The sequence below is a fragment of the Brachybacterium sp. FME24 genome, from assembly GCF_014897705.1.
Taxonomy (GTDB): domain Bacteria; phylum Actinomycetota; class Actinomycetes; order Actinomycetales; family Dermabacteraceae; genus Brachybacterium.
The window spans coordinates 1-57,671 of sequence record NZ_JABUXV010000015.1 but is presented as its reverse complement, the minus strand read 5'-3'; the positions used below and the strand labels follow the sequence as shown (position 1 = coordinate 57,671).

The following is a 57,671-nucleotide window of genomic DNA, read 5'->3' as shown; positions in this document are numbered from 1 at the left end:
GATCTTGCCGCGGATGGGCAGCAGCGCCTGGAACTCCGAGGAGCGCGCGTTCTTCGCGGTGCCCAGTGCGCTGTCGCCCTCGACGATGAACAGCTCGGAGCGATCGACGTCATGGGTGCGGCAATCGGCGAGCTTGGTGGGCATGGTGGAGGATTCCAAGGCGTTCTTGCGACGTGAGACCTCCTTGTGCATGCGCGCGGCGATGCGGGCGCGCATCTCGGAGACCACCTTGTCGACGACCAGTGCTGCCTGCTCCTTCTCCCCCTTCTTGGGGGAGGTGAGGAAGTCGGTCAGTCGCTGCTCGACGACCTTGCCGACGATCGCCCTGATCGCGGGGGTGCCGAGCACCTCTTTGGTCTGGCCCTCGAACTGCGGCTCTTCGATGCGCACGCTCACGACCGCGGTGAGACCGGCAAGCGTGTCGTCCTTCTCGATCTTCTCGTTCTTGGTGTTGAACTTCAGCCGTCGGGCCTGATTCTCGACCTGCTTGCGCATGGTCTTGACCAGCGCCTGCTCGAAGCCGGTGACGTGGGTTCCACCCTTGGGCGTGGCCACGATGTTCACGAAGGAACGCAGGGTCGAGTCGTAGTCCGCGCCCCATCGCAGAGCGATGTCGACCTCACAGGAACGGGCCACGTCGGTGGAGACCATGTGGCCGTTCTTGTCGAGCACCGGGATCGTCTCGGTGTAGTCGCCCGAGCCCTGGAGGCGGATCACGTCGGTGATCCTCTCGTCCTGTGCGAGGTACTCGACGAATTCGCTGATGCCGCCGTCGTACTTGTACGCGCGGGTGGCGGGCTGGTCGGGCGACGCCTCCGGCCGGTGGTCGGTGACCGAGATCTGCAGGCCGGGGACCAGGAAGGCCGTCTGACGGGCACGGCGACTGAGATCGTCGAGGGAGAAGTGGGAGCCCTTGATGAAGATCTGCGGGTCTGCCCAGTACCGCACCCGAGTGCCGGAGACCCCGCGCTTCACCTTCCCGATGACGCGCAGCTCGCCGGGTCCCGCTGCGGGGACGAAGTGGGACTCGGGATCAGGGTGGTCGCCGTCCTCGAAGATTCCCGGATGGCCGCGCTTGAAGCTCATCGCGTACGTCTTGCCGGCGCGGTCGACCTCGACGTCGAGACGCCCGGAGAGGGCGTTGACGACGCTCGCGCCGACGCCATGGAGGCCGCCGGAGGCCGCATAGGAGCCACCGCCGAACTTGCCGCCGGCATGGAGCTTGGTGAACACCACCTCGACACCGGTCAGTCCGGTGCGCGGCTCGGTGTCGACGGGGATGCCGCGGCCGGTGTCGCGCACCTCGACGGAGGCATCGGGGTGCAGGATCACCGCGATCGCGTCACCGTCGCCGCCGAGCGCTTCGTCGACCGCATTGTCGAGGATCTCCCAGAGGCAATGCATGAGACCGCGGGAATCCGTGGAACCGACATACATGCCCGGACGCTTGCGAACCGCCTCGAGCCCCTCGAGGACCTGGAGGTTGTGTGCGCCGTACGCGGACTTCTTCGACGTGGTGGAGGTAGACACCCTTCGGATCCTACGGGTCCGAGGCGTCATATCAGCGCATTGCGGCTCCGCTCACACGTCCGTTGCGCCGCCAGCGAACCAGGGCACGTAGATCTCCCCCCATGGCGCGTCTGATGCTAGAAAAGACCTATGAACCTGACTCTTGAAGCCCCCCGGCTGACCGCGCACGACCGCTGCGACCGCTGCGGTGCCCAGGCGTACGTCAAGGTGCTCCTGGAAGCCGGCGGCGAACTGATGTTCTGCGCCCATCACGCCCGCGCCCACCAGGATGCCCTCCACGACGTCGCGTCCGAGGTCATCGACGAGACCGATCGACTCCACGCGAAGCCCGAGCTGGTCGAGGACTGAGTCCTCGGCCACCAGGCCTCCCGATGCATCCGAGGGTGCCCACCAGCTGGTGGGCACCCTCGTCTGTGTCTACATCCGTGTCTGCGCCTGTCCCTGAGTCCTCTCGCGGATCACAGGCCCGAAGGCCCGGTGCACCGGCCGCGCGGACCACGCAGACGGCGCCGGAACCCCTCACAGGGTGTCCGGCGCCGTCGGGGAGCACCTACCAGGTCATCCTCAGTCGAGGTAGTCCCGGAGTACCTGCGAACGCGAGGGGTGACGCAGCTTCGACATCGTCTTGGACTCGATCTGGCGGATCCGCTCGCGCGTCACGCCGTAGACCTTGCCGATCTCGTCGAGGGTCTTGGGCTGACCGTCCTCGAGGCCGAAGCGCATGGAGACCACTCCGGCCTCCCGCTCGGAGAGGGTGTCCAGCACCGAGTGGAGCTGCTCCTGCAGGAGCGTGAAGCTCACGGCGTCGGCGGGGACGACGGCCTCGGAGTCCTCGATGAGGTCGCCGAACTCGCTGTCTCCGTCCTCGCCCAGCGGAGTGTGCAGGGAGATCGGCTCGCGACCGTACTTCTGGACCTCGACGACCTTCTCGGGCGTCATGTCCAGCTCCTTGGCGAGCTCCTCTGGGGTGGGCTCACGCCCGAGGTCCTGCAGCATCTGTCGCTGGACCCGGGCGAGCTTGTTGATGACCTCGACCATGTGCACCGGGATACGGATGGTGCGGGCCTGGTCGGCCATGGCGCGGGTGATGGCCTGGCGGATCCACCACGTGGCGTAGGTCGAGAACTTGTAGCCCTTGGAGTAGTCGAACTTCTCCACGGCGCGGATCAGACCGAGGTTGCCTTCCTGGATGAGGTCCAGGAAGAGCATGCCGCGCCCGGTGTAGCGCTTGGCGAGGGAGACCACCAGGCGCAGGTTGGCCTCGAGCAGGTGATCCTTGGCAGCGCGGCCGTCCTCGGTGATCATCGCAAGTTCGCGACCGGGCTTGGTCTTGACCATGGACTCGTCGGCCTTGATCTTCTGCTCGGCGTACAGGCCGGCCTCGATGCGCTCGGCGAGCTCGACCTCCTGGGCCGCATTGAGCAGTGCGACCTTGCCGATCTGCTTGAGGTAGTCCTTGACGGGATCCGCGGTCGCACCTGCGGTGACGACCTGCTGGGCCGGGGCGTCATCCTCTGCGGCGTTGAACACGAAACCGCCGGAGGCCTCGACCTTGGCGTCGGTCTCCGAGGTCTCCTTCTTCTTCTCGGTCTCGTCGGTCTCTTCCTCGACCTCTTCTTCCGCGTCCTTCGACGCGGCGGCGGCCTTGGCAGCAGCCGACTTCGTGGCCGCGGTCTTCTTGGCCGGGGCCTTCTTCGCCGCCGTCTTCTTGGCGGCAGGGGCCGCGGTCGTCGCGGCGTCTTCCTCGCTCGCGGCCGACGTCTCCGCGGGCTTGCGGGTAGTGGTGCGCTTGGCGGTTCCGGTCTTCGCGGTCGTGCTCGTCGCGGTCGACGCGGAACGCTTCGAGGGCGCGTCCGCCTCGGACGCGGCCGTCTCGGCGGTCGTGTCGGTGGCGGTCTCAGCGGTCTTGGAGGAGGTCACAGAGTTCCTTCTTCCGGCGGTGCTCCCCTGGGGTACACCGCCACACTCGGGCGATCAGTCATCTCGGCGCGGCTCACGGACTCCGCGCGGCAACCGTTGTCCCGGTCCAAACCGGTATCACGGCGCACGAAGGCACGGTGCCGTCAAGCCTGTTCAGTATAACGTCCACAGCGCACGCTTATTCCCACCGCGCAGAAGCCGAGCCGCCACAGGGTCGAGACAGCGTGCGTCGACCGGCTCAGGCCCGCCTGGGGAGCTGTGCGCCAGCAGCGGTCAGGTGCCGACGGCCCTACTGGCCTCGATGCCACGGGGGTCGTCCTTCACCGCGAGCACCGGGCAGGGCGCGCCGAGCACGACACGGCGAGCGGCAGCGCCGAGGTTGAGCTTGCCGATGGGGGATTTCCGACGCAGCCCGATCACCAGCAGGGTGGCAGAGACCTCGTCCACCACCGTCAGGAGGAACTCCCCGATGTCCTGCAGGGACCTGCTGCGCAGGGTGACATCGACTCCTTCGGCGTCGGCGGCGGCGAGCGCGGTGCGGACGTCGTCCTCGGATGGTGCCGCGAGGCCGTCTCCCGAGTCGTTGAACTGGTAGAAGGCGACGACCAAGCTCTCCTTGGTGCGGCGCGCGGATCGGACTGCTGCCTTCAGGGCTGCCATGCCCTGTCCTGACGGTGAGTACCCCACGACGATGGTCATGCGCCTGCTCCCCCCTCTGGACGGTTCCCGCGACCCCACTCCAGGTGGCGGTCGACTGATCGGTACAGCTTAGCCATCCAGCAGGGCGCCGATCCACTCGTCGAGATCAGGGTGTGCGAGCAGGAAAGCATCGTGGCCGATCGAGGAGGCGGCCACGTGCCATTGCGCCTGCGGGATATGCCGGACCATCTCTGCCACCAGATCGGGCGGGAACAGCCGATCGGAGTCGATGGCGACCACGAGTGTGCGGGCGCGCACCCGTGACAGAGCGGCGGCGGTGCCCCCGCGGCCGCGGCCCACGTCATGAGTGTTCATCGACTGCGCGAGCACCAGGTACGAGTTGGCGTCGAAGCGGCGCGAGAGCTTGCCGGCATGGTGATCGAGGTAGCTCGTCACCTGATGACGGCCGTGGCCGTCGAAAGGGTCCTCGTCCGGTTGCGCCTGGTTCCCGAATCGGGTCTCGAGCTCGGCCGCCGTGCGGTAGGTCGTGTGCGCGATGCGTCGCGCGATGCCCAGACCCTGGTGGGGGCCCTGACTGCCGGGCTGGTCGTAGTAGTCCCCGCCCTGGAAACCGGGATCGACCCGGATGGCAGCGATCTGAGCACTGTTCCAGGCGATCTGGTCGGCCGTGGCACGAGCCGACGCGGCGATGACCGCGAGTCTGCGGACCTCCTCCGGGTGCGAGACCGCCCATTCGATGGCCCGCATCCCTCCCATCGAACCGCCGATCACGAGGGACCACCGGCGGATCCCGAGCTGATCGCCCAGGCGGCGCTCCGCCTCGACCTGGTCACGCACGGTCACCAGCGGAAAACGCGAGCCCCAGGGACGACCGTCCGGTGCAGCAGAGCTGGGACCGGTGGTGCCCTGACAGCCGCCCAGGATGTTCGGGGCGATGACGAAGTACCGATCGGTGTCGATCGGGCAACCCGGCCCGACCATCTCGTCCCACCAGCCAGGACTCGCATGGGCCGTACTGGCAGCTCCGCGCACGTGGGAATCTCCGGTCAGCGCGTGCAGGACGAGTACCGCGTTGCTGCGCTCGGCATCGAGAACTCCCCAGGTCTCGTAGGCCATCGTGACGTCCTCGAGGACGGCCCCGCTCTCGAGCGGCACCGCACCCAGAGCGGCGAAACGGCGATCTCCGTTCCCGTGCTCGGGTCGCCAGGCCCCGGTGTCCGTCGCCGGAGCGGCCGGGGGCCGCACTGACTGTGCGGGCCCAGGCGGATCGCAGTCGACCCCAGGAGTCGACGGGACGTCCGCGGTGCCCCCGCGCAGAGCTCCGAGAACAGTCATCGGCAACTCCTCCTCCCTGCTTCCCCACGCGGCATCCGCCAGCGAGCCTGGGTCAGGAGCTGGGCCACCAGGCCGGGAAGATCGGCGTGTCGGTCATTCGTGCCAGCAAGGGTGCCAGAGTCGACTCCGGTTCGCGGTCCCGGAGCTCGTCGACGAGACCGCCCGCCGTGGCGAAGCGGTGATTCCACCAGCTCAGCAGGACGAGCATCGCTGTCAGTCCGCGCCAGGCCTCCCGCGCGATGCCGCGCTGCTGCGGCGGCAGCTCCGGGACGGCGACCGCCGCGACGATGCGCAATCTTCCGATCGCTTCATACCAGCTCCCACCTGCACAGACATCGGGATCTGGGGTCCATTTCCCATCGCGCGCGAGCACCTGCAGCAGCTCGTCACGATCGATGCGTCCGGAGTTGCCACGGTCGACGCATTGAGCCAGGAGCTCCCAGTGGAGCCTGTCGACGGCGACGGCGGAGAGGAGAGCGGCAACGTGTTCACAGTCCGTCACGAAGCCCGGGTCGGCGGGATCCCGAGGCGGGGTGCGAAGCCTCCGGAGGGCGGTCCGGGCGTCCGCGAACAGCTCCCCCGGATCGAGGGGGTCGCTGAGCTCGGTGCGCGACAGGGCGAGGGAGCGACCGATCTGCGACAGCTCGGGCTCCTCCTTCGGGGCCTGTGGGATCGGCCGCCCGGTGAGCACTTCACTGGCGGCGGCGGTGGTCTCGGCGAACGGCTGCAGCGGATGGGGCGGCGAGATCAGGATCCGCTCCTCCTCGCGTTCACGATCCCGCTCGCCGAGGATCACCTGCCGGCAGCTCCCGTTGCCCGCCACCCAGAGGGCGTCGAGAGGGAACGGCTCGGGCAGGAGCTGGGAGGTGGTCAGGAGGAGCCGCCCCGCGGTGATGACCGTCATGTCCTCCACGAGCTGCTCGGGGATCTCCTCGTAACCGTCACCAAGGACGATCAGCGCGTAGGCGCGGGTGCTGCCGCGCCGGAGCATCAGGCCCAGGTGGTGCTCGAGGTGATCCCGTCCGTCGTGTGCGAGCAGGTCGGCGAGGTGGGAGATCGTGACCATCGGGGGCGATCCGTGGCCGCAGTGCCCCATCATGATCACGCAGTCCGAGGGGATCTGTCGCAGGCAGATCCTGGTCTCGGCGAGGAGCTCGGAGGGATTGTCGGCATGCAGGAGTCGGCGGTCGGGGCCGGCAGGAAATGTGTTCGTCGTCATAGATCGACCCTCCAGCACCGCCCGACTTCGCGGGTGCCGGGTGGCGCAGTTGGGGACGAAGGCGCCCTGGGGAGGAACGATGCCCGTGACCCCAAGGCTCGATCAGGTGGACATGCGAGGATCAACGGGACCGTGGGAAAGGGAGTACCGATGTCCTCAGCTCAAGCGCCGACCACCGGCGATCGCGTGCGTGAGCTCGACGAGCTCCTGGTCGAGCGGATGGAGGCGATCACTCAGGAGGAGCTCGAGAGTCGGCGTCGGCAGCTCGCGGAGATCTCCCCCGAGACGGCGACCCTGGTGGACTCCCTGGGCCACTATCTCGACGGCGGCAAGCTGCTGCGCCCCCGCTTCTGCTTCTGGGGCGGGGTGGCCGCGCTCGATCGTGAACCGACGGCGCAGGAACTGGATGCTCTCGCGCGCTGCGGTGTGGCGATCGAGCTGGTCCAGGCCGCGGCTCTCATGCACGACGATGTCATCGACCACTCCCCTATGCGCCGCGGCCGACCTGCCCTCCACATCTCCGCAGCCGCCCGACACGAACGGGACCACCTCGTCGGGTCGTCCGAGGACTACGGTGTCGCGGTCGCGATCGTGCTCGGCGATCTGGCTCTCAGCTGGGCCGAGCAGATTGCCGGTGGCGTCGACGGGGATCCGGGGTGCACGATCCGGGCCCGCCGGGAGTTCGACGACCTCCGCACCGAGGTCATGTCCGGCCAGTTCCTGGACATCCTGCACCAGGCCGGCGGATTCACGTCCTCGGTCGATGCGGAGCAGGCGGCTCTGTCCGTGATCCGGTGGAAGACCGTGCCCTACACGGTCCTGCGCCCGGTCCGCCTCGGGGCGGCGCTGATGGGCGCGGACGACTCCGCGCTCGATCTGCTCTCTGCGTGGGCGATCGAGGTGGGGACTGCCTTCCAGCTGCGTGACGACCTGCTCAGCGTCGTCGGCGATCAGGACGAGACCGGTAAACCGATCGGCGGTGACATCGTCGAGGGGAAGCGCACCGTGCTGCTCGCGCGGACGGAGTCCGCCACGGACGACGCCGGTCGTGGAGTGCTCGCTCGCGCGATCGGACGAGCCGACGCCGCACCGGAACAGATCGCCACCGTCCACGACCTCATGGTCTCCACCGGCGCGGTCCGCTCCGTCGCGGACGAGGTGCGCGAGCGCGCCGGGGTCGGACGCGAACTCCTGGAGCACGCCACGGAGATCGGAGATCTGGGCCGTGCGGGCCTGGCAACGCTTGCCGAGCTGGCCACCGACGTCGAGTCGCTGCCCGCCTGACGACGATCGCCAGCGATCGGTGACTCAGCAGCCTGAGCGCGCCGTCATGCCGCGGGAATGGCACCAGCGGGCGTGAGATCAGCGGGCGCGGACCTGGTCAGAGGGCGAGGGCTTGTGCGCGACGGCGCACCTCGCCGCGCTGACCGGCGCGCAGCTGATCGATCGGACGCCCCGGAAGAGTCTCGTCCTCGGTGAACAGCCACGTCAGCAGTTCGATGTCGTCGAAGCCGCCGTCCCGCAGGAGCGTGACGGTGCCCTGCAGATGAGGAGCGATGCCGTCGTCGGTGATCATCGCAGCGGGAACCATGCGCACGACGGGATCGCCGCGGCGCACCGAGACCAGCTCCCCCTCGTCGATGAGGCGTCGCACGCGCGAGACCTCCACGTCCAGTCGCTCGGCGACGTCGGGGAGGTTCAGCCAGTCGGTGATGAGGTCTTCGAGAGCGTTCACAGAGCAAGCGTGCCATGCCGGGACGCGACGCGCACCCGCCCGACCGCCCCGGACCCGTCGAACCTCACAGTCCGGACTGCGCCGTCAGTGTGTCGCTCCGGTGCCCGCACGATCCAGCGGCCTAGATTGGCTACGTGAGCGCGGCTACGTCGACTTCCCCCGGCATCAGCCTGCTCCTCGACGACCGGTATCGGGTCGAGGAGCCCATCGCGCGCGGCGGAATGGCGACCGTGCACCGTGGACACGATGAGCGCCTGGACCGGGTCGTCGCGCTGAAGATCATGCATCCCCATCTCGCGATGGACGAGGACTTCCGTCGTCGCTTCGGCCGGGAAGCCCGTGCCGCAGCCCGGCTCGCGCACCGCAACGTGGTCGGGGTCTTCGATCAGGGCGCTGACGAGGACCGCATCTATCTCGCCATGGAGCTCATCGACGGCGAGACGCTGCGTGCCCGGATCGCCGAACAGGGTCGTCTCACAGTCCGCGACACGCTCGATGTGACGGCGCAGGTTCTCGAAGCCCTGGTAGCCGCGCACGCCGCCGGGATCGTCCACCGCGACATCAAGCCGGAGAACATCCTTCGGGATGTGAGCGGCGTCGTGAAGGTCGCCGACTTCGGCCTCGCCCGTGCCATCGGCTCCAGCAACTCCTCGGCCAGCGCGACCCTTCTGGGCACCGTTGCGTACATCAGCCCCGAAGTGGTCACCCGGGGACACAGCGACGAGCGCAGCGATCTGTACTCACTGGGCGTCGTGCTGTTCGAGATGCTCACCGGACGCCAGCCCTTCCTCGGCGAGCAGCCGGTCCATATCGCGTTCCAGCACGTCCACGAGGACATCCCCGCGCCCTCCACCCTGGTCACCGGCATCCCCCGCGAGCTCGACTCGGTGGTCACCTGGGCCGCCGCCCGCCCGGTCGAGCAGCGCCCGGCGACCGCGGACGACCTGCTGCGCGCGGTGCGCGATCTCGCCGAGACCTTGCCCGACACCGCTCTGGATGCCCGCCCCGAGCTGCGTGAGGGCAGCAGTACCTCCGACGTCCCGCGCCTGACCTCCCCCCTCGAGGACGTCGTGGCCGAACTGGGTCACGGCCCCCGCGCGTTCCCCATCGACCTCTTCACCACGACCAAGGGCGAGGCGACTGCCCACGACCGCCTCTCCGGCGACGGCTCGAGGGACGGCGACCCCGACCACCGAGACCAGGGCCCGGTCGTCGTCGACGGGAGCGGTGACGTCGCGCCAGATCCGGCGGACCCCGCCGCGGACGACTCGAGCACGCAGGACGATCCCGGACCGCAGACCGTCGTGCTGCGCGCGCCGAAGGCACGCCGGGGCCGTCACCTGCCTCTGGGTACCCGACGTCGCTCACGGCCGATCGCGATGCTCGCCACGCTCAGTCTGATCGCCGCGCTCCTCGCCGGCGCCTGGGCCGGAGGCGACTGGTACCTCAACACGGGCCCCGGCGCAGACCGCACCATCCCTGTGCTGACCGGGACCCAGCTGACCGACGCCGAGGCGGTGCTGGCCTCCTCCGGTCTCACCATTCGCACCGAGGAGCGGTTCGACGAGACCGTCCCGGACGGACACATCATCGCCGCGAGCCCCGGCACAGGGACGACTGTGAAGAAGGGGACCAGCGTCCAGCTCGTGGTCTCCAAGGGGGTCCAGACCTTCCCCGTCCCCGATCTCGTCGGCCTGGATCTCGACGCGGCCACGGCGGCTGTCGAGGACCAGGGCCTGCAGCTCGTGGAGGACGACGCCGAATACTCGGAGTCGATCCCCGCCGGCGAGATCATCGATCAGTCCCAGGAGGCCGAGGCACTGCCGGCGGGCGGGGAGGTGCACGTCGTCGTCTCCCAGGGCCGCCAGCCGATCACGATCCCTGATCAGACCGGGAAGAGCGGTGACTCCGCCCGCAGTGCCCTGGAGGCCGCCGGCTTCACGGTGACCGACTCCTCGGCCCACTCGGGCAGCGTGCCTGCGGGAGCGGTCATCTCCCAGTCGCCCGCCTCCGGCACCGGTCACCGTGGGGACTCCGTCGCCCTGGTGACGTCCCTGGGGCCGGAGATGGTGAAGGTCCCCGACGTCTTCCAGACGCCGGAGGCCGAGGCGAAGGCGACGCTCGAAGCCGCCGGATTCGCCGTCACCGTGCAGCACGATCGCGGTGAACCCGTCTTCGGTCTCGTCTACGAGCAGTCGGCAGCGGCGGGGTCCGAGCTCGAGAAGGGGTCCACCGTCACCATCACGGTGTTCTGACCTGTTCTCGATTCTGCCTGCTTCCCGGGGAGCAGTGCAGGACGCCGCCGGCACCTCCCGGTGGGAAGGCACCGACGGCGTCCTGCAGTCCTCGGACCGGGCACGTCGATCGACTCAGCGGCGCGAGAGCATCTCCGCGACCAGGAAGGCGAGTTCGAGGGACTGCTGGTGGTTCAGACGCGGATCGACCAGGGTCTCGTAGCGCCGGGTCAGACCTTCCTCATCGATCTCTCCGGCGCCGCCGAGCACCTCGGTGACGTCGTCGCCGGTGAGCTCCATGTGCAGCCCGGCCGGGATCGTGCCCAGGCTCTGGTGCACCTCGAAGAAGCCGACGACCTCGTCGAGGATGTCCTCGAAGCGGCGGGTCTTGTACCCGTTGGACGAGGTGATCGTGTTGCCGTGCATCGGATCGGTCACCCAGGCGACCTGCGCGCCAGCGTCGCGCACGCCCTCGACCAGCGCCGGGAGACGGTCACGGATCTTCCCGGCTCCCATACGGGTGATGAACGTCAGACGACCGGGCTCACGCTCGGGGTCCAAGGTGTCGACCAGACGCAGCGCATCATCGACCGACGCGTTCGGGCCGAGCTTGACGCCGATCGGATTGCGCAGGCGGGCCATGAAATCCACGTGCGCACCGTCGAGCTGGCGGGTGCGCTCCCCGACCCACAGGAAGTGGCCCGAGCAGCCGTAGATCTCCCCGGTCCGGGAGTCGATCCGGGACAGGGCCTCCTCGTAATCCAGCAGCAGCGCTTCATGGGAGGCGTAGAACTCGACGACCTTGAGGGCGTCGAAGTCCGCCCCGATCGCGTCCATGAAACGGATCGCCTTGTCGACCTGGCCGGCCAGCTCCTCGTACCGGTCGTACCCGGTGCCGGAGGTGAAGCCTCGATTCCAGGAGTGCACCTCCCGCAGGTCGGCGAATCCGCCGCCGGTGAAGGCGCGCAGCAGATTCAGCGTCGACGCACTGGTCGTGTAGGTCTGCCACAGTCGCTTCGGATCCGGGATCCGTGCCTCGGGAGTGAAGGCGTATTCGTTGACGGCGTCACCGCGGTAGGTCGGCAGGGTCACCCCATCGATGGTCTCCTCGGCGGAGGAGCGCGGCTTGGCGAACTGGCCGGCCATGCGTCCCATCTTCACCACCGGCACAGAAGCACCGTAGGTGAGCACGGCTGACATCTGCAGGATCGTGCGGATCTTGTTGCGGATGCGATCCGCGGTGGAATCGGCGAACGTCTCTGCGCAGTCCCCACCCGCGAGCAGGAACGCCTCCCCGCGAGCAGCTGCCGCGACGCGGTCTCGCAGCACGTCGACCTCGCCGGCGAAGACCAGCGGCGGGGCGGAGCGCAGATCCTCGAAGACCTTCGCACGCTCGGCCTCATCGGGCCAGACCGGCTGCTGCACCCGCGGATACTCGCGCCACGCACCGAGAGCTGCCAGGCCGTCGTCGGCCGAGGACAGCGAGAAGGCGTGGGCGCGGGCGGGGGCATCGGAGCTGTACTGAGTCACCCCTTCAGAGTACGCAGTGGGAGCGCGCGCAGCGGACAGCTTCCAGTGGGCGGGACCACAGTTCGACGTCGGAGTGGCCGAGGGGGCACCGACGATCCATGCCCCCCACAGGTCACCCCATCGACTCACCTCCTCGCGTCGGGCTCCGAGTCTCCGGCGGGCGACTGCGCCTGAGCCCTCATCCGTCTCTTGACGTCCGCGGCGTACTCATCGCTGCGCTCCTGGCCGGACAGCTCCTGGATGCGATCCATGACCGCATCGGTCACGCCTCGCAGGACAGCCGCCTCCTCGGCCGACTCGAGCGTGCGTGCGATCGCCCGGCCATCCAGGGGCTCCCCGAGCACCACATGGATCCGGGGCGTGCGCCGCGGGAAGTACTTCCGTCCGCGCTGCGCCTCATGGGCACCGAGCATCGCCACCGGGACGATCGGGGTCCCGGTGGCCAGTGCGAAACGAGCCACGCCGGTCTTCCCCCGATAGAGCCGGCCATCGGGACTGCGGGTGCCCTCCGGATAGATGCCGAGCACTTTGCCCGCGCGCAGCACGTGAAGGCCGGCGTCGATCGCCGAACGCGAGGCGCTCCCACCGGTGCGGTCCACAGGCATCACGTGGAGTCCGCGCATCACCTGGGCGATGACCTTGTTCGCCGGGGATCGCCCGGAGAAGAAGTCCGACTTCCCCAGGATGTGCATCGATCGGCGCACCTGCCCCGGCAGGAAGACGCTGTCGCAGTAGGCCAGATGGTTCGAGGCGATGATGACCGGTCCGTCATCCGGAATGTTCTCGACCCCGCTGATCGTCGGATTCCAGAGCACCCTCGCCACGGCCATGACGAGGGGTTTGGCGATCTCGTACAGCACGGTGAGCTCCTGGAGTGCACGCTCCGCAGAGCAATCCGCAGAGCAAGGTGGGACGAACCTGGCGCGCGCGGGTGCGACGATGTACCCATGGCGTTCAGCGAACTGTCCCGCCCCTGGCGCGCGCGAGGTCACTCTATCCCGCGCGGCGGTCTGCTCCTGTGCCATGGATTCACGGGGTCGCCGCAGTCGATGCGGCCCTGGGCCGAGGATCATGCGGCACGCGGGTGGGCCGTCGAGCTCCCCCTCCTGCCCGGACACGCGACCACCTGGCAGGACCTGACCAGGTACCGATGGCAGGACTGGTACGAGCACGTTCGCGATGCGGCGCTCGAGCTCTCGGATCGGTGCGGGCCGATCGCCGTGGGCGGACTGTCGATGGGTGGCGCGCTCACCCTCGCCCTCGCGCAGGACCCCCAGCTCCGCGGCCGCATCTCGGCGCTCGTGGCGGTGAATCCGGGGATGACCCTGCCCGCCGCGGCGGGTTTCGCCGAGCTCATCGCCCCGCTGCTGCGCACGGTACCGGGGATCGGATCGAACGTCGCGAAGGAGGGAGTCATCGAAGAGGCGTACGAGCGGACGCCGCTGCGCGCCGTCGCCCAGCTGAACCGGCTGTTCCGGCGTACCCGCCGGGGGCTCGGCGCCGTGGAGGCGCCGCTGCTGCTGGCCACCTCGAGCGTCGACCACACGGTCCCGCCGACGGACAGTGAACTCGTCGCCGCCGGGGTGCACGGCTCGGTGGAGCGACTTTCCCTCACGCGCAGTTACCACCTGGCTCCGCTCGATCACGATGCCCAGCGCCTGTTGGATGCCTCTGCGCGCTTCCTCGAGGAGCACGTGCCCCACCTCGCGGGGGCACAGCAATGAGCCTGGAGCCCGGCAGCGCGCAGGACCCGCGGGACGTCGACGCCGAGTTCGCCCGCATGCTCGAGGATGAGGGGATGGTGCTGCGCCCCGGTGAGGCTCCCCGTGAGCCCGCCGCGCAGGACCCTGTCGACCCGTGGGACTCCGATGCCCCGGGCACAGGCGTGGCCGACGACGACCTCTGGTCCTACAGCGCGGACTCCCCGCCGGAGGCCCCGAGCGCGGAATCCCGGGCCCGAGCGCGCGCTGCGCATCCCTCGGCCGGGGCTCGCGACGGGATCGACGGTCTGCGAGGTGCCGCCGGCCCTCGAGAGCTCGACGACGACGAGGTCATCTACGGAGATTTCGAACCGCCGGACCCTGATCTGCCGCAGCCTTCCTCAGGGGCCCTGTGGTCCTGGACCGCGCTGATCGGCGGATTCCTGCTGATGCTCGTGGCCACGGTGACCCCGACCGTGCCGAGCATCCTCGGCGCCGTGGGCGGACTCGCCGCCGTGGGCGGCGTGGTCTCCCTGCTCATACGGGTTCCCCGATCCCGGGACGGGGATGACAACGGGGCCGAGGTCTGACGGCTCCGTCGTCGTCGCGCGTCGTCGCGCGCGCGAGTCAGCAGGCTGCGGTCTCAAGCAGGTTCAGCGCGCCAGATCTGCGGCCCCGACGATCCCGGCCCGGTTCCCCATGTTCGCGAGCACGAATGGCGCGAGCGTGCGGTGAGCCCGGGCAGTCAGGTTCGCGGCGTACGCGCTGCCGGCCGGATCCAGCAGGAGGTCCCCTGCCGCCGCCACGCCACCGCCGACGACGATCACCTCGGGATCCAGCAGCGAGGAGATCGACGCCATGCCGAGCCCCAGCCAGGTGCCGAGCTCCGCGATCAGCTCGCACGCACCGGGATCGCCCTGCTGTGCGAGTCGCGTGATCAACGGCCCGTCGATCTCCTTCTTCGCCCCACCGGCGGCCTGCACCAGCGGGCCCAGCAGCGGATCGCCCGCGGAGGCGCGGCGCTTGGCGGTGCGGACCAGCGCGGTCCCGGAGGTGTACTGCTCGAGACAACCCTTGCGGCCGCAGCCGCACCACTGACCGTCGGGCACCGCGGTCATGTGCGCGACCTCGCCGGCGAAACCGTCCCCTCCGCGGATCAGCTGCCCGTCCAGCACGATCGCACCGCCCAGTCCGGTGCCGACGGTGACCATCAGCATGTTCTTCGCCTCGGTCGCCGCACCGAATCGGTACTCGGCCCAACCAGCCGCATTCGCATCGTTCTCCACCACGACCGGCAGACCGGTCAAGCGTTCGAGCTCGTCGGCCAAGGGGCGCTGACGCCATGCGAGGTTCGCCGCGAACTTCACGACGCGACGATCAGCGCTGACGAATCCGGCGGCGCCGACGCCGACGCCGACCACATCGTGGCTCGCCCGCAGCTCGGCCACCGCATCGGCCACGCCCGCCTCGATCAGCTCGGCATCCGTGGCGGGAGTACTCCGGGTGGTCGCGGCGATGATCTCGCCGTCCTCGTCGACCACTCCGGCCGCGATCTTCGTGCCGCCGATGTCCACTCCGATGGAGAGCATGCTGCTCCTTCTCGATCACGCATGATCGCTTCATTCCGATACCCCGGCCATCCAGCCTGTCGGGACCTATCGTAGGTGGCGCTGTCGTAAGATCGGGGCGACCCCACCAGCGCGTCCGGGCAGGCGCCCACCCTGTCGCACACGCGCTCCGCCCGGATCGAAGGAGATTCGATGAAGCAGTTCACGACTGCCCCCCAGCACGTGAGTCGACCCGACGAGAACACCACGGATCTGCTTCTCGGGCGGCTCCGCTCGAACCCGTCCGTCCCGATCTTCGAACTGACGCAGCCCGATGGCAGCTACCGCCCCCTGTCCACCGCCGACTTCATCGACGAGGTCAAGCTGGTCGCCAAAGGGCTGATCGCCTCGGGACTGCACTCCGGGGACGTGGTCGCGATCCTCTCGCGCACCCGGTACGAATGGGCCCTCGCCGACTGGGCCGTGTGGTGGAGCGGCGGTGTGAGCGTGCCGATCTACGAGACCTCCTCCCCCAGCCAGATCCAATGGATCGCCTCCGACGCCGGGGCCCGCTTCGCGCTGGTCGAGGCGAACCGGCACAAGGAGGACATGGAGTCCGTGCGGGGCGAGCTGCCCGCGCTCGAGCACATCGGTGTGATCGACGAGGGCGTGCTCGATGACCTCAAGGAGCGCGGCTCCGAAGTGAGCGACGCGGACCTCGAGGCCCGCCGCACCTCCCGCACCCTCGAGGACGTCGCCACGATCATCTACACCTCGGGCACCACCGGGCGCCCCAAGGGTGCCGAGCTCACCCATTCGAACTTCGTGGACACCACCCGGAGCGCCCTGAACCTCCTCGGCAAAGAGGTGCTGCCTCCCGGGGCCCGAGTACTGATGTTCCTGCCGATGGCGCACGTCTTCGCCCGCCTGATCTCGGTGCTCACCGCCTCCTGGCCGGTGACGACGGCGTTCACGCCGGACACGAAGAACCTGCTGCCGGATCTCGCGGCGTTCAAGCCCACCTTCCTGCTCGCCGTTCCGCGGGTCTTCGAGAAGGTCTACAACGGCGCCGAGGCCAAGGCCATCGCCGGCGGCCGCGGGAAGATCTTCACGACCGCCGCCGAGACCGCGATCGCCTACTCGAAGGCGCTGGCCGCCGGGAAGGTGCCGCTGGTCCTCAAGGCCAAGCACGCGGTGTTCGACAAGCTGGTCTACGGCAAGCTGCGCGAGGCGATGGGCGGCGACGTCAGCTGGGCGGTCTCCGGCGGCGCCCCGCTCGGTGCCCGTCTGGCCCACTTCTTCCGCGGTATCGGCGTGACGATCCTGGAGGGCTACGGTCTCACCGAGACCACCGCACCCATCTGCGTGAATCTTCCGTGGGCGGTGACGCCGGGGACCGTCGGCCCGCCGCTGCCGGGCTCGACGGTCGCCATCGACGACAACGGAGAGATCCTGGTCAAGGGGGTGATGGTCTTCAAGGGTTATCACAACAACCCCGAGGCCACCGCAGAGACCATGAGGGACGGCTGGTTCCGCACCGGCGACCTCGGTTCCCTGGACTCCGAAGGCGACCTGACCATCACCGGTCGCAGCAAGGAGGTCATCGTGACCGCCGCGGGCAAGAACATCTCCCCCGCGCAGCTCGAGGACCAGCTCCGTGCGCACCCGCTGGTCAGCCAGTGCGTCGTCATCGGCGACCAGAGACCGTTCGTCGCCACGATCCTCACGCTCGACGCAGAGATGCTGCCCACCTGGCTCAAGAACAGCAACCTGCCGGAGATGACCGTGGCGGAGGCCGCCCAGGACCCCACGGTCCTCGCCGAGCTGCAGACGGTCGTGGACAGGGCCAACCAGTCCGTCTCCCGGGCGGAGTCGATCCGTGCCTTCGAAGTGATCGATTCCGACTTCACCGAGGAGAACGGCTACCTGACCCCCTCGCTGAAGCTCAAGCGGAACGTCGTGGTCAAGGACATGGCACCGATCATCGAGAAGATCTACTCGCAGTCCAAGCCCGCCGCCTGAGCGCGACGGCGACCAGCTCGACCGGTCCTTGCACGGCCACGACCCGTTACCTCGAGGTCGGGCGGGAGCGCGTGCCCCGCGCTCCTGCCCGACCGTCAGGGCCGCCTCGTAGTCTGCGGGCATGTCCGCGCGCCGCCAACTGAGCTTCGACGATCTCGGCACCCCGCTCGTGGATGCCACCCTCGTCGTCGTCGACCTCGAGACCACCGGCACGAATCCCTCGGCAGATGCGATCACGGAGATCGGCGCGGTCAAGGTGCGTGGCGGCGAGGTGCTCGGGGAATTCCGCACCTTCGTCGATCCCGAGCGTCCGATCCCCGCGTACATCGCCTCGCTCACGGGCATCACGGACGCGTCCGTGGCCGGCGCCCCGCCCATCTCCACGGTGCTGCCGATGTTCCTCGACTTCGTGGGGGACGCCGCGCTGGTCGCGCACAACGCACGATTCGACCTCTCCTTCCTGACCGCCCAGGCCGCCCGCTGCGACATCGGGTGGCCCCGGCCCCAGGTGCTCGACACTCTCGCCCTCGCGCGCACGGTGTTCCGGCGCGACGAGGTGCGCGACCACAAGCTCTCGACACTCGCTGCTCACGTCGGTGCGAGCATCACCCCGGACCACCGGGCCCTGTCGGATGCCCGGGCGACGGTCGATGTGCTCCATGCGATCATCGACAGGCTGGGCCCCAAGGGGGCCACCACCCTCGAGGACCTGACCTCCGCGCATCGCCGAGCTTCTCCCGCCCAACTGCGGAAGAAGCATCTGGCCGACGACATCCCCTCCGTCCCGGGCGTGTACCAGTTCCTCGATGAGCAGGACGCGGTGCTCTACGTGGGGACGTCCCGCAACCTTCGTTCGCGAGTTCGCACCTACTTCACGGCCGCGGAGACCCGGCGCAAGGTGCTCGACATGCTGCCGCGTGCCGCCTCGATCCGGATCATCGAATGCACCACGGCGACCGAGGCGGCGATTCGTGAGCTGAGGATCATCGGACGGGAGAAGCCTCCGTCGAACCGGCATGGGCTCACCCCGCAGAAGGCGCTGTGGTTGCGTCTCGGGACCGGCACCGAAGGGCTGCGGGCCGCACGGCTCGCCCGCCCGGAGGACGACGGGTCCGCCCAGATCGGCCCACTCGCCTCCCGACATGACGTCGAGCCGATGCGTGGTCTGCTGGCCGATGCGGTGCTCGGCCGCGGGGCCTCCTTCGAACAGGGCGCCCGCCGCACCCTGAGTCCGGCGTCGAGCCACCGGGACACCCTCCGCCGCGCGATGCTCACGGATCCTCGGCAGGTCCTCGACCACGTCGCAGAACGTCTGCGCATCCATGTCGCGGCCGGTCGCTACGAGGACGCCGAGAAGCTGCAGAGGCTGACTCTGGCCTTCCTCGCCGCGGCCCGGCGTGCAGCCCGCCTGCGGGCGATCGGGGCCGTGCCGCTGCTGGTCGCAGCGCGCCCCAGCTCCGACCCGGTGATCGACGCCCGAGGATGGGAACTGCTGGCTGTTCGTCACGGTCGCTTCGCCGGGACTGCCCTGGTCCCCGCGCACGCCGACCCGGTCGCCACCGCCCGATCCCTGGCGCTCACCGGCACCGGGGAGACGGACCTCGCCGCACCGATGTGCCAGGGATACCACCAGGAGACCGAGATCCTGCTCACCTGGCTCGAGGGGGACGGCGTGCGCACCGTCCTCGCCGACGGTGCGTGGCAGCAGCCGGCCCGGGCTCGCTTCGACGCGGAGCATCTCGCGGAGCGCTTCGCGCGAACCGCACCACCGGCACAGGCATAGGCTCGGTGCACACGTCCCGGCGCGATCGGCGCCCAACCCAAGGAGAAGTCATGATCACCGCCCTCGTCTCGATCGTCGTCGAGTCCTCCCGAATCCCCGAGGTCGCCGAGGCGATCGTCGATCTGGAGGGCATCGAACAGGTCTACTCCGTCACCGGTGACGTCGACCTCATCGCCGTGGTGCGGGTGCGCGCCCACGAGGACCTCGCCGGCGTCATCGCCGACCAGCTCAGCAAGGTCACCGGAGTGCTGGACACATCGACGAACATCGCGTTCAAGACATACTCCAAGCGAGATCTCGACGCCGCGTTCGATCTGGGCATCGACGGCTGAGAGAGCCTGGCCGGCGGCTGTGTGGACCGCTGCACGACGACGCCCCGACCGAGGCAGGTCGGGGCGCTCGCGCGTTCCGGGGTGGTACGTACCCGGCGCCGTGCGGGCACCGCGAGGGTGATCCGGCTCAGGATCCGGCTGTCCCCACTGCGCCTGGGGTACCCGCTTCATAGGCCTCCTGCGAAGCCGCAGCCCATCGCCGGATCAACTGGGCAGGGCGACCGGAATCCAGCGCCTCCCGGGCCTCCGCGAAGGCCTCGACGAAGCGATCCTCCCAGCCGTCCTCCGCGTTCTGCCCGATGCCGTCGAAGGCGAGCACTCCGGCCGCCGCATTCAGCAGCACCGCATCGCGGATCGGCTCCATGCGCCCCTCGCGCACTCCCTCGAAGAGGTCCCGGGCGACCTGAGCGTTCTCCTCGGCGTCACCACCACGCAAGACCTCCTGACCGCTGCGGGGGATCCCCAGCAGTCGCAGAGGATCCAGCACGTGCTCGCGCACCTCGCCGCCGCGCACCTCCCACACGTCCGACGCAGCGGTCACGGTGAGCTCGTCCAAGCCGTCCTGTCCCCGGAACACCAGGGCGCTCGTCCCCCGGGAGGCGAAGACGTCGGCGACCGTGGGGGCGATCGTCGCATCCGCGACGCCGACTGCACTCGCCTGCGGTCTGGCCGGGTTGGTGATCGGTCCGAGGATGTTCATCACCGTAGGGATCCCCAGGCCGCGACGTGCTTCGGCGGCATAGCGCATGGAGGGATGGAACACCTGCGCGAACAGGAACGTCATGCCGATCTTGCCCACCAGCTCCTCGATCGCAGGCACCGGCAGCTCCAGCCGCACCCCGAGCGCCTCCAGCACATCCGCGGAGCCGGACTTCGACGTCGAGGCGCGGTTGCCATGCTTCACGACGGGCCGACCGGTCGACGCGATGATCATCGACGCCATGGTCGAGATGTTGACCGTCTGCGCGAGGTCTCCGCCAGTTCCTACGATGTCGATCGACCGCTCGGGGGCCTGCACCGGCCGGGCGTGCGACACCATGGAATCGGCGAGAGCTGCCAGCTCACCGCTGCTGACCCCCTTGGCCTGCAGGGAGACCAGGAACCCCGCGAGCTGCACCGCTGTCGCATTGCCGGACATGACCTCATCCATCGCCCACGATGCCTCGAAGACGTCGAGCTCCTCGCCGCGCACGAGGCGCGACGTGATCGTGGACCAGGTCGGGATGTTCTCGCTCATACTCCGATGATCTCACCTGCCACCCCGTGAGCGTCGCTCCGGTCACGGATCGGATCACAGATCAGTCACGGTGCCCGCATGTGCCGGTCACCTGGGGTGATCGGGCGCGTGTCCCGGTTCGTGACAGGTCGTCAGGAGGGATATGCTGGGCCCGTCCTCCCGGGGCATAGCCCTGCGGTGTGCCTGCACGTCGTGAACCGGCCCACCGAATCTGACGACACGACATAATGGTGACGTGACTACAGCGACCTTGCCTGAGCGCTCCGCCGCCGCTGCCCCAGCGGTCGGCCGACCCAACCCGACGCAGATCGGCACGATCGTCTGGCTCTCCAGTGAGCTGATGTTCTTCGGCGGTCTTTTCGCCATGTTCTTCACACTGCGATCCATGGCGCCGGAAACCTTCCAGCAGGGAGAGAGTCACTTCACGCATGGTTTCGCCATGGTGAATACGGCGATCCTGGTGCTGAGTTCGGTGACCTGCCAGATCGGCGTGTTCCTCGCCGAGGGGCAGTTCCCCGGCGGCAAGCCCTTCGCCCCGCGCAAGCGCCGCACCGGCTCGATCTTCAACATCGGCGGCTGGGGCATGATCGAGTGGTACACGCTCACCTTCATCATGGGCGCGATCTTCGTCTCCGGCCAGGCGTACGAGTACACCGAGCTGGTCCACAACGGCGTCACGCTGTCGTCCTCGCCGTTCGGCTCGATCTTCTATCTCGCCACCGGCTTCCACGGGATCCACGTCATCGGCGGACTGATCGCGTTCCTCCTGGTCCTGATGCGCTCCTTCGTCGCCGACGAGTTCACCCAGCACGAGCAGGTCTCCGCGATCTGCATCTCGTACTACTGGCACTTCGTCGACATCGTGTGGGTCGTCCTGTTCTTCATCGTGTACCTGCTGGATCCGCTGTCGACCGCGATGAACTCCGGTCACTTCATTCCGGTGGACTTCACCTGGAGCATCTTCTGATCGCGCCGTCCGCGCAGGCCCATCGGTCTGGTGCGATCCCCAGCCTCTCCTCCTCCCCCGCCCGTCCCCGCCACGAATCGAGGTTCGAACCGTGAAGGCACTCGCCGCACGTCGTCATCATCCGATGGCGCTACTCGTGATATTGCTGCTCGCACTTGTGGCGACCGGCGGGCTCTACGTCGCGTTCCAGCCGCAGACTGCGCAGGCCGAGGCCTTCACGCAGGACGATGTCGATTCCGGCGAGGCGCTGTTCCTCGCCAACTGCGCGACCTGCCACGGTCGCAGCGGTGAAGGATTGCAGGACTCCGAGGGCTCGACCCTCGGCCCCTCGCTCATCGGTGTGGGCGCCGCAGCCGTCGACTTCCAGGTCGGAACCGGCCGCATGCCGATGCAGTCCTCCGGTGCGCAGGCATGGGCCAAGCCCCCGCAGATGAACGACGAGCAGACCCGCCAGCTGGCGGCATATGTCGCCTCACTCGGCCCCGGCCCCGCCATCCCGGACGAGTCACAGCTCGACACCTCCCAGGGTGACGCCACCAAGGGTGGCGAGATCTTCCGCGTCAACTGCGCGATGTGCCACAACGCCGCCGGTGCCGGCGGCGCACTGACGCACGGCAAGTTCGCCCCGCCGGTCACCGGAGTCGACCCCAAGCACACCTACGAGGCCATGGATACCGGCCCGCAGAACATGCCGGTCTTCAACGAGACCAACCTGTCCCCCCAGGACAAGCTCGACGTCATCACCTATCTCGAGGCCATGGAGGAGAACGGTTCCCCCGGCGGCATCTCCCTGGGCTCCCTCGGGCCCGTGACCGAGGGTCTGTACGCCTGGACGATCATCCTGTCCCTGCTCCTCGGCTGTGCCGTGTGGCTGGGGGCGAAGGCCAAGTGAATTCGAGCATGAACACCAATTTCGACGGTACGTCCCCCTCCCGCGGGGTCAGTGCGATCGCCCCGAAGGAGGGTGGAGGCTTCCCGAACCCGGGGCTCCCCCCGCACGTCCACCGCCAGGCCGATGTGTCCACCGCCGCGGCGAAGCGCGCCGAGCGTCTCGTCGCCGGCATGTTCCTGCTGTCCGTGGTGGGCACAGCGATCTTCATCGCGGCCTATTTCCTGGTCACCCCGTCGGGGATGAACATCTTCGCCGAGCAGGGCACGCCGAAGGCGCTGTGGTGGTCGAACCTCGTCACCGGTCTCGGTCTCGCGATCGCCGTGTTCTTCATCGGCGCCGCTGCGGTGCACTGGGCCAAGACGCTCATGCCCGATGAGGAGATGGTCGAGGAACGGCACGACATCCGCAGCTCCGACGAGACTCGTGATGTCGCCGTCGGCATCATCACCGATGGGCTCGAGGAGTCCGGCATCGCCCGCCGTCCGGTGATCGTGACGGCGATGGTGGCCGCCTTCGCCGCGCTCCCGATCGCGGTGCTCGCGCCGCTGTCGACCCTCGGCCCGCTGCCCGGCAACAAGCTCCACCACACCTTCTGGGGCGAGAACCCGGGCCAGCGCCTGGCCCGCGATCACGACGGCACCCCGATCAAGCTGTCCGATGTGGCGATGAATTCGATCTTCCATGTCATGCCGGAGGGCCTGACCGAAGAGACGCCGCACTTCCTGGAGGAGCGTGCCAAGGCTGCGACCGTGATCGTCCGCTTCGATCCCAAGCTGGGTCAGAACGAGGAGAGCCTCGCGAACGGCGTCGAGGGCGTCCTCGCCTTCTCCAAGATCTGCACCCACGTCGGCTGCCCGGTCGCGCTCTACGAGCAGCAGACGCATCACATGCTCTGCCCGTGCCATCAGTCCACCTTCGACGTCACCGACGGTGCCAAGGTGATCTTCGGTCCGGCGCACCGCCCCCTCCCCCAGCTTCCGATCGAGGTCGACGACGAGGGCTACCTGGTGGCCACCGGCGACTTCCCCGAGCCGATCGGTCCCAGCTTCTGGGACACCCACAAGGACAAGTGATCTCGTGACGACCACGACTCCCGATTCCCGGAAGCAGACTTCCGACGACGCGAGCAGCTCTCGCGTGCACAAGCTCGGCGCAGTGGGTGGCGACTGGCTCGACCAGCGCCTCGCCGGCGGCGGCTTCGTCAAGTTCTTCGCGCGCAAGATCTTTCCCGACCACTGGTCGTTCATGTTCGGTGAGGTGGCGCTGTACAGCTTCGTCATCCTGCTGATCTCGGGCACGTTCCTGACGATGTTCTTCGACCCCTCCATGGAGGAGGTCACCTACAGCGGCCCGTACACGGCGCTCCAGGGCGCCCACATGTCGCGCGCCTTCGAATCGACCCTCGAGATCTCCTTCGAGGTCAAGGGCGGCCTGCTGTTCCGCCAGATGCACCACTGGTCCGCGCTCGTGTTCATGGTCGCGATCTTCGTGCACATGTTCCGCGTGTTCTTCACCGGAGCATTCCGCAAGCCCCGTGAGATCAACTGGCTCGTCGGCTTCACCCTGATGGTGCTGGGCATGGTCGCGGGCTTCTCCGGCTACTCCCTTCCGGACGACGTGCTCTCGGGCAACGGGCTGCGCGTGATCGACGGACTCATGAAGGCGATCCCGATCGTCGGCACCTACCTCTCGATGCTGCTCTTCGGCGGCGAGTTCCCGGGCACCGACATCATCCCGCGGCTGTTCACGATCCACATCCTGCTCGTGCCGGCGATGATCCTCGGCCTGATCGCCATTCACCTCGTCCTGCTCGTGCTGCACAAGCACACCCAGTACCCCGGACCAGGCCGCACCGAGCGCAATGTGGTGGGCTTCCCGGTGTTCCCGGTCTATGCCGCGAAGGCCGGCGGGTTCTTCTTCCTCGTCTTCGGTGTCATCACGCTGATCTCGGCGACCACCGCGATCAACGGCGTGTGGGTCTATGGCCCCTATGACCCCTCCCCCGTGTCCGCAGGCTCCCAGCCCGACTGGTACATGCTCTGGACCGACGGCGGGCTGCGCTTGATCCCCGGATGGGAGTTCACGATCTTCGGATACGTGATCTCGCTGAACATGCTCATCCCGATGGCGATCTACGGTGGCCTGCTGGCCGTCCTCGCGCTGTACCCGTTCATCGAATCCTGGGTCACCGGTGACGACCGTGAGCACCACCTCAACGATCTGCCGTACAACGCTCCGGTCCGGGCCGCTCTCGGAGTCTCCTGGATCAGCGTCTATCTGATCCTGGCACTGGCCGCGACGAACGACATCATCGCGGTCGCCCTGCACCTGTCGATCAACGACCTCACGTGGGCCTTCCGCATCGGCATCTTCGTCCTGCCCGTGCTGCTGTTCTTCATCACGAAGAGACTGTGCCTGTCGCTCCAGCGGCAAGCCCGTCAGAAGGCCCTCCACGGGACGGAGACGTCACGCGTGGTGCGTACCGACAGCGGCCAGATGCTCGAGATCCACGAACCGCTCGACGAGTTCGACCGGTGGATCCTGGTCCAGCACGACGACTACCGTCCGCTCACGGCCGGAAAGGGCGTCTCCTCGCTCCGTGCGAAGGCGACGAGCTTCTTCTTCAAGGATCGGATCGAGCCGGTCACGCCGTCCGAGCTGCGCGAGGCCCTCGAGCATGCCGGCCACGAGAAGCACACGATCGACGCCGCCACGGACGGCGACTATCGCACTCCCGCAGAGAAGGCACACCACGCCAGCCACGTGAGCTGAGCTTCTCACTCACTCGTGCGAGAGCACCACGACGACGGGCCCCGGGAGAATTCCCGGGGCCCGTCGTCGTCTCGCCGGCTGCTCTCACGATCCCCCTCGGTCATCCGCTCCCTCACGGCCCCAGGGTGCTGGGCGGCGTGGAATCGACGTGCGTAGGCCCACCCACCAGCTGCTGAGCCACGTCAGCCCGCCGCGACAATCGGTCATCGCAGCAGAGGGTTCCGACGAGACGACGGACGCGGATTCGCGCGCCCCGAGCTCGCGTTGACGAGGTAGCGGGCCGAGACGAGGCTCAAGCGACGATCCGCTCGCCTGAGCGCACGCATGGCACGCAGCTGCTGAGCAGCGGGGTCGAGCCCGTCCTGGGCAAGCACGTCCTTCGCCCATCGGATGGCCCGGTCCAACGCGTGGTCATCCGCGAAAAGTCCCCGCACCTCCCGTTCGGCGCGCCCTACTGGATCTGCTCCGTCGCCGATCATCATGGTGGCCTCCTCCATGCTCGGTGGCGCCGCTGAGCGAGGACGGTGGAGCCCCGCCCCTGCAGCTCGTCCAGCCACGCTAGCACCGCCCTGCGCCGCAGCGACGTGTCCGAGGCAGGTTGATCGCCGACCAGCGGCGGGTGCCTGCCGGAGCTCGGTCACGACGTCGACGGGGTTCACGCACCTCGTCGGCCCACCACCGACATCTTCCTGGCTCGAGCCGGTAGCGGGGCGACGCACCGTATCCACTGCCGATTTCATACGTATCCTACTTCACGCATGTCTACATCTCAGCTGGAGCACGAGTCGCTCCCCCAACCCCCGGTCGACCTGCTGCGGGACCGCACATGACGCGGAGTCCGTGCCCCGGTCCTCACCGTCGGGGACGGCGCGCTCGGATTCCGGTACGCAGAGCGAGACGCCTTCCCATGACCGCGAGCAGCGATGCTGGCTCCACGAGATCGCCGACGCCCTCGTCGCGCTGCGACGTCAGCCCGGCCGGCTGCGAAAAGGCCCTCGCCGGGACCTGGCAGGCCGAGGACCGCGGGATGGATGCACGTCCAGGTCGCCATCGCACGGGACCGAGGGGCGGTCGCCGATCCGTCTGTTGTGATAGCCGGCTGTCCGACTTAGGCTGGGAGAGTTTTCGGTGGCAAGCGTCAGTGAGCATGACCGCCGCGGACGTCGAATGACCGACTGTCCGTGACTGTGAGAACGTCCCTCGCGCTGCGGTCGCAGCACCCGAGCGTCGTGCCGCGAAGGCCTCTTCTCGGATATGCCTGCCTGCCAGCGATTCGCAGGCAGCGCACGATGACCTCGATTCCTTCGATGTCCCCGAGTCACGCCTGACCGACAAGAGTCAGGAGCACAACATGGTGACGGCCAGATCGAACGATGGAACCACGATCGCCTACGAGACGAAGGGCAGCGGCCCCGCCGTCGTCCTCGTGGGAGGCGGGCTGGATGACGGCTCCGAGAACGAACCCCTCATGCACGAACTTGCCCAGTACTTCACGGTCATCAACTACGCCCGCCGCGGGCGGGCCGACAGCGGAGATACCCAGCCATACGCCGTCGACCGCGAGATCGAGGACATCGACGCCCTCGTCGCGACGGTGGGCGGTACCGCACACGCATTCGGTGCTTCGTCCGGTGGCGCACTGACACTCCTGGCCGCGGCACGCGGAACCGCCCTGGAACGGATCGCTGTCTACGACGTCCCCTATGCCACCGATGACGATTCGGTGCGGGTGTGGGAGAAGTATGTCGCTGATCTGCACGAGGCGCTCTCCCGAGGGGCACGCGACGTGGCACTCGGCCTCTTCATGGGCCGCCTGACCGGTGCCTCGGAGGAGGAGATCGACACGGCGCGCAGGACGTCGCCGATGTGGACCACCTCCGCAGCCCTCGCCCACACGCTCGCCTACGACGCAGCCTGCCTCGGCGACCAGCGGCCGCCCGTGGAGGAACTGGCGCGCATCACGCAGCCGACACTGGTGCTCACGGGCGGCGCTGCCGACCCTCATATGCCGGGCCTGCACAGCTTCTTCGACGGCGCCGGTGACGCCGTGGCAGCAGCGATTCCCGACAGCAGCCGTCGCATCGTCGAGGCCCAGACCCACGTCGCCGATCCGGCAGTACTCGCCTCGGTGCTCCGCACCTTCTACGCCTTCTGACCGACCCGACCGTCAGCTCCACATTTCGCCACCCGGTTCCTGCGACGGAAGGAACGACGCGTGCTACCGCGCGGAGACCTCGAGGAACCGGGTGCTCGCGTTCCGGGATCCTCACCCGGGTGAGCGCCCCGAGAAATGCTTCCGTCGACCCTCAGACGACACTTTCCCCGCAACTCCCGGAAGGGCAGGGAGTTGCGGGGAAAGCGAGAACCCGCCTCGCGTCGGTGCAGTGCCGACCAGGTCCGGCTCCTCCCGAAAGGGATCGAGCCGACCAGGCGGCGCGCCGGTCAGTGCTCGTGCTGGCCCACGGAGAACTCGAGGACCCAGCTGAGGAGTCCGTAAAGGGAGAAGATCACGCCGAAGGCGAAGATCCACCATCCGGCGGCGACGCCCAGAAAGCACAGGCCTGCGCCGATGGCGGCCCACAGAGGAGCCCAGCTGTACGGCGCGAAGCTGCCCTGCACGCCTCCGTGGTCGGCGACCTCCGCGTCCAAGTCGTCGGACGGGCCCACATCATTCTTGCGGGCTGCCAGGGACAGGGACATGGCGATCATGAAGGCGAGGCCCGCGGTCCCGAGCAGTGCGGGGAAGCCGGCAGTCTCGATGCCCAGCGGCTCATAGTTGCCGGTGACCACGCCATACCCGATGGCGACGATCAGGAAGAAGATTCCCAGGATCCAGAAGATCTGTGCAGATGCTCTCATGTCAGTTGGTCCTCGTGTTCACTGCGGGCTCCTGCGCGAGCATGTGGTCCTGAAGTGCCACCTCCGGATGGTGGAGGTCGAAAGCAGGACGCTCGGAGCGGACTCGGGGCAGGGAATGGAAGTTGTGTCGCGGCGGCGGGCAGGACGTGGCCCACTCGAGCGAGGCTCCGTAACCCCACGGGTCGTCGACCTCGACCTTCTTTCCCTTGAGGTGCGTCAGCACCACGTTCAGGATGAAGGGCAGGGTCGAGGCACCCATGATCACGGCGCCGATCGTGGAGACCTGGTTCAGCCAGCCGAAGTCGTCCTCAGCCAGGTAGTTCACGTACCGCCGCGGGGCTCCTTCGACGCCCAGCCAGTGCTGGACGAGGAAGGTCATGTGGAACCCGATCGTCAGCAGCCAGAAGTGGAGCTTGCCGATGCTCTCGCTGAGCTTGTACCCGAACATCTTCGGCCACCAGAAGTAGAAGCCGGCGAACATCTCGAAGACCACGGTGCCGGCCATCACGTAGTGGAAGTGCGCGACGACGAAGTAGGTGTCGGTGATGATGAAGTCAAGCACCGGCGACGACAGGATCACCCCGGTCAGTCCGCCGAAGATGAAGGTCGTCAGGAAGCCGAGCGTGAAGAGCATCGGGGTCTCGAAAGTCAACGACCCTTGCCACATCGTGCCGATCCAGTTGAAGAACTTCACGCCCGTGGGCACGGCGATGAGCATGGTCATGAAGGCGAAGAAGTCCAGCATCACCGCGCCGGTGCTGTACATGTGGTGCGCCCACACGGTCACCGACAGGGCGGCGATGGAGATCGTCGCGCCCACCAGGGTCTTGTACCCGAAGATCGGTTTGCGCGAGAAGACCGGGATGATCTCGGAGGCGATGCCGAAGAAGGGCAGCGCGAGCACGTAGACCTCGGGGTGCCCGAAGAACCAGAACAGGTGCTGCCACAGCACCGCACCACCGTTCTCCGGATTGAAGATCTGCGCATCGAAACGGCGATCCGCGCCGAGCGCCAGCAGCGCAGAGGCGAGCGGCGGGAAGGCCATCAGCACCAGCACAGCGGTGATGAGGATGTTCCAGGTGAAGATCGGCATCCGGAACATGGTCATGCCGGGCATGCGCATGCAGAGGATCGTGGTGATGAAGTTGACCGAGCCCAGGATGGTGCCGAAGCCCTGCAACGCCAATCCGAAGACCCAGAGATCACCGCCGAGGCCCGGGGAGAACGTGGTGTCCGACAGCGGCGCGTAGGCGAACCAGCCGAACGACGCGGCACCCTGCGGGGTGAGGAAGCCGGCCACCACGATCAGCGAACCGAACAGCGTGATCCAGAAGGCGAACATGTTCAAGCGCGGGAACGCCATGTCCACGGCGCCGATCTGGAGCGGCACCAGGTAGTTCGCGAAACCGTTGAACAGTGGCGTGCCGAACATGAGCAGCATGATCGTGCCGTGCATCGTGAACAGCTGGTTGTACTGGTCCTTGGAGACCACGACCTGCAGACCCGGCTCCCACAGCTCCGTGCGGATGCCGAGCGCCAGCAGGCCGCCGAACGAGAAGAACGCGAACGCCATACCCATGTACATCAGGCCGATCAGCTTGTGATCGGTGGTCGTGAGCAGATTGAAGACGTGCTTCCCGAGGCCGGTGCCCTCGGTCTTCTGGAACCGCGCAGACGTTGGGGCGGTCGGCGCGGATGTCGTCTCGGCGCTCACTCGTTCTCTCCCTCGGTGGTCGGGGTGGTGTAGCGAGGACCGGCGTCGTCATGCTTCTCGCGCATGCTCCACTCCTCCTCGTTGCGGTTCAGATCCACGCCGAGCTGACCCTCGTTGCCCTGATCCCTCAGATCCTGCATGTGTGCGTCGAACTCCTCCTGCGAGACGACCTCCACGTTGAAGAGCATGTCGGAGTGGTATTCGCCGCACAGCTCCGCGCACTTGCCGGAATAGGTCCCCTCACGGGTCGGGGTCACCTGGAAGCTATTGGTATGGCCCGGCATCATGTCCTTCTTGTACAGGAAGTCCACGACCCAGAACGAATGGACCACATCGCGCGAGTCGAGGCGGAACTCGACCCTCTCGCCGACCGGGAGGTACAGCACGGGCAGGGACTCGGCGGCACCCTCCTCACCGGTGGCGAAGGACTGCACGCCCGCGGGCTCATGGACGTCGTCGTCGACGTAGTTGAAGTCCCAGCTCCACTGCTTGCCGACGATGTTCACCGTGTAGTCGGGCTCTGCCACATGCATCTCGACCTCGCGGGTGTCCCGCTGGGTGAAGTAGAAGAAGGTGAGCACCATGACGACGGGAACGAGCGTGAACATCAGCTCGAGGGGCACGTGGTAGCGCAGCTGCACCGGGAATCCGGTGTCGTTCTTGCGGCGGCGGTAGGCGATCGCGCACCAGATGGTCAGACCCCACACGATGAGGCCGACGATGACGAGGACGGACCAGGCGCCGACCCAGAGATCGGTGATCCGACCGGTCTGGTCCGTGACCTGGCCGTCGGAGTAGCCGGGCAGGAAGCCGCGCAGCTGCTCGTCGGTACAGCCCGACAGGAGCAGTGTGGCCAGGGCAAGGCCTGCTGTCGCCATACGGCGGCCGCGCCGCGAGCGCTGGGGGACCTGGGGGATCACAGGGAATGACCTTCCACTCGTCGTCTCCGGCTCTCGATGCCCGCCGCGCTGTACAGCGCGAGCCGACCCCGAACTGCGGAGTTGGTACAGATATGGGCGAGGACATGCCCACAGTGCCGCGCCCCCTCCGAGGAGCAGGCGACGGCAGGCACGGCCTGCCGGATGACGGCACCTTGTCATCATACGGGTTTCCCGGCGTGCGAATGGCATCGGCACGCCTCCTCGTCGCGCCGTCACCGCTCCGTGATCTGCGCCCAGCTGTGGCGGGCAAGAAAACGGGCCCGACCAGGTGACGAGATCGTCACCGAGTCGGGCCCGGACGTCCAGCGCGAGGGGCATCAGTCGCTGCCCATCGGAAAGCGATCAGCCGAAGGAGTCGCCGCACGCGCAGGAGCTGCCTGCGTTGGGGTTGTCGATCGTGAAGCCCTGCTTCTCGATCGTGTCGGCGAAGTCGATGACCGCGCCCATGAGGTACGGGCTGCTCATCTTGTCGACGATGACTTCGACGCCGTCGAATGCGGAGACGAGGTCGTTCTCCATCATCCGCTCGTCGAAGTAGAGCTGATAGATCAGTCCGGAGCAGCCCCCGGGCTGCACGGCGATCCGCAGGCGCAGATCGTCCCGGCCCTCCTGCTGCAGCAGCGACGTGACCTTCTCGGCCGCGCCGGACGTGAGGGTGACGTCGTGCGCCGCGGTGGGCCGCTCGGTGGTGGGCGTGGTCATGAGGTCCTCCTCGAAGCTCGTGTTAGCTCAGGGTACGCCCCGAGCGACCGGAACGGGGAGCGGCGCGGGGGGCGATCCCGCTCACCCACCCTGGGGAGCATTCCGGCGATCGCTGTGAGCTCGACCGACGATTCCGCCCGGACGGAGGACAGCTCGCCGCGTGGGGCCGGTGCGGTCAGAGAACACCCCGGAAGATCGCCAGCAGCACCAGGATCCCGTACCCGGCCAGGACGCCGAGGATCGCCGCAGTTGCGGCATCGCGGCTCTTGCCTGCCATCACCGCTGCGAAGGCCGCAGCACTGAGAGCGATGACGACGAGGACTCCCCACCACAGGAGGAAGTATCCGGCGAAGAAGCCGATTACCAACCCGAGGAACAGCAGCGGGATCGTCGCGGCCGAAACCGTCGGGCTCCCCTGGCCCGGTTTCCGCTCGGCGCCGCTCACGCGCGCCCCCGATTCAGGCTGCCCGCGTCGCGAAGCAGGAGCGCCTCGGCCAGGCAGACCTTGGCGAACTCATCGAGGTGCAGGGATTCGTCGACCCCATGCGCCCGGGACTCCGGATCTTCCACCCCGGTGACCAGCACTTCGGCCTGCGGGAACACCTCGATCAGATCCGCGATGAAGGGGATGGAGCCGCCGAGGCCGGTGTCCACGGCCGCTGTGCCCCAGGCCTCCCCGAGCGCGGTGCGAGCAAGGTCCATCGCCGGGGAATCCTGACGGGCGCTGTACGGCCTGCCCTTCTCCCCGGGATGCACCGTGACCTGAGCGGTCGGCGGGGTGTGGCGCTCCAGATGCGCGACCAGGGCTTCCATCGCGGAGTCGGGATCCTCCCCCGGGGGAAGGCGCAGGGACACCTTCGCCCGGGAGACCGGCACCAGTGTGTTCGAGGCCTCGCGGACTGCGGGGGCATCGATACCGATCACGGACAGGGCCGGGCGGGTCCACAGTCGGGCCGTGAGCGGTCCGGTGCCCGAGAGTTCGACCCCGTCCGGGACCCCCGCATCACGACGGAAGTCCCCCTCGTCCATCTCGATGCTCGGGTCCTGGGCCCGCGCCAGTCCCTCGACGGCGACCTTACCGTCGTCATCGTGCAGAGTCGCCAGGAGCCGGGCGAGCTGGGTGAGGGAATCCATCACCGGGCCCCCGAACAAGCCCGAGTGCACGGCATGATCCAGAGCGCGCACTTCGACCACCACGTCGACGAGACCGCGCAGGCTGGTGGTCAGTGCCGGAGTGCCCACCGCCCAGTTGGCGGAATCCGCCACGATGATCAGATCCGCGGCAAGGGCATCGCGGTGCGCCTCGATGAAGGGACGGAAGGTCGGGGAACCCGCCTCCTCCTCCCCCTCGACGAAGACGGTCACCCCGACGCCGTCGGCCGCGAGCTCCTCGCCGACCAGGCGCAGTGCGGTCACGTGCGCCATGACGCCCGCCTTGTCGTCGGACGCTCCGCGGCCGAAGAGCCGGCGCCCGCGCTGGACGGGCTCGAATGGCGCGGTGCTCCAGTCGGCGACGTCACCGGTGGGCTGCACGTCATGGTGCGCGTACAGCAGGACCGTAGGACAGCCCTCGGCGGCCGGCGTCCTGCCGATCACGGCAGGCGCGCCGCCCTCGACGGACTCGATGCTCACCTCGGTCATCCCTGCCCCGCGCAGCAGCGCTGCGACAGCCTCGGCACTGCGCTGCACGGGTTCGCGATCGTATCCGTCGAACGCGATGGACGGGATGCGCACGAGATCCTTGAGGTCTTCGACAGCGCCGGGCAGCAAGGCCTCGAGCTCGAGGCGAAGAGTGTCGATCGCCACGTCGCGAGCGCGCTCAGCGGTGAGATCTGAAGGTCCGTTCGAAGAGCTCATGACGATCACGTTACCGCTCGGACCACCCGACCTCGGGGCACGGAGAAGCATGTCACGCAGCACGTACCGGGGAATCACAGGGGACTTTGCCTAGAATGCCACGGTGATCTTCCGCAAGTCTGAGACTCCCAAGAGCCCCGAGCCGGAGCAGCCAGCGCGCCCCGGCTCCAAGGGCCGGCCCACCCGTACGCGCAAGGAGGCCGAGGCGGCCCGTCGGCGACCCCTCGTGGTCGACGACCGCAAGGAGGCTCGCAAGCGGGACCGCCAACGAGCCGCCAAGGAGCGGGCGGAGTCCCAGCAAGCGCTGATGACCGGTGACGAGAAGAAGATGCCGCTGCAGCATCGAGGGCCGGAGCGCCGCCTCGTACGGGATCTCGTCGACTCCCGGCGGAATGTGGCCGAGTACTTCTTCCCGATCGCGTTGATCTTCATGCTGGTCGCCTTGATCATGCCGCTGCTCCGACCGGACCTGTACCTCGCGATGAGCACGGGGATGATCGTCGTGCTGTGGGGCGGCATCCTCGTCTGCGTGATCGATTCGTTCCTCCTGCGCCGCCATCTGCGCAAGCGCATCACGGAGGAGTTCGGTTCCGTCAGCGGTGGTCTGGTCGGCTACGGAATCATGCGCGCGATCCAGATCCGCCGTTTCCGGCTCCCCCGCGCCCAGGTCAAGCACGGCGAGACGCCTCGCTGATCCGACCTCTGCACGGAACAGTTCCGACTGCCGCCGTGCCCGTCAGCCGCAACGATGGCTGCCCTGTCCGATGAGAACGGCCCACGCGACGGATCGCGTGGGCCGTTCTCGGGCATGGAGAGCTCTCAGGCGGTCGTGTCCGCCCCGTCTCTCGTCCTGCCGTCGGCCCTCTCCCCGTCGCGCTTCTCGCTGCGCGAGGCCGACTTGGCGTCGACCCCGGCTTCCTTGCGCTGCTGCGGGGTGATGGGCGCGGGCGCCGCGGTCAGCGGGTCGTAGCCGTTTCCGGTCTTGGGGAAGGCGATGACTTCGCGGATGGAGTCCTCCCCGGCGAGCAGGGCGACGATCCGGTCCCAGCCGAACGCGATGCCGCCGTGGGGCGGGGCTCCGAACTGGAAGGCATCGAGCAGGAAGCCGAACTTCTCCTGCGCATCCTCCTCGCTGATACCCATGACCGAGAAGACGCGCTGCTGCACGGACTGGTCGTGGATACGGATCGAGCCGCCACCGATCTCGTTGCCGTTGCACACGATGTCGTAGGCGTACGCGAGGGCCGAGTCCGGATCCGTGTCGAAGGAGTCCATGAACTCCGGCTTCGGTGACGTGAAGGCGTGATGGACAGCAGTCCAGGAGCCCTCGCCCACAGCGACGTCCCCGGCGGCGCGAGCCTCCGCGGCGGGCTCGAACATCGGTGCGTCCACGACCCACACGAACGCGAACGCGTCGCGGTCGATGAGTCCCAGTCGCTCTGCGATCTCGTTGCGGGCCGCGCCGAGCAGGGCGCGGGATGCCTTCACCTCGCCGGCCGCGAAGAAGATGCAGTCACCCACGGCAGCGCCGGTCGCCTCCAGGAGGCCGCTCTTCTCCGCCTCGGAGATGTTCTTGGAGACCGGCCCGGTCAACGTGCCGTCCTCCTGGACGAGGACGTACGCGAGGCCCTTGGCGCCGCGCTGCTTGGCCCATTCCTGCCACGCATCGAGCTGACGGCGCGGCTGAGACGCGCCCCCGGTCATGACGATCGCCCCGACGTAGGGCGACTGGAAGACGCGGAAGGGGGTGTCCTGGAAGTATTCCGTCATCTCGACCAGCTCGAGGTCGAAGCGGAGGTCCGGCTTGTCGGAGCCGAAGCGGCGCATCGACTCGGCATAGGTGATGCGGGGGAACGGGGTGGTGACCTGGTGGCCGCCCTTGGCCCACACCGCGGTGAGGATCTCTTCGGCCAGGGCGAGGACGTCCTCCTGGTCCACGAAGCTCATCTCGACGTCGAGCTGGGTGAACTCGGGCTGACGGTCCGCACGGAAGTCCTCGTCGCGGTAGCAGCGGGCGAGCTGGAAGTACTTCTCGACGCCACCGACCATCAGCAGCTGCTTGAACAGCTGCGGGGACTGCGGCAGCGCGTACCACGATCCGGGTGCGAGACGCGCGGGCACCAGGAAGTCACGCGCGCCCTCCGGGGTGGAGCGGGTCAGGGTCGGCGTCTCGACCTCGAGGAAGCCCTGATCGAGCAGGGTGTCGCGCGCGGCGCGGTTCACGTCGGAGCGCAGTCGCAGCGCCGCGGCCGGTCCCTGCCGGCGCAGGTCCAGGTAGCGGTAGTGCAGGCGTGCCTCTTCGCCGACCTCGGAGTGCTCGTCGAGCTGGAACGGCAAGGGCGCCGAGGTGCTCAGCACCTCGACCTGATCCGCGGTGACCTCGATGTCACCGGTGGGCAGCAGCGGGTTCTCGTTGCCCTGCGGTCGGCGACCCACCGTGCCGACCACCTTCAGCACGTACTCGTTGCGCAGGTGCAGGGCATCGTCCTCACGGACCACCACCTGGGCGACGCCGCTCGCATCGCGCAGATCGAGGAACGTCACGCCGCCGTGGTCACGGCGACGGCCGATCCAGCCGGTAAGGGTGACGGTCTGTCCGATGTGCTCCGAGCGGAGCGCGCCGGCGGAATGGGTGCGCAGCACGAGGTGTCCTTCACAGTAAGTCGATGGGGGCAGGGCCGGTCCGCCCGTGAGGGTGGACCGCAGTCCTCCGCGCCCGGGGGCGCGGACTCCACAGCGTACCGCGCAGGGTGAGCGATCTCGCGCACGGCCCTCTGTCCTCCCGGCCCTGTCACCCGTAGACTCAGACCTTGTCCGACCTGCGGTATTGCGGGTCTTTCGAGCCCGTTGTCGCTCGTGCTGCGCTGTTCATACCGTGCGCGTCTCACACCGCGATCTGCCAGGGCACTCACGCCCTGCGACCTGCGAGGGCTTCCTGTTTTCTCCCACCCTTCAAAGGACGTTATGACTGACACCGCCCCTGCCCAGAACCTCGAATCTGCTGCCGCTCCCGCAGCTGAGGAGAACGTCGACGGCACCGCCCCGGCAGCAGAGACCACCGCAGAGACTCAGACGGCGAAGTCCGCAGCACCGGTCGAGTCCGCGGCCCCCCAGACGCCGACGAAGTCCGACACCCCTGCGGAGCCCAGCTTCGATGACATCGCCCTGCCTCCCGCACTGCGTCGGGCGGTCGACGAGCTCGGCTTCACCGTCCCGTCCGCGATCCAGTCCCGCACGATCCCGCCGCTGCTCGAGGGCCGTGACGTGATCGGCGTCGCGCAGACCGGCACCGGCAAGACCGCCGCCTTCGGCCTCCCTCTGCTCGCCGCGGTCGATCCTTCGCTGCGTCAGGTGCAGGCCCTGGTCCTCGCCCCGACTCGCGAGCTCGCGATGCAGGTCGCCGATGCGATCTCCTCCTTCGCCACCGCGATCGGCGGCCTCGACGTGATCGCCCTGTACGGCGGGTCCCCGTACGGCCCGCAGGAGCGTGCCCTCGCGCGCGGTGCACAGGTCGTGGTCGGCACCCCCGGCCGCGTGATGGACCACATGCGTCGCACCAACCTGCGCCTGGACTCCATCCGCTTCTCCGTCCTCGACGAGGCCGACGAGATGCTGCGCATGGGCTTCGCGGAGGACGTCGAGGAGATCCTGTCCCACTCCCCCGCCAGCCGTCAGATCGCCCTGTTCTCCGCGACCATGCCGTCGGCCATCCAGCGCGTCGCCCAGAACCACATGAAGGACCCGGTGCGCGTGAGCGTGTCCGCGCAGTCCTCCACGGTCAAGAGCGTCCACCAGACCTACGCAGTGGTCCCCTTCCGGCATCGCACCGGCGCCCTCGCCCGCGTGCTCGCGACCTCGGAGGCCGAAGCCGCCATCGTCTTCGTGCGTACCCGCGCCGCGGCGGAGGAGGTCGGCTCGGCGCTCGTCTCGCGCGGCCTGGTCGCCGCATCCATCAGTGGTGATGTGCCTCAGAAGGAGCGCGAGAAGATCATCGAGCGCCTGCGTGACGGATCGCTCCAGGTGCTCGTCGCGACCGACGTCGCCGCCCGCGGCCTCGACGTCGAGCGCATCGGTCTGGTCGTGAACTTCGACGTGCCGCGCGAGCCCGACGCCTACGTCCACCGCGTCGGCCGCACCGGTCGCGCCGGACGCTCCGGTGAGGCCCTGACCTTCATCGGCCCCCACGAGCGCCGGACGCTGAAGAACATCGAGCGCGTCACCAAGCAGACCCTCGAGGAGGCGGTCATCCCGTCGCCCCGCGACGTGTCCAAGCACCGCCTGGCGGAGCTGCTCACCCAGGTTCCTGAGCGCATCGGGCGCGGTCGCTTGGAGCTCTACCGCGAGCAGATCAGCGAGTTCGTCGCGGAGAACGACGTCGATCCGCTCGAGCTCGCCGCCGTGCTCGGCGCGATGACCGTGGGGGATGACGGCCCCGGCACCGCCACCGAGGAGGCGGACTTCACTGCGAAGCTCTCCAGCGGAGAGGACCGCTCCCGCGGCGACCGCGACCAGGGTCCCCGTGGCGAGGTGCAGACCGAGCATGGCTACACCTCGTACAAGATCGGCGTGGGCCACACCCACGGTGCACGACCGCCGGCCATCGTCGGAGCCATCACCGGTGAAGGTGGCCTGAACGGCAAGGACGTCGGCAAGATCCAGATCTTCCCCAGCTTCGCGCTGGTGCAGATCCGGGGTTCCCTCGACGAGGAGCAGATCGACCGCATCGCCAAGGCCCGAGTCGGCGGCCGGTCCCTGCGCATCAGCCCGGACAACGGGCCCCGCGGCGGCAAGGGCGCTCACAGCAGCCACGGCAGCGACCGTGGCGGCCGCCAGGACGGGGACCGCAACTCCCGCCACGACACGAAGCGGAAGAGCTTCCGCCGCCCCACCGGCAGCTGAGAGGCTCGCCGCTGACTGCGGACTGAGAGAAGGCCCCTGCTCCGAGCATTCGGAGCAGGGGCCTTCTCGTCGTCCTGGAGGACTGCCTCGGGCGTCAGGCCTTCTGGTCGGTCTCCTGCGCTTCGGCGTAGGCCTTGCGGACCTCGTCCATGTCCAGGTTCTGGACCTGGCCGATGAGGTCCTCGAGGGCCGACTGCGGCAGGGCGCCGGCCTGCGAGAACACCGGAATGCCCTCGCGGTAGGCGACCAGGGTCGGGATCGAGGTCACGCCGTAGCGCATCGCCAGCTGCTGCTGGTCCTCGGTGTCCACCTTGGCGAAGGTGACGTCCTCGTGGGTCTCCGAGGACTCCTCGAAGATGGGGGCGAAGCGCTGGCACGGTACGCACCAGCCCGCCCAGAAGTCGATCAGGACGATGCCGTCCTCGACGGTCGTGTCGTGGTTCTCTGCGGTCAGGGTGACGGTAGCCATGACCCCTGGAACGCTGCGGCGCCGAGGATCATTCCCTCGACGCCGCAGTGTGATTCAGTTCATGCGCTCGATCAGGGCTGTTCCGCGCCGGTCGCGAGGATGCGCACCGCACGATCCTCCTCCGAGGGCGCCCAGGTGCCGGACTCGGCGGCGACCTGCTCACCGGAGCGGATGTCCTTGACCTCGCCCGGCTCCCCCTCCGACCCGGGGAACCACACGAACGGGATCCCCCGACGATCGGCGTACCGGATCTGCTTGCCGAACTTCGCCGCCGTGGGGGCGATCTCGCAGGAGATGCCACGACCGCGCAGGTCCCGGGCGATCGCCTCGCTGAGGTGTCTGGACTCTTCGTCGGAGACGGAGACCAGCACACAGGTCGGCACCGCACGGGTAGCCCTGACCAGATCTGCCGACAGCATCCGGGAGACCAGACGCGAGAGGCCGATCGAGAGCCCGACGCCGGGGTAGGAATGGCGGTTGTCAGCGGCCAGGGAGTCGTAGCGACCACCGGAGCAGATCGAGCCGAGGCTCTCGTGACCGGACATGAAGCTCTCGAAGACGGTGCCGGTGTAGTAGTCCAGGCCGCGGGCGATGGACAGATCCGCCATGATCACGCCGGGCACAGCGGCCTCGACCCGCTCCATGACGGCGGTGAGCTCGGCGATCCCCTGCTCGACCATCTCGCCACTGCCGCCGAGCTCGCGCACACGATCGGCGAACGACGCATCACGAGTGCGGATCGAGGCGAAATCCAGGCAGGCCTGAGCCTGCTCCGTGGTCGCCCCGGTCTCTGCCAGGAGCAGCTCGCGCGCTCTGTCGGCGCCGATCTTGGGCAGCTTGTCGAGGGTGCGCAGCACCGCCGCGTGATCCTCGAGACCGAGGGACCGGAAGAAGCCCTCCGAGAGTCGACGAGTATTGGCGTGGATGGTGACCTGCGGCAGCGGAAGGCGGTCGAGGATCTCGGCCATCACCACCGCGACCTCGGCCTCGATGTGCCCGGGCAGGGAATCCTGGCCGATGATGTCGAGATCGGCCTGGTAGAACTCGCGGAAGCGACCATCCTGGGGGCGTTCCCCGCGCCATACCTTCTGGATCTGGAAACGACGCAGGGGGAACACCAGATCGTTCTGGTGCTCGAGCACATAGCGAGCCAGCGGCACGGTGAGGTCGAAGTGCAGGCCCAGCGTGCGGGCGGGATCCGACGCGGAGTCGTCCGAGTCCTCCTCGGCGTGCAGTCGCCGCAGGACATACACCTCCTTGTCGATCTCGCCCTTGCGCAGCAGCTGCTCGAGGGGCTCGACCGCGCGCGTCTCGATGCCGGAGAACCCGTGGAGCTCGGCGATCTCGCGGAACACGTCCATCACGTGCTGCTCGACGAGGCGCTCGGCGGGGAGCCACTCGGGGAATCCGGACAGACGAGAATTCTTCGGGGTCTTCGCCATGCGGTGCACATCCTTCACAGGGTCGTCAGCAGGAGTGGTGGACGTTCCATTATCCCCGACCAGCAGCACGGTGGTCGCCGCCGGACAGGGCGATGACGATGCACCGGTCACTGTAGAGTTCCGGGACGTGGTGCGCACCGATCGCCGGGACGTGTCCATGTGCTTGCCCGGCCGCCGATCGTGGCGGCAGTGTCCCGCCCTGCAGCGGATCCCTTCGAAGGAGCTCAATCGTGAGCGAGTCCGAGACTCCCCTCCCCGCGTCCAACCCCGACGATCAGGCCCCTGATCCGACGCTCGATCAGTCGCCCGAGCCTGATCAGCAGACAGCTCCCGAGCAGTCCTCGGCTCCCGATCAGCCGGCGGGTGCCGACAGCGCCGCCCCCGAGGAATCTGCACCAGCGGCCACGACGGATAGCGGCTCGGAGCCCGCACGCGTGGCCGAGGCGGCCCCGGCAGCCGAGCCGGCTCCCGCAGCTGACGCGGCCCCCGCAGCGGAGCCTGCCCCCGCGGCCGAACCGCCGCAGACACCCGAGTCGGTGCCGGTCCCGGAGCAGCGCGCGCCGAGCCGTGAGCCCGAGGCCGCCACGACCGGGGAGGCCGAGGGTTCTCCCCCGATCCCCAGTGCTGAGGACCCCGCACCGGCCACACCGGTGCCGTCCCCGCGCCCGACGCCGCACCCGGCACCGGGTCACAAGCCCGCCGTGCCCTCCCCCGCGGTCCTGGCCGGCAAGAAGCCCAGCGCCGCCCTGCTCCCGGTGGCCCCGCCGGTCACCGAATACGACGCCGAGCAGCTCAGCGCCGCGAAGACGTTCGGCACGGTCCTCGAGGACGGCAGCGTCACCGTCCAGGACGGCACCCAGGTGCGCACGATCGGCACCACGACGGAGTCGGACCATGACCAGGCGCTGGAGCCCTATGCCCGCGGGTACCTCGACCTGGTCGCATTCCTCGATCTCACGCAGACGACGCTCAATGCTCCCGAGCACACGCAGAACGAACTCAACCGACTGCTCGAGAACCTTCGCAAGAACATGAAGGAACCCCAGGTGGTCGGTGACATCCCGGCTCTCCGGGCGCGGGCGAACGAGCTGCGAGAGAACGCCAAGGGGAAGATCCAGGCGCTCGAGGCGAAGCGTGCCGACGAGCGCTCGGACGCCACCCGCCGCCGTACCGAGTTCGTCGAATCCATCGAAGCCCTGGTCGCGACGGAGCCGGAGCAGATCTCCTGGAAGAACGCCGGGGAGACCATGCGGCAGATGGTGCCGAACTGGAAGCAGATGCAGACGCAGGACGTGTCCCTGGACCGTCCCACCGAGGAGGCGCTGTGGAAGCGGCTCTCGGCGGCTCGGGCGACCTTCGATCGGATGCGCAAGCAGTTCTTCTCCCAGCTCGACGAGAAGCACACCGAGGCTGCGGCGATCAAGGAGAAGCTGATCGCCAGCGCTGAGGAGATGCAGGACTCCACGGATTGGGGGCCGACGGTCCGGGCCTACAAGGACCTGATGGACCAGTGGCGCAATGCCCCCCGCGGCGGCCGCAAGAAGGACGACGCGCAGTGGAAGCGGTTCAAGGCCGCCCAGGATCGATTCTTCACGGCGCGTAACGCCGATCTCCACGAGACCGAGGCAGAACAGCGCAAGAATCTCGAGGTCAAGGAGTCGCTGCTCGTCGAGGCCGAGGCCATCGACCCGGCCAAGGATCTCGACGCCGCCAAGGCGACGCTCCGCTCGATTCAGGACCGGTGGGAAGAAGCCGGAAAGGTCCCGCGCGCGGACATGCGTCGCGTCGATGACCGTCTTCGCGGCATCGAGCGTTCCGTGAAGGGCGCCGAGCAGGAGGAATGGCGCCGCACCGACCCTCGTACCCGCGCCCGGGTCGAGGGCGCGTCCTCGCAGCTCCATTCGGCGATCGCCTCGTACGAAGAGGCTCTGGACAAGGCTCGCGCCGGTGGTGATCCGACGCAGATCGCTGCGGCGGAGTCCGCGCTCGAAGCGCGCAAGGAGTGGCTCGCCGTGATCGAGCGCTCTGCGCGCGACTTCGGCTGATTGCCCCCGGTCCTCCGAGCCCGCAACGCGCGGGACCGGGACTGGGACGGGAATCAGATCGTTCCTCCACCGCCCCGCCTGTCCACAGTGACAGGCGGGGCGATTGCCGTCCGTGCCGGAGCAGGCCAGAGTCGGGGCATGACCAACGCCAGCAGAGTGACGCGATCGCCGCGGCGGAACCTCATCACGGCATCTCGCACGATCGGGGCTCCTCCTCCCCCGCGCACCGGGCTCTGTGCCGCGTGGTCCCATCATGCTGCCGAGCTCGCCGTACCCCTCGGAGCGCACCTCGAGCGATGGGACGAGACCCCCTCCGCCTGGGCCATGGTCGAGGAGAGACTGCTGTCCCGGCTGCTGCCCGGGATCTTCCTGCCTCCGGATCTCCTGGGAACAGCAGTGCATCGCACCCTCGCGCTGGGATGCGCCCTGGGCGGCAGGCTGCAGTCCTATCACGTCGTCGCCGGCCCGTCCGCCGCCTGGGTGGTGCTGGGCGGTGATCCTCCCGCACCTGCCGAGCTCCTCTCACCGGCGCATCGCGGATCGATCCCGGGGGTGACGGTGCGCACCGCCCGCCTGCAACCACGCGAGGTGGAGACCATCGGCGGCGCGCCGGTCACCCGGCCGCTGCGCACCGCCGTCGACCTGCTGCGCTTCACTCCGGATCCTGTCGCAGGGCCTGCTCTGCACGCACTCGTGGACAGCGGGCACGTCACCGAGGCCGCGATCCGGAGACATCTGGCCGACTTGGAGCGCCATCCAGGGGCCCGAGCGGCGCGCGACCGCGTAGGGCGACTGCTGGGACCGGCTGCTCAGGCGGCGTGACGTCCTCCGCATCGCGCCCGCGGCGCACGAGGGTCCCGGGTCGCCCTGCCCGAGATCGTGGTCAGCCTGTCGTGAGGGGCTCGCCGGAGCCGACGGGCTTCCCGTCCGCGGTGACCCGGTAGACGTCGTAGACGCCTTCGACCCGTCTGACCTGGGCCAGCACGGACTGCAGATGGGACGGATCCGCGAGTTCGAAGGAGAAGAACGTCGCTGCCAGGCGATCCGTGTTCGACTGCGCGGAGGCCGAATGGAGATTCACCTGCTGTTCCGAGATCACCAGCGCGAGATCCGTGAGCAGGCGCGGCCGATCAAGGGCTTCGACCTTGATGTGGACGAGATAGGCGGTGCTGTGGCGACCGGACCATTTCACGTCGACGATGCGATCCGGCTGCTGCTCCTGCAGCTGAATCGCGTTGGAGCAGTCGGTGTGGTGCACGGAGATCCCGGATCCGCGGGTGACGAAGCCGACGATCGGGTCCCCGGGGACGGGGGCACAGCACTTGGCGAGCTTCACCCAGAGGTCCGTCTGCCCGTCGACCAGAACGCCCTGGTCGGTCTCCGAGGTATGCCTGTCCCCACGGCTGGGACGTGACCGCACCCGGGAGGGCAGCGTCATCTCTGCCACGTCCTCCTCGGCGCCGTCCGAGCCGCCGAAGACCGCCCGCAGCTTCTCCACCACGTGCTGGGCGCCGGTGTGCCCCTCACCGATCGAGGTGTACAGCGAATCCACCGAGGGCAGGTTCAGATCGGAGGCGACCGTGGCGAGCGTGTCGTGCGTCAGCAGACGACGCATGGGCAGATCCTGGCGACGCAGCGCCTTGGCGAGGTCCTCCTTGCCGCGGTCCAGCGCCTCCTCGCGTCGCTCCTTGGTGAACCAGTGCCGGATCTTGCTGCGGGCACGTGGAGACTTGACGAATCCCAGCCAGTCCCGACTGGGGCCGGCGTCGGGGGACTTCGAGGTGAACACCTCCACGACGTCCCCGGTGGACAGCGCCGACTCCAGCGACACCAGGCGACCGTTGACCCGTGCACCGATCGTGCGATGCCCGACCTCGGTGTGCACCGAATATGCGAAGTCGACAGGCGTGGACCCCTGCGGGAGGGCCAGCACATCACCCTTCGGGGTGAAGATGTACACCTCCTGCGTGTTGATCTCGAATCGCAGCGAGTCCAGGAACTCGCCGGAGTCCGTGGTCTCCTTCTGCCAGTCCATGAGCTGGCGCAGCCACGCCGCCTCGTTGCTGGCCGGCTTGGGGTCCGCGCTGCTGGCGCCACCGGCCATCGCCTTGTACTTCCAGTGCGCTGCGACTCCGTACTCCGCGCGACGGTGCATCTCCTTGGTGCGGATCTGCACCTCGACCGGCTTCCCGGTGGGACCGATGACCGTGGTGTGCAGCGACTGGTACAGGTTGAACTTCGGCAGGGCGATGTAGTCCTTGAAGCGTCCCTGTACCGGCGACCACCGCGCATGAAGAGTCCCCAGCACCCCGTAGCAGTCCCGCACCGTGTCGACCAGGACCCTGACCCCGACCAGGTCGTAGATATCGGCGAAGTCGCGACCTCGCACGATCATCTTCTGGTAGATCGAGTAGTAGTGCTTGGGGCGCCCGGTGACCTCCGCCTTGATCTTCGCCTTCTTGAGGTCGTCGAGGATCCGGGTGGACACCGTCTGGAGGTATTGGTCGCGAGCGGGGGCGTGCTGGGCGACCAGCGAGACGATCTCCTCGTACACCTTCGGGTACAGGACCTGGAAGGAGCGGTCCTCCAGCTCCCACTTCATCGTGTTCAGGCCCAAGCGGTGCGCGAGCGGGGCGTATATCTCGAGGGTCTCCTTGGCCTTCCGCTCGGCGGAGACGGCGGGGACGTACTTCCAGGTGCGTGCATTGTGCAGCCGGTCGGCGAGCTTGATCAGCAGCACGCGCACGTCACGACTCATCGCCACGATCATCTTGCGCACGGTCTCGGCCTGGGCGGCCTCTCCGTACGTGACCTTGTCGAGCTTGGTGACGCCGTCGACCATCACGGCGATGACCTCGCCGAACTCTGTGCGGAGCCTCTCGAGTGAGTAGTCGGTGTCCTCGACCGTGTCATGCAGCAGGGCTGCAGCGACGACGTCAGCGGGCGACCCGAGCTCCGCGAGGATGGTCGCCACCGACACCGGGTGGGTGATGTAGGGGTCGCCGCTCTTGCGGGTCTGCCCGCGGTGGGCACGCTCGGCGACGGTGTAGGCCCGCTGGATGAGCACCAGGCTCTCCTTCGGGCTGACCGCGGCCATCGTCTCCAGCAGCGGCGCGAGCAGCGGGTCCATGGGAGAACCCGAGCGGGAGGAGAAGAACGACAGCCGGGAACGAGGCTTGCGCGGGCCCTGGCCCGAGCCCTTCGATGGTGACACGGCCTCGGACCCAGTGCGCGCACTCGCGCCGGGGCCCGACGCGACGACGTCGGCTCCGGTGGTCTCGGATGCGGGCTCCTGCACTGCACACCTCCTGGCTGGGGTGATCAGTCTACGCGCGCGCAACCGGTACGACGACGGTGACGGCGCAGGCGGCGCAGCGTGGCGCGGTGCGCAGTCAGTTCGGGATCGACCAGATGGTGGTCAGCGGAACGTCCGGCAGCCTGTCGCGTCCGCGCAGCCCTTCGAGCTCGATGAGGAATGATGCCCCCACCAGCTCGACGTCGAACGATCGGGTGAGCTCTACGGTGGCGGCGGCGGTGCCACCGGTGGCGAGCAGGTCGTCGACCACGAGGGTGCGGGCGCCTGCCGGGAGGGAGCCCTCCGGGATCTGGACCACTGCGCTGCCGTACTCGAGCTCGTAGCTGAGAGTGGCAGGGGTCCCGGGCAGCTTGCCGGCCTTGCGCACCGGGACGAAGCCGGCTCCCATCTCGTACGCCAACGGCGCCCCGACGACGAAACCTCGCGCCTCGGTGCCCACGATGTACTCGATGCCCTCGGGCAGCAGAGTCTTCCAGTACTGGATGACGGACCGCAGTGCCGCGGCGTCACGCAGCAGCGGGGTGATGTCGCGGAACAGGACACCGGGCTCCGGGAAATCCGGGTACTCGGAGATATGGGACTCGCGCAGGTCGCGGATCTGTGCCGGAGTGGGCATGTGCTCGTTCATCGGGCTCCTCCGCGTGGCGCGGTGCGCGCGCGCTGCGTGTCCTCGGGGCTCTCGTCGGTATCCGAGCCATCGGGATCCTCATCCGTGTCCAGGCCGTCGGGATCCTCGTCCGTTCGCACGAGGCCCCGATCGCCCGCGACCCCGCTGACCTCGCCGCTGCGGCGGGCCTGCGCGACGAGAGCCGTATGTGCGGCGATCCCGCTCTCCCGGCGACGCAGGTCCACGAGGACTCCCGGGGCGAGGAAGATCGAGGAATAGGTACCGGCGAGGATGCCGATGAACAGCGCGAGGGAGATGTCCTTCAGGGTTCCCGCACCGAGCAGGAGTGCACCGATCCCCAGGATCGACCCGACAGGCAGCAGCGCGACCACGGAGGTGTTGATCGAGCGCACCAGGGTCTGGTTCGCCGCCAGCTCCACCTGGTCGGAAAAGGTGGCCCGGGTCTGTGCCGTGAGTCCGGACGTGTTCTCCCGGACCTTGTCGAAGACCACGATGGTGTCGTACAGCGAGTACCCCATCACGGTGAGGAATCCGATCACGGTGCCCGGAGTGATCTCGAAACCGACCACGCCGTACACCGCCGCGGTCACCAGCATGTCGTGGACCAGCGCGCTCATGGCCGCGACCGAGGCCTTGAGGTTGCGGAAGTACACCGCCATCGTCGCGGCGACGAGCACCAGGAACACGAGGACGCCGCGAAGCATCTTCTGGGTGATGTCCCCGCTCCAGACCGGGCCGATGTACGAGGTCGACACATCCGCTGTGGAGACCCCGTACGCCGCAGCGAGCTCTTCGGCCAGGAGGGCCGTCTCCGTGGAGTCGAGCTGCTCGGTCTGGACACGCATCGTGTCCTGTCCGAGCACGGTCACCTTGGGTTCGCCGTCCGAGACGTGCTCGCGCACGATGTCGCGAGCGGTGCTCTGCTCGGTGTCGGAGACACCGGCGACCTGGAACTCGGAGCCGCCGGTGAACTCGATCCCGAGGTTCGGGCCGCGCAGCAGGGCCAGGGCGGCGAGGATCACGATCACCACGAGGCTGATCAGGTACCAGGTACGTCGGCGACGCACGATCGGGACGGTACGGCGACCCGCGTGGAGGTCGTTGCCGAACCGGGAGAATGTCGCGGTCATCGGCTCGTCTCCTCGGAGTCGTCGTCTGGCGGGTCGGACTCGCGATCGGCGGGCCCGTGATCAGCGGTGTCGTCGAGTCCGCTCGCGTCGTCCCCGGCATCTCGGGCGAGGCGCGCCTTGCGGGCGGCCAGCGGTTCCCGGGGTCCGTCCTCTCCCTGCGAGGTACCGCGCTCGTCGAGTGCGCGCACCCGCCCACGTCCCGCGTAGGCCGGAACACTGCGCCCCAGCATCGCCGGGTCGAGTCCGCTCCAGGGGTGCCCCTTGCCGAAGAACCGGCTGCGGACCAGGACCTGCAGGATCGGGTGGGTGAACAGGAAGACGACCAGCAGGTCGAGCAGGGTGGTCACACCGAGCACGAAGGCGAAGCCTCGCACTCCACCGGTGGAGAGCAGATACAGCACGACCGAGGCGATCAGGTTGACGGAGTCCGAGGCGAGGATGGTGCGTTTGGCACGATCCCAGCCATGATCCACCGCCGCGACGATCCCCCTGCCATCGCGGATCTCGTCGCGCACGCGCTCGAAGTAGACGATGAACGAGTCCACGGTGAAGGCGATCGCGACGATCATGCCCACCACACCGGCCAGCGAGAGGCGGTAGCCGATATCGGGGATGTTCGACAGGACGGTGAGCGTCCCGTAGGTGAGCGCCCCCATCGCCAGCAGGCTGGTGACGGTCACGATCGACAGGGCGCGGTACTGGAGGAACGCATAGGCCACGACGAGTGCCAGCCCGATCAGCCCTGCGATCAGACCCATCGTCAGCTGATCGGTGCCCAGGGTCGCGGAGACCTGCTGCTCGGAGGCGACCTCGAACTCGAGCGGAAGCGCACCGAAGCGCAGCTGGTCCGAGAGCTGGCTCGCCTCGTCCTGGGTGAAATCACCGGAGATCGAGGCCTCTCCGTTCGGGGAGGGAGCTTGAACCTCCGGGGCGGAGATGACCAGACCGTCCAGCACGATCCCGAAAGCCCGGGTCGCACCCTCGTCGTTGTAGAGCGCGGTGGTCATGTCGCCGAAGGACTTCGCGGCGTCCTCCTGGAAACTCATGTTCACGACGTAGGACCCGGTGGCCTGGCCGGTGGGGTTGGTATCGGCCGCCACGGACGAACCCGCGATCGACGACCCGGCGACGACCTCGGGTCCGAGCAGGAATTTCTGCGTGCCCTCGGGGTCACAGGCCACGACGGGTTCGTCGACGGCGGCATCGGAGACGAGCTCCTGCTGGGAACGCGGATCCGTGCAGTCCGCGGTCATCAGCTCGGTCTGGAGCTCCGGGGTCAGCCAGTCCAGGGACCACGCGGGGTACTGCAGCTCACCCTCGGTCGGGGCCGCGGGAGGAGCCATCGAGGAGTCCGCGCTGAGAGGGCCGTTGAACATCTGCTGCGAGGGGTCCGCCGGAGCCGCGGAGGCCTCGTCGGCCGAACCCTCTGCATCCTCGGAGGCACCGCCGTCGGAGGCGCCACCGCCATCGGAGGGCTGGGCCCCTTCGGTGCCCTCAGGGGCCACCACGCCGAGAACCGGCCGGAAGGACATCGACGCGGTCTGTCGAATCGCCTCGGAGGTCTCCTGGTCCAGCTGTCCGGGGACGTCGATGACGATGTTCGTCCCGCCCTGGATGCTGATCTCGGTCTCGGCCACGCCCATCGCGTTGATGCGCTGACTGATGATCTGACGGGCCTGCTCCATGGCCGTGGAGTCGACCGCCGCGCCATCGCGCGATTCGGTCTGCAGGATGATCTGGGTGCCGCCCTCGAGGTCGAGGGCGAGCTTGGGGGCTGGTTCCCAGCCGCCCTTCCAGACTCCGGCACCGATTCCGCCACCCATCAGCAGGATCAGCACCGCGAGGGCCGCGAGGGCGATGCGACGTGCGGGCATGGGGCAGTGTTCCTCTGGACGACGGCAGGGTCAGGAAGAGCGGGAGCTCACGTGCACGGGTGAAGGCACCCGGACCGTTCAGCGGTCGCGACGGTCCTCGGTGCTCGGATCGGAGACCGTCACTCCGGGAATGGCGCCCTGATCCGAGTCGCGCCCACCTGCAGAGAGGTCATCGTCCGTGGAGTCGGCGGAATCGGCCTCGTCATCCGATTCCAGCGAGGCGCCGTCGGTCGGCTCGACCGCCGAGGCGATGGCCTGACGTGCCCACTTCGTCTGAGCGCCGTTCTCGGACTCGAGGATCACGACATCGTCGAAGGAGTCGACGATCAGGCCGTAGAACCCCGAGTGGGTGCGCACCTCGTCGCCGACGCCGAGCTGGCTGACGAGCTCACGTTGCTTCTGCTGAGTCTTCTTCTGGCGGTTCGACAGAAACAGCATCGGCAGCATCATGACCGCGAAGATGAGCAGGAGAGGCAGGAGGGATTCCACGGGGTTCCTTTCGGCGGACAGCAACGGGCCCGGGAGCTCACGCTCCGAGCCGGCCCTGCCGCGGACGACTGACCGCACCACTGTACCCGCCGATGCCGAGTGAACTCCCCACGGGTGGCGAGTCGCTCAGAAGCGACCGAGCATCGGTGCGGAACCCGCCGGACCGTCCGGCGCCTGCATCCCCAGGTGCGTCCATGCCGCCGGTGCGGCAGCACGACCTCGCGGGGTGCGGAGCAGGAATCCTTCGCGCACCAGGTAGGGCTCGACCATCGTCTCGACGGTCTCGATCTCCTCCCCCACCGCCACGGCGAGGGTGGACAGTCCCACCGGGCCACCGGCGAAACGACCGCACAGCGCGGCGAGCACCGCACGGTCCAGGCGATCCAGCCCGCGCTCATCGACCTCGTACACACGCAGGGCTTCCTTCGCAGCACCGAGGTCGAGTCGGCCCGTGCCGCGCACCTGCGCCCAGTCGCGCACGCGGCGCAGCAGACGGTTCGCGATGCGCGGAGTGCCGCGGGAACGGGAGGCGATCTCGATTCCGGCCTCCTCGACGAGGTCCACCTCGAGCCGGGCAGCGGAGCGACGGACGACTTCCCGCAGCTCCTCGGGGGCGTAGAAGTCGAGGTGACCGATGAATCCGAAGCGATCGCGCAGTGGGGCGGGAAGGAGCCCTGCGCGCGTGGTCGCACCGACCACCGTGAACGGCGGCAGATCCAAGGGGATCGAGGTGGCGCCGACGCCTTTGCCGACGACGACATCGACCCGGAAATCCTCCATGGCGATATAGAGCATCTCCTCGGCAGGTCGGGCCAGGCGGTGGATCTCGTCGATGAAGAGCACCTCGTCCTCATCGAGGGAGGAGAGGATCGCGGCGAGGTCACCGGCGTGCTGGATGGCGGGGCCCGAGGTGATGCGCAGCGCGGCACCCAGCTCGGCGGCGATGATCATCGCCAGAGTGGTCTTGCCGAGCCCGGGAGGGCCGGACAGGAGCACGTGCTCGGGAGTGCGCCCGCGGGCGGACGCCGCGTCGAGCACCAGCGAGAGCTGATCGCGCACCACCTGCTGGCCGACGAACTCGTCCAGACGTCGGGGACGCAGAACCGCCTCCGCAGTGCGCTCCGGAGGGGAGGACTCCGCACTGGTCACGGTGGCGTCCTCGCTTCCGGGAGCTCCTGCGGTGTCCTCCGGACTCATCGGCTGCCCCCGAGGTGGCGCAGGGCCCGGCGCAGCAGGTCCGGGGCGTCCAGCGTTCCGCCGCCCTCGGCGCGTACCCCTTCCACGGCGTTGATCGCACCCTTCTCCGCCCAGCCCAGACCCACCAGCGCTTCGATCACGTCGGCATCCGCCCCTGCTGAGGTCGACGGTGCCGGCTCGGCGGAGCTCACGGGCCCCGCGGGAGCGGGCAGCTTCCCCCCGAGTTCGAGGATCATGCGTCCGGCGACCTTCGGCCCGATGCCAGGGGTACGGGCGATGGTCTTGGCATCCTGCTCGGCGACGGCCCACCGCAGCTCCTCGGGGTCGAGGACCGCCAGCACGGCCAGCGCGGTGCGCGGTCCGATACCGGAGACGGACTGCACGATCCGGAAGGTCTCGGCCTCGTCCTGATGGGGGAAGCCGAACAGCGTCATCGAGTCCTCGCGGACGATCAGCTCGGTGTGCAGGGTGAGCTCGGCACCATGGCGGGTTGAGCTCAAGGCCTGGGGAGTGGTGCGGACGAGGTAGCCGATGCCGCCCACGTCCACCACCAGGGCGTCAAGGTCGATGCGGGCCACTCGCCCGGTCAGGGATGCGATCACAGCCCCACTCTAGAACGAGTGTTCGATCAGTGGCGGGAGGTGGAGCGCTCCCGGGCGCGTCGGGCTTCGCGCTCGGCACGCGCCCAGACCGATTGGGCACTGGTGCGCGCGCCCCCGGTGGAATCCAGCGCGACCGGCCCGGGGCCTCGCCACAGCTGTGTCAGGGCGATCGCGACGGCGTCGGCCGCGTCGGCGGGCTGCGGCGGTGCATCGAGGCCGAGCAGCTTGACCAGCATGGTCTGGATCTGCTTCTTGTCGGCCCGGCCGCTGCCGGTGACCGCCGCCTTCACCTCGGAGGGTGTGTGCATCGCGATCGGGATGCCGCGTTCGGCCGCTTCGAGGATCGCGATGCCGGAGACCTGGGCGGTTCCCATGACGGTCGAGATGTTGTTCTGACTGAACACCCGCTCCACGGCGACCACGTCGGGCGCATGCTCCTCGATGGCGGCCCGCAGGCCCCGCGCGATCGCGAGCAGGCGCTGATCGATCGGATCCTCCGAGTCGGAGCGGACCACGCCGGCAGCGACGAGCGTGGCCCGGCGACCGCCGGTGGAATCGATCACGCCGATGCCGCACCGGGTGAGGCCGGGATCCACTCCGAGCACTCTCAAGGACATCAGGGGCTCCCCTGCCCGAGCGTCGTCATCGTGCACCAGCGGCAGGCTCCGGGCCGGGCGCTCCTGATCGGATCACTCGGACTCAGAATCGGAATCGGCGAGCGCAGCGGCGACGTCGTCGGGGATGTCGAGGTTCGAGAACACGTTCTGGACGTCGTCGCTGTCCTCGAGAGCATCGATCAGTCGCAGCGCCTTCTGGGCGCCGTCGAGATCGACGGGAGTGCGCATGGTCGGCACGAACTGCGCCTCGGCACTGTCGTACTCGATGCCCGCCTCCTGCAGCGACGTGCGCACGGCCACCACATCGGTGGCCTCGCAGAGGATCTCGAAGGCCTCGCCCTCGTCGGTGATCTCCTCGGCACCCGCGTCCAGGACGACCTCGAGCAGGGAATCCTCGGTGAGGTCGCCCTTGGGAACGGTCACGACGCCTTTGCGCTCGAACAGGTAGGCGACGGAACCGGAATCGGCCATGTTCCCGCCATTGCGGTTGAAGGCCAGGCGCACCTCGGAGACGGCTCGGTTCTTGTTGTCGGTGAGGCATTCGACCAGCACCGCCACGCCGCCGGGCGCATAGCCCTCGTACATCAGCGTCTCGTAGTCGACAGCGCCGGCGTCGAGGCCGCCGCCGCGCTTGACGGCACGATCAATGTTGTCGCTGGGAACGGAGGTCCGCTTCGCCTTCTGGATGGCATCGAAGAGGGTCGGGTTGCCGACCGGGTCGGGGCCACCCATTCGTGCGGCGACTTCGATGTTCTTGACCAGCTTGGCGAACAGCTTGCCGCGCTTGGCATCGATGATGGCCTTCTTGTGCTTCGTGGTCGCCCACTTGGAATGCCCTGACATCTCTCTCCTCCCGACTCGACCGCCGGATTCCGGCGCAGTGCCGTCCCATTCTAGGTGCAGGGGTCGCCGACCCTCGCCAGAAGCGTCAGCTGCGGACGACGGGGGCCGTGAGCGAGCCGAGCAGGCGGCGGTCCGCAGTGATCCGTTCAAGCAGCTCACGCTCCCGCCGTCGTGTCTTGGCCGACGCCTTGCCGTGCAGCACGCTGTGGCGTTCCATGCCCAGCTCGATCGATGCACGGATCAGGTCGCGCATCCCCATCCGGGCGACCGCGCCGTGGCGGCCGGCCCACTTCTCAGCCCTGCGGCGCTTGCCCATCGCGACCAGCATGTCCACCTCCGACGGCGCGAACCACCCGGCTCGCCCGTAGTCGGCGAGCTGGCGACGCAGGATGCGACGCTCCCGCAGACGCAGGAACAGCACGATCGCCACCAGGATCACGAAGATCGGCACCTGCACGGAGACGTAGTAGCGCAAGAAGCCACCGAGCGGGTTCTCCGGGTCGACCGGCAGGAAGAAGGTGGACCCGTTCCACAGTGCGTGCAGGATCATCCCCAGGGAGAGCCCCCCGATGCCGAGCCCGAAGTACAGCATCGGAGAACGGCGCTCGGCCGCGATGCCCAGCCCGAGCCCGCACAGCCCGGTGAAGGAGACGTGGGCGAAGGGCGAGAGGACACCGCGCAGGAAGAAGGTCTGCCAGAACCCGGCGACCTCTCCGGCGGCCTGCGCCTGGTGGAAGGAGCTTCCGAAGTAGATGATGTTCTCGGTGAAGGCGAATCCCCCCGCGATCAATGCCGCGTAGACGACTCCGTCGATAGGCCCGGCGATGTATCGGCGACCCCAGATGAGCAGCCCGATCATCCCGGCGCACTTCATGGCCTCCTCGATCACCGGAGCCTGGACCACCGCTCCGAGGAACGAGGCGGTGATCTCGCTGGGCTCGCTCGGCATGATCCAGGTCGTGAACGGACCGCCGATGACGAACGTCAGGGCCACGGACCCGACCGCGCCCCAGATGAAGGCGTACACGAGGGAGATCCGGGGCTGCGGGGTGTAGCGGTCGAGCCACCACACGGCGGCCAGGACGATGGCGACGGGCACCAGTGCGGCGGTGAACGCCACCAGCGAGGTCCCGAACCCCAGCGGAAGGATGACGAAGATGTAGAGCGCGAGGGCACCACCGGCGAGCGCCAGGAACGACAGGGCGAAGACGACCCACCGCACCCATGGTCGGCGTCGGCGCCGATTCTGAGGGGTGCCCTCACCCATGCGACCGGGAGCACGCGGGTCCACGCGGTCGACGTCATAGCGGTAGCCGGGATCGGACTGGCCGTGAGGTGGCGGCGCTGGGCGCGGCGGGGCTCCGGTCGTGCTCATCGCTGCGGTCTCCTCCCACTCCCCTGGCTGCGGCGGTCTGCGATCATGGCCGGCACCGACGCGGTCTCGACGAGATGTCGCGCCCCGATGACCCGATGATGCGATGTGCGTTGCAGCCTCGGTCATGCTAGCTCAGGGCCAGGCGTCGGCGTAGAGCCGGCGAGTATCGGCCAACAGGATCGGGACGGCCTTGGTGCGCCCGACGATGGGCAGGAAGTTCGCATCGCCCATCCACCGGGGCACGACGTGCTGATGCAGATGCGCGGCGATGCCTGCCCCGGCGACCGGGCCCTGGTTCATGCCCAGGTTGAACCCGGCCGGCTGGGAGACCTCACGGATCACCCGCATCGCGGTGCGGGTGAGCGCGGCGATCTCCTGCACCTCGGCATCGTCGAGATCCGTGTAGTCGGCGACGTGACGGTACGGGCACACCAGCAGATGACCGGCGTTGTACGGATACAGGTTCAGGATCACGTACGCCACCTCGCCACGATGGACGATCAGCGCGTCCTCGTCCGAGCGTCCGGGAGCCGAGCAGAAGGGGCACTGCGCCCCGTCGTCCGGATCGGCCGGCTTGTTCTCCCCGCCGATGTACGCCATCCGGTGCGGGGTCCACAGCCGCTGCGTGTCATCGGGGACACCCGCGAATCCGCGCGCGTCCTCGACGGTCGCCTCCGCGGCACCAGGGCGCGGCGAGCCGTCCGCATCGGACGGCTCGCCGCTGGGATCCGCCTCGATCACACCTGCACCTTGTCCTGGACGGCGGTGACGATCCGCTGCACCGCCTCGTCGACGTCGATGCCGTTGTCCTGGCTGCCGTCACGCATCCGGAAGGAGACGGCGCCCGCAGCCTGGTCCTCCCCACCCGCGATGAGCAGGTAGGGCACCTTCTCCTTGGTGTGGGTGCGGATCTTCTTCTGCATGCGGTCATCGGAGGAGTCGACCTCCACGCGGATGCCGTGGGTACGCAGCTTCGCAGCGATCTGGTCGAGGTAGGCGACGTACTCGGCGGCGACCGGGATGGCGACGACCTGGACCGGAGCCAGCCACACCGGGAATGCCCCCGCGTAGTGCTCCAGGAGAACGCCGAAGAAGCGCTCGATGGATCCGAACAGGGCACGGTGGATCATCACCGGGCGCTGCCGGGTCCCGTCGGGAGCGGTGTACTCGAGCTCGAACAGCTCGGGCTCGAAGAAGTCCAGCTGGATCGTGGACAGCTGCCAGGTGCGTCCGATCGCGTCCTTCGCCTGGACGGAGATCTTCGGACCGTAGAACGCGGCGCCGCCCGGGTCCGGGACCAGTTCGAGACCGGAGGCGGTCGCAACCTCCTCGAGGGTGCGGGTCGCTTCGTCCCAGGTGGTCTCGTCGCCGACGGACTTCTCGGGGTCACGGGTGGACAGCTCGAGGTAGAAGTCATCCAGTCCGTAGTCCTTCAGCAGACCGAGCACGAAGTCGAGCGTCCCGGAGATCTCCTCCTTCATCTGTTCCCGGGTGGTGTAGATGTGCGCGTCGTCCTGGGTGAATCCCCGGGCACGGGTGAGCCCGTGCACCACGCCGGACTTCTCGTAGCGGTACACGCTGCCGAACTCGAACAGTCGCAGCGGCAGCTCGCGATAGGACCGGCCCCGGGAGCTGTAGACGAGGTTGTGCATCGGGCAGTTCATGGGCTTGAGGTAGTAGTCCTGGCCCTGCTTGGTGACGTTCCCGTCGCCGTCGACCTCCTCGTCCACGTGCATCGGGGGGTACATGCCCTCGGCGTACCACTCGAGGTGCTTCGAGGTCTCGAAGAGGTTCTTCTTGGTGATGTGCGGGGTGGAGACGAAGGAGTAGCCGGCCTCGATGTGACGGCGGCGGGAGTAGTCCTCCATCTCCATCTTGATCATGGCGCCCTTGGGGTGGAACACCGGCAGACCGGATCCGATCTCATCCGGGAAGGAGAACAGGTCCAGTTCGCTGCCCAGCCGGCGGTGGTCGCGCCGCTCGGCCTCGGCGATGCGCTCCTGATGGGCGCGCAGCTCGTCCTTGGACGGCCATGCGGTGCCGTAGACGCGCTGCAGCATCGGGTTCTTCTCGCTGCCGCGCCAGTAGGCGGCGGCGGAGCGGGTGAGCGCGAAGCCGTTGCCGATCAGCTTGGTGCTGGGCAGGTGCGGGCCGCGGCAGAGATCGGTCCAGACGGTCTGGCCCTTCTTGTCCACGTTGTCGTACATGGTCAGCCCGCCCTCGCCGACCTCGACGCTCGCGCCCTCGGCTGCGTCACCGGCGGTGGACTTCAGGCCGATCAGCTCGAGCTTGTACGGCTCGGAGGTTTCCTCGGCGCGCGCGGCGTCATCGGTGAGCTCGCGGCGCACGAAGCGCTGACCGGACTTGACGATCCGGTTCATCTCCTTCTCGAGCGCCTTGAGCGACTCGGGGGTGAAGGGCTCGGCGACGTCGAAGTCGTAGTAGAAGCCGTCGGTGATGGGCGGGCCGATGCCGAGCTTGGCGTCGGGGTCCACCTTCTGCACAGCCTGGGCCAGGACGTGGGCGGCGCTGTGGCGCAGGATCGAGAGGCCATCGGCGCTGGAGAGGTCGACTCCCTCGACCACCTGGCCGTCCGTGAGCAGGGTGGACAGATCTCGCAGTTCGCCGTCGATGCGCAGGGCGATGATCGAGGCGGTTCCGGCGAACAGCTCGGTGCCCGTGGTCCCCTCCTCGAGGCGATGCAGGGAACCGTCGAGGGTGATGGCGATCTGGGCCACGGAAATGCTCCTTGTGTTCGGGTCGAGCCGGCCGACGATGCCGGCTCCGCCGACGATCGTATCTGCCCCACGGCCGGGCACGAGCCGATGCATCGATGCCGCAGAGCAGGACGGACCTCCCCACACCGTCCGACGCCGCTCCTCGGCCGCTTAGGCGGGGAGCCCTCGGTCCGCGATCTGGTGCATCGGACGCGAGAAGGGCCCCGGTCCGACGACCGGGGCCCTTCTGTGCTGGTGGGCGATACTGGGTTCGAACCAGTGACCTCTTCCGTGTCAGGGAAGCGCGCTACCGCTGCGCCAATCGCCCGGACGACACCCGAGGGCGTCGACGGAGGTGGGTACGGGATTCGAACCCGTGTACACGGCTTTGCAGGCCGTTGCCTCGCCTCTCGGCCAACCCACCGGAGATGCTCCCGCATCACAGGAAAAGACGCTCCCGACCACATGTCGGGCGCGCCGCTCCCGGAGCGGACGACCGGATTCGAACCGGCGACCCTCACCTTGGCAAGGTGATGCTCT

At 68.3% G+C, this 57,671-nt stretch carries 49 protein-coding genes and 2 tRNA genes (1 of these 51 running past the window's edge); 17 read left to right on the top strand and 34 right to left on the bottom strand.

The genetic code is table 11. The features are described 5' to 3' along the window. Positions 1-1,560 carry the 5' portion of a DNA topoisomerase IV subunit B gene (locus INT51_RS16435; RefSeq protein WP_226985820.1) on the bottom strand. The gene continues 588 nt to the left of window position 1, outside the view, so the window shows 1,560 of its 2,148 coding nt (coding positions 1-1,560); its start codon is at positions 1,558-1,560; its stop codon lies beyond the left edge, outside the window. Between the two features lie 99 nt (positions 1,561-1,659). Here INT51_RS16435 and INT51_RS16430 point away from each other — a divergent pair, with 99 nt between their 5' ends. Further along, positions 1,660-1,878, top strand: a complete 219-nt coding sequence (locus INT51_RS16430; protein WP_193106421.1) for a hypothetical protein — start codon at positions 1,660-1,662, stop codon at positions 1,876-1,878. Between the two features lie 216 nt (positions 1,879-2,094). On the opposite strand, the gene INT51_RS16425 is transcribed toward INT51_RS16430, so the two are convergent. The 4 genes from INT51_RS16425 to INT51_RS16410 form a co-directional block, all read right to left on the bottom strand. Then, positions 2,095-3,450: an RNA polymerase sigma factor gene (locus INT51_RS16425; protein WP_193106420.1), complete on the bottom strand. Its 1,356-nt coding sequence runs from the start codon at positions 3,448-3,450 to the stop codon at positions 2,095-2,097. A gap of 273 nt (positions 3,451-3,723) precedes the next feature. Next, complete coding sequence (locus INT51_RS16420) at positions 3,724-4,149, bottom strand: universal stress protein (protein ID WP_193106419.1); 426 nt, start codon at positions 4,147-4,149, stop codon at positions 3,724-3,726. A 69-nt stretch (positions 4,150-4,218) separates the two neighbouring features. Then, a complete protein-coding gene (locus INT51_RS16415; protein ID WP_193106418.1) occupies positions 4,219-5,445 on the bottom strand; it encodes a homoserine O-acetyltransferase in 1,227 nt (408 codons plus the stop codon). Positions 5,446-5,497: 52 nt separating this feature from the next. Then, the gene (locus tag INT51_RS16410) at positions 5,498-6,664 is read right to left on the bottom strand and encodes a hypothetical protein (RefSeq protein ID WP_193106417.1); all 1,167 of its coding nucleotides are present in this window, start codon (positions 6,662-6,664) and stop codon (positions 5,498-5,500) included. 150 nt (positions 6,665-6,814) lie between these two features. Between INT51_RS16410 and INT51_RS16405 the strand changes: the two genes are divergently transcribed. Further along, positions 6,815-7,948, top strand: coding sequence for a polyprenyl synthetase family protein (locus INT51_RS16405; protein ID WP_193106416.1), 1,134 nt, complete (start codon positions 6,815-6,817; stop codon positions 7,946-7,948). A gap of 97 nt (positions 7,949-8,045) precedes the next feature. On the opposite strand, the gene INT51_RS16400 is transcribed toward INT51_RS16405, so the two are convergent. Then, the gene (locus INT51_RS16400) at positions 8,046-8,399 is read right to left on the bottom strand and encodes an Rv2175c family DNA-binding protein (RefSeq protein ID WP_193106415.1); all 354 of its coding nucleotides are present in this window, start codon (positions 8,397-8,399) and stop codon (positions 8,046-8,048) included. A gap of 134 nt (positions 8,400-8,533) precedes the next feature. On the opposite strand from INT51_RS16400, the gene INT51_RS16395 reads away from it, so the two are divergent. After that, positions 8,534-10,654 carry a Stk1 family PASTA domain-containing Ser/Thr kinase gene (locus INT51_RS16395; protein WP_193106414.1) on the top strand — a complete coding sequence of 707 codons (2,121 nt, stop codon included), beginning with the start codon at positions 8,534-8,536 and terminating at the stop codon, positions 10,652-10,654. Between the two features lie 114 nt (positions 10,655-10,768). Here the strand turns inward: INT51_RS16395 and INT51_RS16390 are convergent, their stop codons facing one another. Next, positions 10,769-12,163, bottom strand: coding sequence for a class II 3-deoxy-7-phosphoheptulonate synthase (locus INT51_RS16390; RefSeq protein WP_193106413.1), 1,395 nt, complete (start codon positions 12,161-12,163; stop codon positions 10,769-10,771). Between the two features lie 125 nt (positions 12,164-12,288). Further along, the gene (locus tag INT51_RS16385) at positions 12,289-13,023 is read right to left on the bottom strand and encodes a 1-acyl-sn-glycerol-3-phosphate acyltransferase (protein ID WP_193106412.1); all 735 of its coding nucleotides are present in this window, start codon (positions 13,021-13,023) and stop codon (positions 12,289-12,291) included. Positions 13,024-13,110: 87 nt separating this feature from the next. On the opposite strand from INT51_RS16385, the gene INT51_RS16380 reads away from it, so the two are divergent. Both INT51_RS16380 and INT51_RS16375 read left to right on the top strand, forming a co-directional pair. After that, entirely contained in the window at positions 13,111-13,887 is a 777-nt protein-coding gene (locus INT51_RS16380; protein WP_193106411.1) for a carboxylesterase, read from the top strand. Continuing rightward, positions 13,884-14,453: a hypothetical protein gene (locus INT51_RS16375; protein WP_193106410.1), complete on the top strand. Its 570-nt coding sequence runs from the start codon at positions 13,884-13,886 to the stop codon at positions 14,451-14,453. Before INT51_RS16380 ends, INT51_RS16375 begins: the two co-directional genes overlap by 4 nt. Positions 14,454-14,516: 63 nt before the next feature. Here INT51_RS16375 and INT51_RS16370 read toward each other — a convergent pair whose 3' ends face one another. After that, positions 14,517-15,452 carry an ROK family glucokinase gene (locus INT51_RS16370; protein WP_193106409.1) on the bottom strand — a complete coding sequence of 312 codons (936 nt, stop codon included), beginning with the start codon at positions 15,450-15,452 and terminating at the stop codon, positions 14,517-14,519. 171 nt (positions 15,453-15,623) lie between these two features. On the opposite strand from INT51_RS16370, the gene INT51_RS16365 reads away from it, so the two are divergent. The 3 genes from INT51_RS16365 (at position 15,624) to INT51_RS16355 (ending at position 19,547) form a co-directional block, all read left to right on the top strand. Beyond that, positions 15,624-17,432 carry a long-chain fatty acid--CoA ligase gene (locus INT51_RS16365; RefSeq protein WP_193106408.1) on the top strand — a complete coding sequence of 603 codons (1,809 nt, stop codon included), beginning with the start codon at positions 15,624-15,626 and terminating at the stop codon, positions 17,430-17,432. 121 nt (positions 17,433-17,553) lie between these two features. Continuing rightward, positions 17,554-19,215 (top strand): DEDD exonuclease domain-containing protein, encoded by a 1,662-nt coding sequence (locus INT51_RS16360; RefSeq protein ID WP_193106407.1) that lies wholly within the window; start codon positions 17,554-17,556, stop codon positions 19,213-19,215. A gap of 50 nt (positions 19,216-19,265) precedes the next feature. Next, the gene (locus INT51_RS16355; protein WP_193106406.1) at positions 19,266-19,547 is read left to right on the top strand and encodes an Lrp/AsnC family transcriptional regulator; all 282 of its coding nucleotides are present in this window, start codon (positions 19,266-19,268) and stop codon (positions 19,545-19,547) included. A 127-nt stretch (positions 19,548-19,674) separates the two neighbouring features. On the opposite strand, the gene trpD is transcribed toward INT51_RS16355, so the two are convergent. Further along, positions 19,675-20,784 carry an anthranilate phosphoribosyltransferase gene (trpD, locus tag INT51_RS16350; protein WP_193106405.1) on the bottom strand — a complete coding sequence of 370 codons (1,110 nt, stop codon included), beginning with the start codon at positions 20,782-20,784 and terminating at the stop codon, positions 19,675-19,677. Between the two features lie 235 nt (positions 20,785-21,019). Here trpD and INT51_RS16345 point away from each other — a divergent pair, with 235 nt between their 5' ends. From INT51_RS16345 to INT51_RS16330, 4 genes are all read left to right on the top strand, one after another. Next, positions 21,020-21,751: a heme-copper oxidase subunit III gene (locus INT51_RS16345; protein WP_193106404.1), complete on the top strand. Its 732-nt coding sequence runs from the start codon at positions 21,020-21,022 to the stop codon at positions 21,749-21,751. 91 nt (positions 21,752-21,842) lie between these two features. Next, complete coding sequence (locus INT51_RS16340) at positions 21,843-22,643, top strand: c-type cytochrome (RefSeq protein ID WP_193106403.1); 801 nt, start codon at positions 21,843-21,845, stop codon at positions 22,641-22,643. Between the two features lie 8 nt (positions 22,644-22,651). Continuing rightward, the gene (locus INT51_RS16335) at positions 22,652-23,716 is read left to right on the top strand and encodes a ubiquinol-cytochrome c reductase iron-sulfur subunit (protein ID WP_193106402.1); all 1,065 of its coding nucleotides are present in this window, start codon (positions 22,652-22,654) and stop codon (positions 23,714-23,716) included. Between the two features lie 4 nt (positions 23,717-23,720). Beyond that, positions 23,721-25,415: a cytochrome bc complex cytochrome b subunit gene (locus INT51_RS16330; RefSeq protein ID WP_193106401.1), complete on the top strand. Its 1,695-nt coding sequence runs from the start codon at positions 23,721-23,723 to the stop codon at positions 25,413-25,415. A 203-nt stretch (positions 25,416-25,618) separates the two neighbouring features. On the opposite strand, the gene INT51_RS16325 is transcribed toward INT51_RS16330, so the two are convergent. Then, positions 25,619-25,897, bottom strand: coding sequence for a hypothetical protein (locus INT51_RS16325; protein ID WP_193106400.1), 279 nt, complete (start codon positions 25,895-25,897; stop codon positions 25,619-25,621). An 869-nt stretch (positions 25,898-26,766) separates the two neighbouring features. Here INT51_RS16325 and INT51_RS16320 point away from each other — a divergent pair. Then, positions 26,767-27,570, top strand: a complete 804-nt coding sequence (locus INT51_RS16320; protein WP_193106399.1) for an alpha/beta fold hydrolase — start codon at positions 26,767-26,769, stop codon at positions 27,568-27,570. Between the two features lie 287 nt (positions 27,571-27,857). Here the strand turns inward: INT51_RS16320 and INT51_RS16315 are convergent, their stop codons facing one another. From INT51_RS16315 to INT51_RS16290, 6 genes are all read right to left on the bottom strand, one after another. Continuing rightward, positions 27,858-28,274, bottom strand: coding sequence for a cytochrome c oxidase subunit 4 (locus INT51_RS16315; protein ID WP_193106398.1), 417 nt, complete (start codon positions 28,272-28,274; stop codon positions 27,858-27,860). A 1-nt stretch (position 28,275) separates the two neighbouring features. Then, positions 28,276-29,988, bottom strand: a complete 1,713-nt coding sequence (gene ctaD / locus INT51_RS16310) for a cytochrome c oxidase subunit I (protein ID WP_193106397.1) — start codon at positions 29,986-29,988, stop codon at positions 28,276-28,278. Then, a complete protein-coding gene (gene coxB, locus INT51_RS16305; protein WP_193106396.1) occupies positions 29,985-30,908 on the bottom strand; it encodes a cytochrome c oxidase subunit II in 924 nt (307 codons plus the stop codon). Before coxB ends, ctaD begins: the two co-directional genes overlap by 4 nt. A 363-nt stretch (positions 30,909-31,271) precedes the next feature. Beyond that, entirely contained in the window at positions 31,272-31,631 is a 360-nt protein-coding gene (locus INT51_RS16300; RefSeq protein WP_193106395.1) for an iron-sulfur cluster assembly accessory protein, read from the bottom strand. A 175-nt stretch (positions 31,632-31,806) separates the two neighbouring features. After that, the gene (locus tag INT51_RS16295) at positions 31,807-32,076 is read right to left on the bottom strand and encodes a hypothetical protein (RefSeq protein WP_193106394.1); all 270 of its coding nucleotides are present in this window, start codon (positions 32,074-32,076) and stop codon (positions 31,807-31,809) included. Then, complete coding sequence (locus tag INT51_RS16290) at positions 32,073-33,488, bottom strand: dipeptidase (RefSeq protein WP_193106393.1); 1,416 nt, start codon at positions 33,486-33,488, stop codon at positions 32,073-32,075. The genes INT51_RS16295 and INT51_RS16290 overlap by 4 nt, the downstream gene beginning before the upstream one ends. A 103-nt stretch (positions 33,489-33,591) precedes the next feature. Between INT51_RS16290 and INT51_RS16285 the strand changes: the two genes are divergently transcribed. After that, entirely contained in the window at positions 33,592-34,182 is a 591-nt protein-coding gene (locus INT51_RS16285; protein WP_193106392.1) for a DUF3043 domain-containing protein, read from the top strand. Between the two features lie 125 nt (positions 34,183-34,307). Here the strand turns inward: INT51_RS16285 and aspS are convergent, their stop codons facing one another. Next, positions 34,308-36,131, bottom strand: a complete 1,824-nt coding sequence (aspS, locus tag INT51_RS16280; protein WP_193106391.1) for an aspartate--tRNA ligase — start codon at positions 36,129-36,131, stop codon at positions 34,308-34,310. Positions 36,132-36,452: 321 nt separating this feature from the next. Here aspS and INT51_RS16275 point away from each other — a divergent pair, with 321 nt between their 5' ends. Then, complete coding sequence (locus tag INT51_RS16275; protein ID WP_193106390.1) at positions 36,453-38,387, top strand: DEAD/DEAH box helicase; 1,935 nt, start codon at positions 36,453-36,455, stop codon at positions 38,385-38,387. 94 nt (positions 38,388-38,481) lie between these two features. On the opposite strand, the gene trxA is transcribed toward INT51_RS16275, so the two are convergent. Both trxA and hisS read right to left on the bottom strand, forming a co-directional pair. Further along, complete coding sequence (gene trxA / locus INT51_RS16270) at positions 38,482-38,856, bottom strand: thioredoxin (protein WP_193106389.1); 375 nt, start codon at positions 38,854-38,856, stop codon at positions 38,482-38,484. A gap of 71 nt (positions 38,857-38,927) precedes the next feature. Further along, positions 38,928-40,298 (bottom strand): histidine--tRNA ligase, encoded by a 1,371-nt coding sequence (hisS, locus tag INT51_RS16265; protein WP_193106388.1) that lies wholly within the window; start codon positions 40,296-40,298, stop codon positions 38,928-38,930. A 230-nt stretch (positions 40,299-40,528) separates the two neighbouring features. Between hisS and INT51_RS22750 the strand changes: the two genes are divergently transcribed. Continuing rightward, positions 40,529-42,343, top strand: coding sequence for a DUF349 domain-containing protein (locus INT51_RS22750; protein WP_193106387.1), 1,815 nt, complete (start codon positions 40,529-40,531; stop codon positions 42,341-42,343). Positions 42,344-42,481: 138 nt separating this feature from the next. Further along, positions 42,482-43,165 (top strand): hypothetical protein, encoded by a 684-nt coding sequence (locus INT51_RS16255; RefSeq protein WP_193106386.1) that lies wholly within the window; start codon positions 42,482-42,484, stop codon positions 43,163-43,165. A gap of 61 nt (positions 43,166-43,226) precedes the next feature. On the opposite strand, the gene INT51_RS16250 is transcribed toward INT51_RS16255, so the two are convergent. From INT51_RS16250 to INT51_RS16185, 14 genes are all read right to left on the bottom strand, one after another. Then, positions 43,227-45,473 carry a bifunctional (p)ppGpp synthetase/guanosine-3',5'-bis(diphosphate) 3'-pyrophosphohydrolase gene (locus tag INT51_RS16250; RefSeq protein WP_226985826.1) on the bottom strand — a complete coding sequence of 749 codons (2,247 nt, stop codon included), beginning with the start codon at positions 45,471-45,473 and terminating at the stop codon, positions 43,227-43,229. A 262-nt stretch (positions 45,474-45,735) separates the two neighbouring features. Continuing rightward, entirely contained in the window at positions 45,736-46,287 is a 552-nt protein-coding gene (locus INT51_RS16245; protein WP_193106384.1) for an adenine phosphoribosyltransferase, read from the bottom strand. Continuing rightward, complete coding sequence (gene secF / locus INT51_RS16240; protein ID WP_193106383.1) at positions 46,284-47,417, bottom strand: protein translocase subunit SecF; 1,134 nt, start codon at positions 47,415-47,417, stop codon at positions 46,284-46,286. The genes INT51_RS16245 and secF overlap by 4 nt, the downstream gene beginning before the upstream one ends. Next, positions 47,414-49,291 carry a protein translocase subunit SecD gene (gene secD / locus INT51_RS16235; protein WP_193106382.1) on the bottom strand — a complete coding sequence of 626 codons (1,878 nt, stop codon included), beginning with the start codon at positions 49,289-49,291 and terminating at the stop codon, positions 47,414-47,416. The genes secF and secD overlap by 4 nt, the downstream gene beginning before the upstream one ends. 78 nt (positions 49,292-49,369) lie before the next feature. Then, complete coding sequence (yajC, locus tag INT51_RS16230) at positions 49,370-49,780, bottom strand: preprotein translocase subunit YajC (protein ID WP_304502223.1); 411 nt, start codon at positions 49,778-49,780, stop codon at positions 49,370-49,372. 126 nt (positions 49,781-49,906) lie between these two features. Further along, positions 49,907-50,977 (bottom strand): Holliday junction branch migration DNA helicase RuvB, encoded by a 1,071-nt coding sequence (ruvB, locus tag INT51_RS16225; protein WP_193106381.1) that lies wholly within the window; start codon positions 50,975-50,977, stop codon positions 49,907-49,909. After that, positions 50,974-51,579 carry a Holliday junction branch migration protein RuvA gene (gene ruvA, locus INT51_RS16220; RefSeq protein ID WP_193106380.1) on the bottom strand — a complete coding sequence of 202 codons (606 nt, stop codon included), beginning with the start codon at positions 51,577-51,579 and terminating at the stop codon, positions 50,974-50,976. Before ruvA ends, ruvB begins: the two co-directional genes overlap by 4 nt. A gap of 26 nt (positions 51,580-51,605) precedes the next feature. Further along, positions 51,606-52,196, bottom strand: coding sequence for a crossover junction endodeoxyribonuclease RuvC (gene ruvC / locus INT51_RS16215; RefSeq protein ID WP_193106379.1), 591 nt, complete (start codon positions 52,194-52,196; stop codon positions 51,606-51,608). 72 nt (positions 52,197-52,268) lie between these two features. Further along, complete coding sequence (locus INT51_RS16210) at positions 52,269-53,039, bottom strand: YebC/PmpR family DNA-binding transcriptional regulator (RefSeq protein WP_193106378.1); 771 nt, start codon at positions 53,037-53,039, stop codon at positions 52,269-52,271. Positions 53,040-53,124: 85 nt separating this feature from the next. Next, a complete protein-coding gene (locus INT51_RS16205; RefSeq protein WP_193106377.1) occupies positions 53,125-54,414 on the bottom strand; it encodes a PrsW family intramembrane metalloprotease in 1,290 nt (429 codons plus the stop codon). A gap of 132 nt (positions 54,415-54,546) precedes the next feature. Beyond that, complete coding sequence (locus tag INT51_RS16200; RefSeq protein WP_226985823.1) at positions 54,547-55,032, bottom strand: HIT domain-containing protein; 486 nt, start codon at positions 55,030-55,032, stop codon at positions 54,547-54,549. Positions 55,033-55,151: 119 nt separating this feature from the next. Continuing rightward, the gene (gene thrS / locus INT51_RS16195; RefSeq protein WP_193106376.1) at positions 55,152-57,152 is read right to left on the bottom strand and encodes a threonine--tRNA ligase; all 2,001 of its coding nucleotides are present in this window, start codon (positions 57,150-57,152) and stop codon (positions 55,152-55,154) included. Positions 57,153-57,384: 232 nt separating this feature from the next. Continuing rightward, a tRNA-Val gene (locus tag INT51_RS16190) sits at positions 57,385-57,459 on the bottom strand. 25 nt (positions 57,460-57,484) lie between these two features. Next, a tRNA-Cys gene (locus INT51_RS16185) sits at positions 57,485-57,555 on the bottom strand. Positions 57,556-57,671: the final 116 nt, after the last annotated feature.

Bases quoted from the DNA above. Each gene is read 5' to 3' on its own strand.
- INT51_RS16210 (WP_193106378.1), bottom strand. From the start codon at position 53,039: ATGTCAGGGCATTCCAAGTGGGCGACCACGAAGCACAAGAAGGCCATC.
- INT51_RS16360 (WP_193106407.1), top strand. From the start codon at position 17,554: ATGTCCGCGCGCCGCCAACTGAGCTTCGACGATCTCGGCACCCCGCTC.
- secF (WP_193106383.1), bottom strand. From the start codon at position 47,417: ATGACCGCGACATTCTCCCGGTTCGGCAACGACCTCCACGCGGGTCGC.
- INT51_RS16325 (WP_193106400.1), bottom strand. From the start codon at position 25,897: ATGATGATCGGCGACGGAGCAGATCCAGTAGGGCGCGCCGAACGGGAG.
- INT51_RS16300 (WP_193106395.1), bottom strand. From the start codon at position 31,631: ATGACCACGCCCACCACCGAGCGGCCCACCGCGGCGCACGACGTCACC.
- trxA (WP_193106389.1), bottom strand. From the start codon at position 38,856: ATGGCTACCGTCACCCTGACCGCAGAGAACCACGACACGACCGTCGAG.
- INT51_RS16410 (WP_193106417.1), bottom strand. From the start codon at position 6,664: ATGACGACGAACACATTTCCTGCCGGCCCCGACCGCCGACTCCTGCAT.
- INT51_RS16405 (WP_193106416.1), top strand. From the start codon at position 6,815: ATGTCCTCAGCTCAAGCGCCGACCACCGGCGATCGCGTGCGTGAGCTC.
- INT51_RS16205 (WP_193106377.1), bottom strand. From the start codon at position 54,414: ATGAGCACGACCGGAGCCCCGCCGCGCCCAGCGCCGCCACCTCACGGC.
- INT51_RS16415 (WP_193106418.1), bottom strand. From the start codon at position 5,445: ATGACTGTTCTCGGAGCTCTGCGCGGGGGCACCGCGGACGTCCCGTCG.
- INT51_RS16355 (WP_193106406.1), top strand. From the start codon at position 19,266: ATGATCACCGCCCTCGTCTCGATCGTCGTCGAGTCCTCCCGAATCCCC.
- INT51_RS16315 (WP_193106398.1), bottom strand. From the start codon at position 28,274: ATGAGAGCATCTGCACAGATCTTCTGGATCCTGGGAATCTTCTTCCTG.
- INT51_RS16375 (WP_193106410.1), top strand. From the start codon at position 13,884: ATGAGCCTGGAGCCCGGCAGCGCGCAGGACCCGCGGGACGTCGACGCC.
- INT51_RS16430 (WP_193106421.1), top strand. From the start codon at position 1,660: ATGAACCTGACTCTTGAAGCCCCCCGGCTGACCGCGCACGACCGCTGC.
- INT51_RS16255 (WP_193106386.1), top strand. From the start codon at position 42,482: ATGACCAACGCCAGCAGAGTGACGCGATCGCCGCGGCGGAACCTCATC.
- INT51_RS16250 (WP_226985826.1), bottom strand. From the start codon at position 45,473: ATGGACCCGCTGCTCGCGCCGCTGCTGGAGACGATGGCCGCGGTCAGC.
- trpD (WP_193106405.1), bottom strand. From the start codon at position 20,784: ATGAGCGAGAACATCCCGACCTGGTCCACGATCACGTCGCGCCTCGTG.
- ruvC (WP_193106379.1), bottom strand. From the start codon at position 52,196: ATGTCCTTGAGAGTGCTCGGAGTGGATCCCGGCCTCACCCGGTGCGGC.
- ruvB (WP_193106381.1), bottom strand. From the start codon at position 50,977: ATGAGTCCGGAGGACACCGCAGGAGCTCCCGGAAGCGAGGACGCCACC.
- INT51_RS16380 (WP_193106411.1), top strand. From the start codon at position 13,111: ATGGCGTTCAGCGAACTGTCCCGCCCCTGGCGCGCGCGAGGTCACTCT.
- INT51_RS16275 (WP_193106390.1), top strand. From the start codon at position 36,453: ATGACTGACACCGCCCCTGCCCAGAACCTCGAATCTGCTGCCGCTCCC.
- INT51_RS16365 (WP_193106408.1), top strand. From the start codon at position 15,624: ATGAAGCAGTTCACGACTGCCCCCCAGCACGTGAGTCGACCCGACGAG.
- hisS (WP_193106388.1), bottom strand. From the start codon at position 40,298: ATGGCGAAGACCCCGAAGAATTCTCGTCTGTCCGGATTCCCCGAGTGG.
- INT51_RS16290 (WP_193106393.1), bottom strand. From the start codon at position 33,488: ATGAGCTCTTCGAACGGACCTTCAGATCTCACCGCTGAGCGCGCTCGC.
- INT51_RS16420 (WP_193106419.1), bottom strand. From the start codon at position 4,149: ATGACCATCGTCGTGGGGTACTCACCGTCAGGACAGGGCATGGCAGCC.
- INT51_RS16370 (WP_193106409.1), bottom strand. From the start codon at position 15,452: ATGCTCTCCATCGGAGTGGACATCGGCGGCACGAAGATCGCGGCCGGA.
- secD (WP_193106382.1), bottom strand. From the start codon at position 49,291: ATGCCCGCACGTCGCATCGCCCTCGCGGCCCTCGCGGTGCTGATCCTG.
- INT51_RS16320 (WP_193106399.1), top strand. From the start codon at position 26,767: ATGGTGACGGCCAGATCGAACGATGGAACCACGATCGCCTACGAGACG.
- INT51_RS16335 (WP_193106402.1), top strand. From the start codon at position 22,652: ATGAACACCAATTTCGACGGTACGTCCCCCTCCCGCGGGGTCAGTGCG.
- INT51_RS16245 (WP_193106384.1), bottom strand. From the start codon at position 46,287: ATGAACGAGCACATGCCCACTCCGGCACAGATCCGCGACCTGCGCGAG.